The 55,675-nt window shown below is 41.9% G+C and carries 62 protein-coding genes and 2 riboswitches; of the genes, 26 read left to right on the forward strand and 36 right to left on the reverse strand.

Translation table 11 applies throughout. From position 1 onward, the window contains the following. The first annotated feature begins 377 nt into the window (after positions 1-377). Positions 378-1,775, forward strand: coding sequence for a DASH family cryptochrome (locus AB669_RS19595; RefSeq protein WP_047801114.1), 1,398 nt, complete (start codon positions 378-380; stop codon positions 1,773-1,775). On the opposite strand, the gene AB669_RS22250 is transcribed toward AB669_RS19595, so the two are convergent. Further along, on the reverse strand, positions 1,724-2,056 hold the full coding sequence (locus AB669_RS22250; RefSeq protein WP_156166807.1) for a hypothetical protein: 333 nt from the start codon (positions 2,054-2,056) through the stop codon (positions 1,724-1,726). The two genes, AB669_RS19595 and AB669_RS22250, sit on opposite strands and share 52 nt — an antisense overlap. A gap of 344 nt (positions 2,057-2,400) precedes the next feature. Between AB669_RS22250 and AB669_RS19600 the strand changes: the two genes are divergently transcribed. Then, positions 2,401-3,843 (forward strand): hypothetical protein, encoded by a 1,443-nt coding sequence (locus AB669_RS19600; protein WP_156166808.1) that lies wholly within the window; start codon positions 2,401-2,403, stop codon positions 3,841-3,843. A gap of 26 nt (positions 3,844-3,869) precedes the next feature. On the opposite strand, the gene AB669_RS19605 is transcribed toward AB669_RS19600, so the two are convergent. The 6 genes from AB669_RS19605 to AB669_RS19625 form a co-directional block, all read right to left on the reverse strand. Next, a complete protein-coding gene (locus AB669_RS19605) occupies positions 3,870-4,454 on the reverse strand; it encodes a hypothetical protein (protein ID WP_047801051.1) in 585 nt (194 codons plus the stop codon). Positions 4,455-4,672: 218 nt separating this feature from the next. After that, positions 4,673-5,284: a GIN domain-containing protein gene (locus AB669_RS19610; RefSeq protein ID WP_047801052.1), complete on the reverse strand. Its 612-nt coding sequence runs from the start codon at positions 5,282-5,284 to the stop codon at positions 4,673-4,675. Between the two features lie 309 nt (positions 5,285-5,593). Further along, positions 5,594-5,971 (reverse strand): DUF4260 domain-containing protein, encoded by a 378-nt coding sequence (locus tag AB669_RS19615; RefSeq protein WP_047801053.1) that lies wholly within the window; start codon positions 5,969-5,971, stop codon positions 5,594-5,596. 73 nt (positions 5,972-6,044) lie between these two features. After that, positions 6,045-6,644: a Crp/Fnr family transcriptional regulator gene (locus AB669_RS19620; RefSeq protein WP_047801054.1), complete on the reverse strand. Its 600-nt coding sequence runs from the start codon at positions 6,642-6,644 to the stop codon at positions 6,045-6,047. A 133-nt stretch (positions 6,645-6,777) separates the two neighbouring features. Further along, on the reverse strand, positions 6,778-6,954 hold the full coding sequence (locus AB669_RS21860) for a helix-turn-helix domain-containing protein (RefSeq protein WP_369799788.1): 177 nt from the start codon (positions 6,952-6,954) through the stop codon (positions 6,778-6,780). Between the two features lie 39 nt (positions 6,955-6,993). Further along, complete coding sequence (locus tag AB669_RS19625) at positions 6,994-7,527, reverse strand: hypothetical protein (protein WP_047801055.1); 534 nt, start codon at positions 7,525-7,527, stop codon at positions 6,994-6,996. A 304-nt stretch (positions 7,528-7,831) separates the two neighbouring features. Between AB669_RS19625 and AB669_RS21670 the strand changes: the two genes are divergently transcribed. From AB669_RS21670 to AB669_RS19650, 5 genes are all read left to right on the forward strand, one after another. Beyond that, positions 7,832-8,479, forward strand: coding sequence for a DUF6266 family protein (locus tag AB669_RS21670; RefSeq protein WP_053058493.1), 648 nt, complete (start codon positions 7,832-7,834; stop codon positions 8,477-8,479). A 107-nt stretch (positions 8,480-8,586) separates the two neighbouring features. Continuing rightward, positions 8,587-8,961 carry a hypothetical protein gene (locus AB669_RS21675; protein ID WP_156166809.1) on the forward strand — a complete coding sequence of 125 codons (375 nt, stop codon included), beginning with the start codon at positions 8,587-8,589 and terminating at the stop codon, positions 8,959-8,961. Beyond that, the gene (locus AB669_RS19640; RefSeq protein WP_231582719.1) at positions 8,880-9,428 is read left to right on the forward strand and encodes a peptidoglycan-binding protein; all 549 of its coding nucleotides are present in this window, start codon (positions 8,880-8,882) and stop codon (positions 9,426-9,428) included. The genes AB669_RS21675 and AB669_RS19640 overlap by 82 nt, the downstream gene beginning before the upstream one ends. Continuing rightward, on the forward strand, positions 9,425-9,865 hold the full coding sequence (locus tag AB669_RS19645) for a hypothetical protein (protein ID WP_047801056.1): 441 nt from the start codon (positions 9,425-9,427) through the stop codon (positions 9,863-9,865). Before AB669_RS19640 ends, AB669_RS19645 begins: the two co-directional genes overlap by 4 nt. A 60-nt stretch (positions 9,866-9,925) precedes the next feature. Next, positions 9,926-10,900 carry an SDR family oxidoreductase gene (locus AB669_RS19650; RefSeq protein WP_047801057.1) on the forward strand — a complete coding sequence of 325 codons (975 nt, stop codon included), beginning with the start codon at positions 9,926-9,928 and terminating at the stop codon, positions 10,898-10,900. Positions 10,901-10,998: 98 nt separating this feature from the next. Here the strand turns inward: AB669_RS19650 and AB669_RS19655 are convergent, their stop codons facing one another. From AB669_RS19655 to AB669_RS19670, 4 genes are all read right to left on the reverse strand, one after another. After that, complete coding sequence (locus tag AB669_RS19655; RefSeq protein WP_047801058.1) at positions 10,999-12,279, reverse strand: PepSY domain-containing protein; 1,281 nt, start codon at positions 12,277-12,279, stop codon at positions 10,999-11,001. A 28-nt stretch (positions 12,280-12,307) separates the two neighbouring features. Then, positions 12,308-14,791: a TonB-dependent receptor gene (locus AB669_RS19660; protein ID WP_053058495.1), complete on the reverse strand. Its 2,484-nt coding sequence runs from the start codon at positions 14,789-14,791 to the stop codon at positions 12,308-12,310. 339 nt (positions 14,792-15,130) lie between these two features. Further along, positions 15,131-15,625: a hypothetical protein gene (locus AB669_RS19665; protein ID WP_047801059.1), complete on the reverse strand. Its 495-nt coding sequence runs from the start codon at positions 15,623-15,625 to the stop codon at positions 15,131-15,133. A gap of 85 nt (positions 15,626-15,710) precedes the next feature. Continuing rightward, entirely contained in the window at positions 15,711-16,565 is an 855-nt protein-coding gene (locus AB669_RS19670; protein WP_047801060.1) for an AraC family transcriptional regulator, read from the reverse strand. Positions 16,566-16,844: 279 nt separating this feature from the next. Here AB669_RS19670 and AB669_RS19680 point away from each other — a divergent pair, with 279 nt between their 5' ends. The 7 genes from AB669_RS19680 (at position 16,845) to AB669_RS19710 (ending at position 22,491) form a co-directional block, all read left to right on the forward strand. Continuing rightward, positions 16,845-17,681: an SDR family NAD(P)-dependent oxidoreductase gene (locus AB669_RS19680; protein ID WP_047801062.1), complete on the forward strand. Its 837-nt coding sequence runs from the start codon at positions 16,845-16,847 to the stop codon at positions 17,679-17,681. Between the two features lie 58 nt (positions 17,682-17,739). After that, a complete protein-coding gene (locus AB669_RS19685) occupies positions 17,740-18,660 on the forward strand; it encodes an AraC family transcriptional regulator (protein WP_047801119.1) in 921 nt (306 codons plus the stop codon). 289 nt (positions 18,661-18,949) lie between these two features. Continuing rightward, complete coding sequence (locus tag AB669_RS19690; protein WP_047801063.1) at positions 18,950-19,378, forward strand: LexA family transcriptional regulator; 429 nt, start codon at positions 18,950-18,952, stop codon at positions 19,376-19,378. Beyond that, positions 19,362-20,606: a Y-family DNA polymerase gene (locus tag AB669_RS19695; protein WP_047801064.1), complete on the forward strand. Its 1,245-nt coding sequence runs from the start codon at positions 19,362-19,364 to the stop codon at positions 20,604-20,606. The genes AB669_RS19690 and AB669_RS19695 overlap by 17 nt, the downstream gene beginning before the upstream one ends. Before the next feature lie 38 nt (positions 20,607-20,644). Next, entirely contained in the window at positions 20,645-21,349 is a 705-nt protein-coding gene (locus tag AB669_RS19700; RefSeq protein ID WP_197082448.1) for an SOS response-associated peptidase, read from the forward strand. Between the two features lie 21 nt (positions 21,350-21,370). Further along, entirely contained in the window at positions 21,371-21,994 is a 624-nt protein-coding gene (locus tag AB669_RS19705; RefSeq protein WP_047801065.1) for an alpha-ketoglutarate-dependent dioxygenase AlkB, read from the forward strand. Beyond that, positions 21,991-22,491 (forward strand): hypothetical protein, encoded by a 501-nt coding sequence (locus AB669_RS19710; protein WP_047801066.1) that lies wholly within the window; start codon positions 21,991-21,993, stop codon positions 22,489-22,491. Before AB669_RS19705 ends, AB669_RS19710 begins: the two co-directional genes overlap by 4 nt. 63 nt (positions 22,492-22,554) lie before the next feature. On the opposite strand, the gene AB669_RS19715 is transcribed toward AB669_RS19710, so the two are convergent. The 5 genes from AB669_RS19715 to AB669_RS19735 all read right to left on the reverse strand — a co-directional run bounded on the left by AB669_RS19715 (position 22,555) and on the right by AB669_RS19735 (position 25,529). After that, positions 22,555-22,746: a cold-shock protein gene (locus AB669_RS19715; RefSeq protein ID WP_047801067.1), complete on the reverse strand. Its 192-nt coding sequence runs from the start codon at positions 22,744-22,746 to the stop codon at positions 22,555-22,557. Between the two features lie 203 nt (positions 22,747-22,949). Further along, positions 22,950-23,471, reverse strand: coding sequence for an STM3941 family protein (locus AB669_RS19720; protein WP_047801068.1), 522 nt, complete (start codon positions 23,469-23,471; stop codon positions 22,950-22,952). A gap of 113 nt (positions 23,472-23,584) precedes the next feature. Further along, positions 23,585-24,667, reverse strand: a complete 1,083-nt coding sequence (locus AB669_RS19725) for an AI-2E family transporter (protein ID WP_047801069.1) — start codon at positions 24,665-24,667, stop codon at positions 23,585-23,587. 41 nt (positions 24,668-24,708) lie between these two features. Beyond that, positions 24,709-25,320 (reverse strand): class I SAM-dependent methyltransferase, encoded by a 612-nt coding sequence (locus AB669_RS19730; RefSeq protein ID WP_047801070.1) that lies wholly within the window; start codon positions 25,318-25,320, stop codon positions 24,709-24,711. Continuing rightward, complete coding sequence (locus AB669_RS19735; protein WP_047801071.1) at positions 25,320-25,529, reverse strand: hypothetical protein; 210 nt, start codon at positions 25,527-25,529, stop codon at positions 25,320-25,322. Before AB669_RS19735 ends, AB669_RS19730 begins: the two co-directional genes overlap by 1 nt. Before the next feature lie 195 nt (positions 25,530-25,724). On the opposite strand from AB669_RS19735, the gene AB669_RS19740 reads away from it, so the two are divergent. Both AB669_RS19740 and AB669_RS19745 read left to right on the forward strand, forming a co-directional pair. Further along, positions 25,725-26,171 (forward strand): hypothetical protein, encoded by a 447-nt coding sequence (locus tag AB669_RS19740; protein ID WP_047801072.1) that lies wholly within the window; start codon positions 25,725-25,727, stop codon positions 26,169-26,171. 5 nt (positions 26,172-26,176) lie between these two features. Further along, positions 26,177-27,133, forward strand: a complete 957-nt coding sequence (locus tag AB669_RS19745; protein ID WP_047801073.1) for a zinc-binding alcohol dehydrogenase family protein — start codon at positions 26,177-26,179, stop codon at positions 27,131-27,133. A 119-nt stretch (positions 27,134-27,252) separates the two neighbouring features. Here the strand turns inward: AB669_RS19745 and AB669_RS19750 are convergent, their stop codons facing one another. The 6 genes from AB669_RS19750 to AB669_RS19775 form a co-directional block, all read right to left on the reverse strand. Continuing rightward, positions 27,253-28,395, reverse strand: coding sequence for a TlpA disulfide reductase family protein (locus AB669_RS19750; RefSeq protein ID WP_047801074.1), 1,143 nt, complete (start codon positions 28,393-28,395; stop codon positions 27,253-27,255). A 70-nt stretch (positions 28,396-28,465) separates the two neighbouring features. Further along, positions 28,466-29,173: a DUF4397 domain-containing protein gene (locus AB669_RS19755; RefSeq protein WP_047801075.1), complete on the reverse strand. Its 708-nt coding sequence runs from the start codon at positions 29,171-29,173 to the stop codon at positions 28,466-28,468. Positions 29,174-29,199: 26 nt separating this feature from the next. Next, positions 29,200-30,693, reverse strand: coding sequence for a RagB/SusD family nutrient uptake outer membrane protein (locus tag AB669_RS19760; RefSeq protein ID WP_053058497.1), 1,494 nt, complete (start codon positions 30,691-30,693; stop codon positions 29,200-29,202). 27 nt (positions 30,694-30,720) lie between these two features. Further along, a complete protein-coding gene (locus AB669_RS19765) occupies positions 30,721-34,017 on the reverse strand; it encodes a SusC/RagA family TonB-linked outer membrane protein (protein ID WP_197082449.1) in 3,297 nt (1,098 codons plus the stop codon). Between the two features lie 336 nt (positions 34,018-34,353). Continuing rightward, complete coding sequence (locus AB669_RS19770; RefSeq protein WP_053058498.1) at positions 34,354-35,517, reverse strand: FecR family protein; 1,164 nt, start codon at positions 35,515-35,517, stop codon at positions 34,354-34,356. Then, on the reverse strand, positions 35,478-36,149 hold the full coding sequence (locus tag AB669_RS19775) for an RNA polymerase sigma factor (RefSeq protein ID WP_047801078.1): 672 nt from the start codon (positions 36,147-36,149) through the stop codon (positions 35,478-35,480). Before AB669_RS19775 ends, AB669_RS19770 begins: the two co-directional genes overlap by 40 nt. 427 nt (positions 36,150-36,576) lie before the next feature. Between AB669_RS19775 and AB669_RS22380 the strand changes: the two genes are divergently transcribed. The 3 genes from AB669_RS22380 (at position 36,577) to AB669_RS19785 (ending at position 38,120) form a co-directional block, all read left to right on the forward strand. Continuing rightward, positions 36,577-36,750 (forward strand): DUF6496 domain-containing protein, encoded by a 174-nt coding sequence (locus AB669_RS22380; RefSeq protein ID WP_197082450.1) that lies wholly within the window; start codon positions 36,577-36,579, stop codon positions 36,748-36,750. Positions 36,751-36,851: 101 nt separating this feature from the next. Beyond that, entirely contained in the window at positions 36,852-37,031 is a 180-nt protein-coding gene (locus AB669_RS19780; protein ID WP_156166810.1) for a hypothetical protein, read from the forward strand. Between the two features lie 45 nt (positions 37,032-37,076). Beyond that, positions 37,077-38,120: a hypothetical protein gene (locus AB669_RS19785; protein WP_156166811.1), complete on the forward strand. Its 1,044-nt coding sequence runs from the start codon at positions 37,077-37,079 to the stop codon at positions 38,118-38,120. 115 nt (positions 38,121-38,235) lie between these two features. On the opposite strand, the gene AB669_RS22255 is transcribed toward AB669_RS19785, so the two are convergent. Beyond that, positions 38,236-38,406 (reverse strand): hypothetical protein, encoded by a 171-nt coding sequence (locus AB669_RS22255; RefSeq protein ID WP_197082451.1) that lies wholly within the window; start codon positions 38,404-38,406, stop codon positions 38,236-38,238. A 44-nt stretch (positions 38,407-38,450) separates the two neighbouring features. Beyond that, complete coding sequence (locus tag AB669_RS19790) at positions 38,451-38,693, reverse strand: hypothetical protein (RefSeq protein WP_047801081.1); 243 nt, start codon at positions 38,691-38,693, stop codon at positions 38,451-38,453. A 382-nt stretch (positions 38,694-39,075) separates the two neighbouring features. Here AB669_RS19790 and AB669_RS19795 point away from each other — a divergent pair, with 382 nt between their 5' ends. Further along, positions 39,076-40,983 carry a glycoside hydrolase family 97 protein gene (locus AB669_RS19795; protein ID WP_255352169.1) on the forward strand — a complete coding sequence of 636 codons (1,908 nt, stop codon included), beginning with the start codon at positions 39,076-39,078 and terminating at the stop codon, positions 40,981-40,983. Positions 40,984-41,170: 187 nt separating this feature from the next. Here AB669_RS19795 and AB669_RS19800 read toward each other — a convergent pair whose 3' ends face one another. The 6 genes from AB669_RS19800 to AB669_RS19820 all read right to left on the reverse strand — a co-directional run bounded on the left by AB669_RS19800 (position 41,171) and on the right by AB669_RS19820 (position 45,995). Next, the gene (locus AB669_RS19800) at positions 41,171-42,151 is read right to left on the reverse strand and encodes a glycerophosphodiester phosphodiesterase family protein (protein WP_047801082.1); all 981 of its coding nucleotides are present in this window, start codon (positions 42,149-42,151) and stop codon (positions 41,171-41,173) included. A gap of 139 nt (positions 42,152-42,290) precedes the next feature. Beyond that, entirely contained in the window at positions 42,291-43,451 is a 1,161-nt protein-coding gene (locus AB669_RS19805) for an esterase (protein ID WP_047801083.1), read from the reverse strand. Between the two features lie 94 nt (positions 43,452-43,545). Next, on the reverse strand, positions 43,546-44,841 hold the full coding sequence (locus AB669_RS19810) for a voltage-gated chloride channel family protein (protein ID WP_231582721.1): 1,296 nt from the start codon (positions 44,839-44,841) through the stop codon (positions 43,546-43,548). Positions 44,842-44,906: 65 nt separating this feature from the next. Then, positions 44,907-44,972: riboswitch (Fluoride riboswitch) on the reverse strand. Between the two features lie 63 nt (positions 44,973-45,035). Continuing rightward, complete coding sequence (locus AB669_RS22500) at positions 45,036-45,179, reverse strand: DUF2256 domain-containing protein (RefSeq protein WP_082120743.1); 144 nt, start codon at positions 45,177-45,179, stop codon at positions 45,036-45,038. Then, the gene (locus tag AB669_RS19815; protein WP_047801084.1) at positions 45,166-45,645 is read right to left on the reverse strand and encodes a DUF4385 domain-containing protein; all 480 of its coding nucleotides are present in this window, start codon (positions 45,643-45,645) and stop codon (positions 45,166-45,168) included. The genes AB669_RS22500 and AB669_RS19815 overlap by 14 nt, the downstream gene beginning before the upstream one ends. Positions 45,646-45,656: 11 nt before the next feature. Then, positions 45,657-45,995, reverse strand: coding sequence for a hypothetical protein (locus AB669_RS19820; RefSeq protein WP_047801085.1), 339 nt, complete (start codon positions 45,993-45,995; stop codon positions 45,657-45,659). 252 nt (positions 45,996-46,247) lie between these two features. Here AB669_RS19820 and AB669_RS19825 point away from each other — a divergent pair, with 252 nt between their 5' ends. Next, on the forward strand, positions 46,248-46,610 hold the full coding sequence (locus AB669_RS19825; protein WP_047801086.1) for a response regulator: 363 nt from the start codon (positions 46,248-46,250) through the stop codon (positions 46,608-46,610). 93 nt (positions 46,611-46,703) lie between these two features. Here the strand turns inward: AB669_RS19825 and AB669_RS19830 are convergent, their stop codons facing one another. Continuing rightward, positions 46,704-46,988, reverse strand: coding sequence for a hypothetical protein (locus AB669_RS19830; RefSeq protein WP_047801087.1), 285 nt, complete (start codon positions 46,986-46,988; stop codon positions 46,704-46,706). Between the two features lie 116 nt (positions 46,989-47,104). On the opposite strand from AB669_RS19830, the gene AB669_RS19835 reads away from it, so the two are divergent. Continuing rightward, a complete protein-coding gene (locus AB669_RS19835; RefSeq protein ID WP_047801088.1) occupies positions 47,105-48,175 on the forward strand; it encodes a S41 family peptidase in 1,071 nt (356 codons plus the stop codon). 246 nt (positions 48,176-48,421) lie between these two features. Here the strand turns inward: AB669_RS19835 and AB669_RS19840 are convergent, their stop codons facing one another. Continuing rightward, positions 48,422-48,808 carry a hypothetical protein gene (locus AB669_RS19840; protein ID WP_047801089.1) on the reverse strand — a complete coding sequence of 129 codons (387 nt, stop codon included), beginning with the start codon at positions 48,806-48,808 and terminating at the stop codon, positions 48,422-48,424. A gap of 233 nt (positions 48,809-49,041) precedes the next feature. On the opposite strand from AB669_RS19840, the gene AB669_RS19845 reads away from it, so the two are divergent. Next, positions 49,042-49,224 (forward strand): hypothetical protein, encoded by a 183-nt coding sequence (locus AB669_RS19845; protein WP_047801090.1) that lies wholly within the window; start codon positions 49,042-49,044, stop codon positions 49,222-49,224. Here the strand turns inward: AB669_RS19845 and AB669_RS19850 are convergent. Together AB669_RS19850 and AB669_RS19855 are read right to left on the reverse strand one after the other, a co-directional pair. After that, entirely contained in the window at positions 49,221-49,670 is a 450-nt protein-coding gene (locus AB669_RS19850; protein ID WP_047801091.1) for a MaoC/PaaZ C-terminal domain-containing protein, read from the reverse strand. The genes AB669_RS19845 and AB669_RS19850 overlap by 4 nt on opposite strands. Positions 49,671-49,877: 207 nt before the next feature. After that, a complete protein-coding gene (locus AB669_RS19855) occupies positions 49,878-50,339 on the reverse strand; it encodes an Lrp/AsnC family transcriptional regulator (protein WP_047801092.1) in 462 nt (153 codons plus the stop codon). 175 nt (positions 50,340-50,514) lie between these two features. After that, positions 50,515-50,701: riboswitch (cobalamin riboswitch) on the forward strand. Positions 50,702-50,872: 171 nt separating this feature from the next. On the opposite strand from AB669_RS19855, the gene metE reads away from it, so the two are divergent. Beyond that, a complete protein-coding gene (gene metE / locus AB669_RS19860) occupies positions 50,873-53,179 on the forward strand; it encodes a 5-methyltetrahydropteroyltriglutamate--homocysteine S-methyltransferase (RefSeq protein WP_047801093.1) in 2,307 nt (768 codons plus the stop codon). A gap of 52 nt (positions 53,180-53,231) precedes the next feature. On the opposite strand, the gene AB669_RS19865 is transcribed toward metE, so the two are convergent. Next, entirely contained in the window at positions 53,232-53,603 is a 372-nt protein-coding gene (locus AB669_RS19865) for a response regulator transcription factor (protein WP_047801094.1), read from the reverse strand. A 241-nt stretch (positions 53,604-53,844) separates the two neighbouring features. Between AB669_RS19865 and AB669_RS19870 the strand changes: the two genes are divergently transcribed. Next, complete coding sequence (locus AB669_RS19870; RefSeq protein ID WP_047801095.1) at positions 53,845-54,126, forward strand: hypothetical protein; 282 nt, start codon at positions 53,845-53,847, stop codon at positions 54,124-54,126. Positions 54,127-54,245: 119 nt separating this feature from the next. Here the strand turns inward: AB669_RS19870 and AB669_RS19875 are convergent, their stop codons facing one another. Further along, positions 54,246-54,917 (reverse strand): RNA polymerase sigma factor, encoded by a 672-nt coding sequence (locus tag AB669_RS19875; RefSeq protein WP_053058499.1) that lies wholly within the window; start codon positions 54,915-54,917, stop codon positions 54,246-54,248. 274 nt (positions 54,918-55,191) lie between these two features. On the opposite strand from AB669_RS19875, the gene AB669_RS19880 reads away from it, so the two are divergent. Beyond that, a complete protein-coding gene (locus AB669_RS19880; RefSeq protein ID WP_047801096.1) occupies positions 55,192-55,578 on the forward strand; it encodes a response regulator transcription factor in 387 nt (128 codons plus the stop codon). Positions 55,579-55,675: the final 97 nt, after the last annotated feature.

A 55,675-nucleotide genomic window follows, 5' to 3' on the forward strand; every position in this document is an offset into this window, starting at 1 on the left:
TTTCGCTTATAACTCTTTGTTTTTAAATGATATAACAATAATCAAAAGGTTCGATTTTGGTGTTTGACCTATGCTATTTTTATAGTTCATTTTTTGAGGAAAAATAGCCTGAATGATCAGTTTTTCTGTTCAAAGTTAATTTTTCGTAAATCTTATCAATCTCATTAAAAAATTTAAAGACTTTTTTCACAATGGTTTTGATATTTATCTTTGGCGCCTCTTCGGCCAGCGCTGAAAGGAGGGGAGGTGTCATGTTAAGAAAAAACGAACCGCAACATTTCCGCGCTTTATGTTGTTTAACCTAAAGTTCTACTGAACAATGCCTGTTTTGGGATTGAGTGATGGGGAATCAGGCCTTTTTGACCATAAGGAAACACATGAAAACAAAAAAACGGGGACTCATCTGGTTTAAAAATGATCTGCGGTTGCACGACAATGAGGCCCTGGTTACCGCGCAGCAGGAATGCAGCGAAGTGCTCTCCTGTTACTGCCTGGAAAAGTCAAACTTCGAAAACCATGATCTGGGTTTCCCCAAAGCAGATCTCAACCGGTTCAGATTTTTGGAGCAATCCGTTACTAACCTTAAGGCCAATCTGAAATCAATCGGCGGACAATTGGTTATCGGGACCCAATCCGCGCTGGTTACCATTCCCGAACTGGTCGACAGATTTCAGATTACCGATATCTATGCAGAGGAAGAATATGCCAGCTATGAATTAAACATCATCAGGGAATTACAGCAGAAACTCCCTGAAACGGAGTTCCATTTCTTCTGGGGAAAGACGCTTTACCATAAGGACGACATTCCCTTTACCATTGACAAAATTCCCCTGACCAGTAAAGCATACCGCATTCCGGCAGGCAGGGAATCCGAACCGAGGAAAACGCTGGATATCCCCAAAAAGCTAAACCCGGTCAAAAAAGTAAAGGCTACTAAATTCCCGTCCTACAAAGATTACGGCTTTACCCCAAAGGAATACAAAAACACCAAACCCTTTGTTAAAGGCGGCGAAGATGCCGCGCTGGAACGGCTTGAATACTATACCTTCAAGTCCGAAGAACTCACCCGTTACCGCTGGAGCCGCAACCAGTCCGAAGGCATGGATTACAGTTCCAAGTTTTCGCCATACCTGGCCCTGGGCTGTATATCACCAAGGGAAATCTTTGAAAAGGTACAGGCCTACGAGCAGAAGATAAAAAAAAACCAGAGTACCTGGTGGCTGATCTTTGAGCTCGTATGGCGGGATTACTTCACCTTCAAGTCCATGCGCTTTGGGGATCAGATCTTTAAGACCAAAGGCTACAAAAACAGGAGTTACCAGTGGGAGAACGATCTTAAGAAATTCAGGAAATGGTGCGAAGGCAAGACCGGAATCCCTTTCATTGATGCCCACATGCGCCAGTTGAACCAGACCGGTTTCATGAGCAACAGGGGCAGGGTCAACTGCGCGAGTTATTTCGTCCATGATCTCAAAATCGACTGGACTTGGGGCGCAGCTTATTTCGAATCCAGGCTTATAGACTATGACGTGAGTTCGAACTGGATGAACTGGCACATGCAGGCCTTTGAAATCTGGTACACCAACCCGGTTAACCAGTCCAATAAATATAAAGCGCAGGATTTTATACGCCACTGGATCCCGGAACTTAAATCAGCCAACAATATGGAGGTACTCATTCCCTGGGAATACAGATTTAAGGGCTATCCAAAACCAATCGAAATCTATCCCAAATGGAACAGGGCCATCAACCTGATCAAAAAGATAAAGGTGTAACAGCCAAATGAATGCGCTCGAATGGCGTTTTTAATCGGTTTGATGGACAAAGCCATTCTGACCCAAAAATGCAGCACCAGCGAAATGCGCAAATAAGTTTCTTCACCACAAATCTTCGCGCCAAAACCCCATTCACGGTCTAAGCACCCTAATGCCCAATTACCGATAAGGATGGAAATGTCCATACTGCCTATAGCTTCGGTTTTGATAGGGAGGGAAATTTTTATGCTGAAAAGTTCTCCAATGGTTTCGATGAAAAAATTAGAGGGACCGTTATCCATATTATACAGGAATTCTTTAAAAAGAATGGGGATAAGGATTATTCCGCAATTAACGCGACCACTTGTTTCGGGTTAAACTGGCCCTTCTATTTCGGGTCAAACTGGCCGATTTGATCAATAGATCAAACTCCCAGCACATCAATGCTACTCGAGGCAAAAGGGTGCTGATTCGTTACCTTTTTCAAGTACTAAAAAATAATTTTGTGCAAAGCACTGAAAGATTTATCTTGCCTCAAATTATTTTTTCATCTGTTACGCTCAACAACATGGTAGGAACCAAGCTTCAAAGAAAATTGTTGCAAACCCATCCTGTAACCATCATTCAAAAGTCGACAAAATATACTATGAAAAAAACGCCGCTGATTATTGTTCTCACATTGTTTGCCAAGCTTGTCATGGCCCAAAGCCTTTATCCCGAAAAATTTGAAAACTGCAAACTTTCCTCATTTTGCCTCGACTGCGGTGACCCGCAGGCTCAACCACCGAAAACCGTCATCCAGAACATTCTTCGGGGTATAGGAGAACAACAATTGGCCGTATTAAATGGCAGCCTCGAGATGCAAATTCTTGTCAGCGAGGATGGCAAACCCTGCTTACTAAGCGTGGATAATAAGACCGGGATTACTTCTGAATTGCTAAACCTTAAACGTTCGGTGAATGCCACTGAAAACTGGACGCCCGCCATGAATGGCAACAAAAAGGAGAGCAGTTCCGTATCCCTTATCCTGGAGTTCGAAGACGGCAAGTTTCGGGCCAAGCGCAGGACATTTAATTTTACCAATCAGTCAAATATGAAGACTACGGGCACACCCGACAAAAAGGGAAGTGAAAAATCCCAGCTGAGCGAAAGCTGGAAAGTTTATACCCAAAGCAATTCAGAACTCCCTTGGGACATGTCGAGGGCGGTAGCTTGCAATAAAAACGGAGCTGTATGGATTGGCACGGACAATGGCATTGTAAAAATCACGAATGACAAGTGGTCACATTTCAATGCATCCAATACGGTAATAGGCGCAACCCCTTACAACAAGAAACAGACACAGGCTGTGCGGGATATGGAGGTTGACGGAAAGGACAACAAATGGTTTGTGGTTGGTTATGACGTTTACCGCTATGACAATCACACATGGGCCAAATTTGACTCTGTAAATTCGCCCATTAACTGGGCCAGAAAAATTTTTGTGGATCGGCACGATAATGTACTTTTTACTTCCTGGGATGGGGTGATGAAATTTGACGGCAGTAAATGGTCAGTGCTTAACAAAAAGAACTCCCAACTCCCTTCAGACAAAACTCTGGGTGTGTTTGTGGATAGTAAAGACCGCACCTGGATTGGTACTTTCGATGGGAACGTCATGATAGACAAGGGAAAAACAATGTTATTGAACGATAAAACTTCACCGCTTTCAAGGGCATATATATCAAAAATGCAGGAAGATAAATTGGGAAACCTGTGGTTTTCGTTATACAACGAAAAAGGTACAGCAGCCGGAATTTATACCCGCACTCCTGATGGGAAATGGCAGCGCCTTTGGCAGGAGGATGAAAAGATGTTTTCGGCCAATAGTATTAACGACTTCTTTCTCGATGAAGAAAAAAATGTATTGTGGCTCAGCCAGAATAACGTTGGTATCATTAAATATGACATTCCCTCAAAAAAGACAGAAATATATACCACTGAAAATTCCAGCGTACCAAGTGTAAACGTTGAAAGGATTGCGAAAGACAAGAATGGTGCAATATGGGCAGCGACTTATGCAGGCGTCATTAAGACTGAACTAAAATAAATGTATCCAATCTTTAGATTCAAAACTTAATTCATCAGGAATTTCGGTAATTCTAAAATAGTATAGCCACTTTCTTCTAGTTTTTTCATGCGTTTCTTTTCCCGATGCTCCAATATACTAAGCCTGAAAATCACCATGATGAACAGGTATGAAATCAAAAAAAATGAGGTTCCACCTATTAGGGTTCTTTTGAAAAGTTCATTTAGGTCGCTTGGCAGGTTAGATTTCACCCAATTGATTGTAGGTTGATCTGGCAGGTAAGAGATAGTAGCTGTTACCGGAAAGTTTTTGTTCATGCTTTCAACTTCATCAATACTGAATGCATGAGCGCTTGACTTGATTGTTTTCCCATTAGGCAAACTGAAGGTATAAGTGAAGTCACGCGTTCTGGGATAATCCGAATAAGCATAGAGTCCGTCTTCGCCGGAAATTTTTCCGACAGCAGTTTTTCCATAGACAATCAATTGATACTGGCGGTATGGATTGATGTATTCTCCCCATATAAACGAATATATAAATGCCAGGATTGCCAGATCCAACCAGGGAAACCATATTCGGTACAAGTCCTTAAGGAATATGACAAGCTTTGCTTTAGCAACAATGAATTTCATAACGACTAAAATTTAAATTAAATTAAGAAAAAAAGAAATTGGAACCAATAAATGTTTTGACATCCACGGAACTGCACACTCGTAAACCTTATTATTGATGAGGATAAGTTAATTCTTCTAGTCGTTTATGGAAAAAACGGTATGGAAATGAAAAAATTGATCATAAAAAAAGCTGCCCATGTGTATGAGCAGCTTCGATTGATCTGGTGAATAGGTTTCTATTTTGCCAGAACCATTGCATTTTGTTCTGCTTCCATAATGGCTTCAGAAGCAAATGATTCTGATTTCAGACTGGCAAAGTCAGCTAGTTTTACATTTTTCAGGTTGCTGGCAATCATGGTACTTTGATCAGCTGTACCATTTAATTTCAATACCGCATCCTCTTTAACAACGGTATACAAACTTCCGGCTGTGGTTTTAATCCTTGCGGTAGCGCTTTGACCTAAAAATAACTGAAGGTATTTTACATCGAAATTGTTGCTGGTTACCACAACCGACTGGCCATAAGCCTCGATTCTTTCCAGATCTTTTACGGTGATGTTCAAAGTTACCTGGCTGGTTTCTAACGAATTGATGAATAAGGTTTTTCCGTCAGTGGTTACAGAAGTTTTCGAAGCATCGTAGTTGTTTGCGCCTGTTACATCTTGTTTATCGCCTTGCGTTAAAACGATCTTTACGTTTCCACTTACCCAGATCCTGTTGAAGGTTAACGATGATGGAGTTTTAGTTTCTGTTTTAACAGGTTCGGCGGCGAAAGTTGCCATTGCTGATGAAGTGATTACTACTGCTGTTAATGCTGCTGCGAATAATGATTTTGCTAAGGTTTTCATATCTTTTATATTTTAAATTTTTGCTGTTGTTTTGTTATTAAGACGCCACTACACGGCAAACGTTGCAGGCAAAACCGCTGTATTATACCAGTATGAGTAACCGCTAGACCAACGCCTGTAATTTATAGACGAACAGCTGCAGAAGTTTGAGCATAAAAGAATCTATTGACTGCTACCCACAGCGGTCAAAACCTTAAATCAGGTGATGCCTTTATCATACTCGAAGGCAACAAACTGGTGGGGACAGGGGTTATCCTGCACGTCCTTTCTGACAGGCACGCCTAACCAGGAATTATTTAATGAGCTGTTTTATAGTTTATCAAGTTTTTCTTTACCACCCATTATCCCCAGGTGTGTGTAATTAAATCCTTTACCTAATTTAAGTCCATAACCCATCAATCGGTCGAGGCTGCTATGACCTAGCAATACCAAACCTGCTAATTCAAGATAGGGGATGTTCAATAACAGTCCGGAAATTGCAATGATTACAGCTATAGTTTGATGATGAAATAGGTTGTAAGTAGTAGCGCCGGTTTTGTTGCCAAATAAATATCCTAACATACTTAAATCGGGAGCCAGGAAAATAGGAATCCAGAGCCACCATTGAACGTTTAGGTTCAAAGAAGTAATTAACGGTATAGAAATAATAAATGGAACGATGGCTTCTGCCCTGATCAATGTTTTCATTTGCTGTAATTTTATAGGACAAATAACAGCAAATGATCGGCTACAGGACGTTAACAAAAGTTAATAAATTTATTTAATCGATTTTTTTTGCCGTGACGCGCTTTCGGATACGACTTAAACTAACAGCGCTCACACCCAAATAATTTGCAATTAAATGTTGAGGTATCTGTTCAATAATCTTAGTCTTTGTTCCGGCGAGTAATTGCAGATACCTCTCTTCAGGCGATAGAATGAGGAGGTCTACCATACGTTCTTCAAGTCCCAAAACGAGGTATTCGGCCAGCTTACGTCCAAATCGCTCCCACACTTTGGATTGATCAAATAAGGCAACCAATATTTTGTAAGGAAAGGCTAGCAGATAGCAATCCGTTAATGCCTGAATGGTTAATTTTGAAGGAGAATGAGTAAGTGCACTGAAATACGATCCTGTTAAGTGGTTTTCGAAATAAAAGTAGGTTGTTTTTTGCTCCCCGTCATGTGTATAATAGTGTCTCATTGTTCCGCTGAGCAAAAAACCAATCTTCGTTTCCAGTTTGCCTTCGGTAATCCAATCGTCTCCCTTTTTTACCTCCTGATATTTTAAGTGTGGAACCAGAAGTTCCCATTCGTCTTGGGGCACATCGACAAAACTGCATATGATGTTTTTAAGTTTTTGTAAATCGCTATCCTCCATGTTGCTAATTTAGGAAAATTACCTTGGTGATCGTATCATATTTTAGCGAATAGCATATTGTACGGTTTGCTAATATCCATAAAAAAGAAATGGAGTTTGTGTAGCGTATTATTTGCATTCTAATGATTAACTACTATTTAAAATGCTTTACGAAAGTCCGTTGGTGTTGGTTTGTTTTGGCCCTAAACAAACGACTAAAAGATTGCGGAGTTGTAAATCCTAACTGATAGGCGATTTCAGATATAGACAGTGACGTTGTCGATAGTTTTTCCTTGGCCAGGATTATTATGACTTGCCAGAAGCTTGGCAAGCAGTATGGTTGATAGTGCCTTTTTAAATCTATTCTGAATTATAAACCCTCATAGCTTTCCTGCGCATTAGTTAGCCAAACGTTGCCATCAATGATGTCAGGCGCTATGGTGTCATAATTATAACGAATTTGTTCTAAACACATTTTTATCTTTGCATCAGTGCTACCGATATATCGATTTAATCGTCTATAATCAATGTCTAAAGATTTTTCTGTTCTTAAACTCAGTAAAATGTGCATATCAACAGCATGCCCCAAACTGGAAGTAAAGTCGATATTATATATTCGATCATTTACAATGCTACAGTTGATATCTTTCCCAGGCTGAAATACAAACGCCAAATCGAGCAGTCTTCTGGTTATCACCGAACTTATTGAGATGTTTATTCTATACACATTCAGTTCCCTACTCAGTGTTTCAAATACCGGCTCTTTGGCAGTATAGCCTAAAGCTGAATAGGCTGGAAAAAATACCTCATCTCTAAGTTTAGGTATAAGGAGTAGCGCGTCCAAATCTTGAGGCGCTATTAATCCATTTTTATTTAGCCCATATAAGGCTTCTTTCCATTTCATAGAACGGTTTTTTTAAGTGTTAGATATTGTTGGCCTAATATCGATAACATTATCACCTTGAGCAAGTTTATATGCTAACCTGGTATAGTCCTTTTCGAACAAAAAAATAAAAAAAAATCTCGCCCTGCGCTACTTTAGAGTGCATTTATCCCCCTATATCACCCGGGGGTACGGTACCATGGGTACTGCCATACTTTTTCGATTTTCGTTCCCTTTGTCTTGTTGGTGCTGACAAGCCTATACCGGTTAAGCGGCAATCAGTACCATCGAGTTAATTAATTTTTTTATTTAATCCTTTAAAACAATGGGACTTATTAAACAGGGAATCCTTGGTGGATTCCGCAAGAAAACAGGAACAGTAGTGGGTGCTTACTGGCGTTCATTAGATGTAATCAGGGGATTGCCCCGCAGTAGCGGTAAGGCGCCTACTCAAAAACAATTGATGCAGCAGGCGAAGTTTGGTTTGGTTACCGGATTTTTAAGCAACTTCAGTGCTTTGATTGATCGTGGTTTTGGTGCTTCAGGTGAGGTGTCTACACCGATGAATGTGGCGGTGGCCTGGCACCTGAAAAATGCAGTTATTGGCGACTATCCGGATTATGAGATCGACCTGAGTATGCTTCGTTTCAGCAATGGTAAACTGGAAATGCCAGCAGAATTTCTGGTAGAGCCGGAAGCAGGCGGTGTGGTTAACATTGGATGGTCTCATACGGAGGCCGACGATAAGTACATCGACGGTACGGATAGCTTGAGTGTATTGGTGTATAACACAGTGAAATCTAAATTCATGAGGTTTTCATTGGTAGCACCACGCTCGGCTAAAACCTATAGCCTGCAATTACCAGCAAGCTTTGTGGGAGATGCGGTGCAGATTTATGTGGCCTTTAGCTCTACGATTAAGGCTTACACGAACAGCGATAGTGCCAACATTTCCGAACTGACGGTGGTGTAACCTTCCAATTATTTATTCTGATTACCGCCCGGCCAGTCTGAGAGATGCTAAAAGCAACAAAGGCAGAAGTGCCGGGCGGTATTTTATTCAACTTTAAATTATTCATTATGAAAACTTTATTATTTCAGCTCCGTAAAGGAGATTTATTATTTCGTGTTTTTCTCGTGCTACTGGTGGCATCAGTATTAACAACTGCCTGGCGGGTGTTACCCCTGTTGCTGGGCACTGGCGATGCTACCGTAGGACTGGTAGACGCCGGTATATGGCAACTCGCATTTTTCAGTTTGATTTGCTGGTTCTGTCTGTTGATGTTATCACTTGGCTTGTTTACCCTTTTGCGAAAGCAACTCGCATTACCCTCAGTTCATTTTATGGTTTCACAATTCAAAAATTTACAATCATGGCAACAGTTAAGTTTTTATTATGCCTGTTTTGCGCTGCTGTTATTGGCTGGAGTGGGTTGTTTGGTAGCCGTGTTTTAAATCCGGAATTGCGTGTACAGCCCACACGTCAGCTGATCCTTCAGGTTGCTGAGAGTCAGCTGGGAATTCATGAAGCCACCGGCCACAACGATGGTGAAGTGGTAGAAAGATACCTCCTTTATACGGGCAATACCAAAGGCGATCCCTGGTGTGCTTCATTTGTGAGCTGGGTGTACGGGCAAGCGGGTTGCCGGCAACCCCGAACCGCCTGGAGCCCATCCTTGCTTCCGCTCAGCAAACGCACCAGCAATCCTGAGCCAGCCGATGTATTTGGCGTTTATTTTCCGGGCCTTAAGCGCATCGCTCATTGTGGTATAGTAAAAATGCAACGCGGCTCATGGATCATTACCGTGGAGGGAAACACCAATGTTGCCGGGAGCCGCGAGGGTGATGGGGTGTACAGCAAGTACCGGCATATCCGCACCATCAAATATTTTGCCAGCTGGCTGAAAGGGAACAAGTCATGAAGCATTTATTATTACTGTTGGCAGCCTGCCTGGTGGCCTGCACTACTTTACGGAAAGATGCCGCGAATGCTTCATTAACTGCAAGTAGCAACCTGCAAACCGAACTGATAGCTACGCGGCAATGGACGGCAATGAGTAACGATAGCAGCGATAGCGAATTGCAATGGCACATTTGGCCGAAAGGTATCGTTTTTTATTCGCCCGATAGTGGTTTTAAAGGAGAGGTAGAAATGATGGAACTTTGGAAAAGGGATAGTCGAAAGGTGGAAACAAAAACGACAGGAGTGGCTATGGTAACACAGAAACAACAGGCGCAGCAAAGGATAAAGGAAAAGAAGGCAGCTGTGAATAGTACGAAGGTTGGAATTGCCTGGTGGTACTGGGTAGCGGGTGGGCTGGTTTTGGTAGCTTGGCTGTGGTGGAAAGTGGGGAGATAAGCCAATGAAACTTTTTTCCTGTCCTGGTGTTGAATAGTCAGTTATTTAACAACCGGAAAGATGGAATTCAACAGCGCAACACTTAAAAACAAAACGGCGGTCATCACGGGCGCTTCGAGCGGGGTAGGACTGGCAACTGCTGAGGCTTTTGCTAAAGCAGGTTGCAATCTGGTTATCGCGGCCAGGGGAGAAGAAGCATTATCAAACGCGGCAAGCCGTTGCTTAAGTTATGGTGTATCGGTAAAGGTTGTGCCCACCGATGTTTCTGATTACGATCAGGTAACTCACCTGGTGAATGAGGCCCTGGCTGTTAACGGTGCAATCGATTTCTGGGTAAATAATGCAGGTGTAATGGCCAGTGGCAAATTTGAGGAAATTCCCATTGAAGTGAGCCATCAGGTGGTTAAAACTAATCTTTTTGGCTACATGAATGGTGCACATGCAGTGCTCCCGGTTTTTAAAAAGCAGGGAAGAGGTGTGCTGATTAACAATGTTTCTATCGGGGGATTTATGCCGGCGCCTTACAGTGCAGCTTATTCAGCAACTAAATTCGGAATTAAAGGGATGATGGAATGCCTGCAGGGGGAGCTGTCTGACGAGGCCGATATTCATGTATGTAACCTTTATCCGCAACTTCAACGCTCAACAGGAAATATGCATTCTGCGAAATACTCCGGACTCGAATTCAAAGTTCCCCCTACGGCAGCCGATCCGCGTGATACTGCGGAACAACTGCTTAGCCTTGCCATTCACCCCAGAAAAGACAAATTTCCGGATTTCCAGTCATGGGCATTAAAAACAATGCATGGTGTTTTTCCTCGCCTGCTGGTGAACACGGCTTCTGCCGGAATGCGGGTATTGATGAAAATCAAACAAGGCGCGCCTACTTCGGGCAACATCCTTAACCACTCGGATAAACCTTACAAAATTTATGGTGAAACAAGCCTTCCTGTGCCATCACGCAAAACAAAAGTTGCATTGGGCTTAGGGGTATTGGCGCTGATTGGTGTGCTGATATCAGCGCGGAAGGATTAGTATTCGTTGACGCTATCGGAGTTAAAAAAACATTAGTGTTAATATGGTCAACAGCACTTATAACAAAGCCCCGGACTTTTGGTTCCGGGGCTTTGTGTTTATATTTCTACAAGTACTTTTTCTTGTGATTTGGAAGGGACCGCATCGGGTTCCCTGGTCAGGCTTTTCTCCGGCTGTTTACGCTTTTTCTTAAACTTCCGGCCGTACCATACCAGAAATCCGGTAATGGGTAAACTGGCGCCAATAAGTGAAGCCAGTAAGGCCATCACCTTACCCGGAAATCCCAGGATACTGCCTACATGGATATCGTAATTCATCTTTCGCAATTTCTGCCCGAAGGAGGCCTGCGCATAGGTTACTGAATAGGCATCTTGTCGCTTTAACTCCTTCAGGTTATGTTGGTCAAAAGTGTAGCCCTGACTATTATAAAACTGCCCTTTATTGGGGTACACGGTGATGTTGATGGCGGCTTTAGCATCGGACGTATCTGCGAAGCTATAATAAAAACCCATTGATTTAGGGTGGCGCGCAATGACCTGTTCCCAGGCCAGATCCATTGCTTTTTCGGGCGCATAACCTGTTCCTTTTAAGGTGGAATCTGAGCTCAAACGTTTGAATTCGGCCAGCTTATCGCCACCTGAACTAACCCAGTACAAGCCTTCACTATACCATTTAATACCATACACCATCCCGGTAAGGGCAATAGCCGCCAGGAACAACAACGCATAGAAGCCCATTACGTTGTGAAGATCGAGGTTTACCCGTTTAAAAGAGGCTCCCCATTTAATCTTGAAACTCTTATCACGCGTTGATTTATTCCATTTCTTTGGGTACCACCAGATCAGTCCGGTGATAAGTAAAACAACAAAGATTAACGTGCCGTAGTTCACTATGGGACGCCCGATTTCGGAAGGCATCCATAGAAAGCGGTGGCCGTTTAAAATGAACCGGAAGAAATCGGATTCACCGGGTTTGTGCTCCTCGGTACTAATTACCTCGCCCGTATAAGGATTTACTTTGAGGATGGTATTTCCCGTACGACGATCGCCCAGACCGGCATTAGCCGCCCGTAAATTTAAGTTGATGGCCCGGCCTTGCTGGTAATTGGCATAGGAGGGTGCCTTTTCCGGGTAAAGCTGCGCCGCGATCTGCATCAGTTCAGAGGGTTTAACAACAGGCCGATCTTGCCAGTCTACCTTAGTTTCAGGCTCGAGCAAACCGGTGATCTCTTCATTGAATACCCAGATGCAACCGGTGAGGCATACAATTAGTACAATGACGCCTGATATTAACCCCAGCCACAAGTGCAGCCAGTTGTTGACGCGCTTAAATGGCGTATCTTTTTGCTTCTTTTTTCCGGGGCCTTGATTCTTCGTCATTGTACTTTTTTTTATAAATCAGATCAGCTTATTTAAACCTGTAAGTAAGGCTCAATCTCGCATTGCGTGGAACCTCGTAGATGTAGGTATAGTAAGAAACCGATGTGGCAGTTTCAGTGGCTAGTTTGGTATAGGATCCCTGCGTCAGCAACCGGCGATCCATCAGGTTATTTACTACCGCTGCGATGGTTATTTTACCTTTCTCATATGAAACACCTGCATCGAAACGGTAATAATCAGGCAGCATCAACGGAACAGAAGTTGATCCGGCGTAACGGTCCAGTTGGATCTGGTAACCCGCACTTAATCCAAAACCGTTCAGCAACGACCCTTGTTTCTGGTAGCGGTAAGATAACCAGCCATTGGTAATGTGCTTGGCAGAGTTAGGCGTATTCCTGCCTATTAATTCAGGTTTAGCATCTTCACTGATGGTGGCATCGGTAAACGCGTAGTTTAACACGAGATTCAGGCCACGGGTAATTTCACCGTTTACATCCAGTTCAATACCTTTTGAGATGACGCCGCCCAATTGAATCTGTGCATTTGGATTTAAAGCCAGGTGTGCCGGGTCGAGGTCGGCAGTTAATACATTAGACTTTTTGATGCGGAAAGCAGCCGCCGTTACGTTCCATCTGCCATCGAAGAAATCTTTCTTTAAACCCAGTTCGATGTTATTACCGCGGATAGGCTTGAAAGGATTTCCGGCATAGTCCTGACCGGCAACAGGCAGGAAGCTCTGATCGTAAAGGGTATAGGCACTGAAATCTTTCGCAACGGTAACACTTAAACCAGCCCTCGGACTGAAAACATTATCGGATATTTGTGTAAGGTTGGTTTTACCCACGGTTACTGCATGTGTAAAACGACCGGCTAAGGTTAAACGCACACGTCCATCCAGCATGCGGAGTTCATCCTGTAAGTAAGCACCGGTATAAGTGAGGTTAGTGGCATATACATTTGATCCCGAACGGTTCTGAATACTGCGTGAACGATCGAAAACAGGGATATTACCGAAAGGAATACCATACACCGGATTGTAAATATTAAAGGTTGCATTATTTGCCAACTGCAGATCAGGTTTGGTTACGCTGGAGAAATCGCCCCAGGTTTTCAGGTTACCCATATCTAGTCCGCCGAGAATGCGGTGCACAACAGCGCCCGTAGCCACGTCGCCCATCAAGCTTACCTGTAGGTTTTTGTTAATGGCCAGCTCCTCACTGATATTGAGGTAACGCTTCATATCGCCATTGGCTGCGATGGTGGATGGCCATGGGGTACCGCCATCTAAACCATAACGGAGATAGGCTGCCTGCGCATTGATTTTCCAGTCTTTGTTTAAACGGTGGCTGAAATAAAGGGTGGCATTGTGGTCATAAAGCTTTGCCGGGTCCAGTGCCGGGTCGCCCAGAAAGAAACTGGGATCGGTATCTGCGAAACCTTTTGGCGAAAAACCATATGTGCCCAGTGCCTGTGCCTCCACGTGTTGTGTAGTATATTCAGCGGTGACTAAGGTATTGCTGTCGATTTGATAGCTGATTACTGGCGCGATGATATATTTATCGGTGTAATTGTATTTGTTGTAACTGTCTTTAGATTGTGCGGCCACATTCAGGCGGAATAATAACTTGCCATCGCGACTTAATTTCCCATCGAGGTCTACAGCTGCGCGTGCCAGGTTATAACCACCGGCCGCTACACTTACCGAACTGTTGTTTTGACCGGTAGGTTTCTTGGTAACCACATTATAAATACCGCCGGGCTCGCCGTTGGCCATCATAAAGCCAGATGGGCCTTTCACGAATTCAATGCGGTCAATGGTTGCCGCATCGTCGGCCAATGGTCCCCATGGCATTTTTTGGTTCATCCCGTTGCGGAAGGCAGGAATACTGGTACCGCGCATAAAAATATTGGCATATTGTGCATCCCAGTGGCCTACGCGTAACGTACCGCTCACATTTCTGGTGATGCCATCAACAATATCAAAAACCTGCTGATCAGCCAGTACCTTGCCGGTTACCACCTGGATGTTCTGAGGTACTTCGATCAGCGGTGATTGTAAACGCAATGAAGGCGAAACTTTATCTACTTTATATTTTTTCTTATTGGTGTTTACCTGTACCTCGTTTAATTCCGAATGATTTTCTTTTAACGAAAAATCGGCAATAATGGTACTGCGGGAGGAAACATGGATCTGTTTTTCCTTTGGAAAAAGGCCGACTGCTGAAACCACAAGGGTATAATCGCCAACCGGTACACGTCGGATCTGGTATAAGCCATCCTCGTCGGTAACCGCGCCCAGGCGGGTGCCTTTCAACACTACCGTTACATTTGCAGCTACGCCACCATCAGCAGTGGTGATCCGGCCTCTCACTACTCCGGTTTGTTCGTCATTGCGGTACTTCGGAAGACTAGCTGTATTATAAATGGCTGTCAGATCATGAGCAGAACTGGCCTGAACTGCAAATATTGCGGTGCAGCACACACCTAAGCGTAAGATTTTCTTAAATTGCATTTACTTTTAATTTGATGTTAGAAGTTGTTGGGCTTAGCGCCCTAACGCCACACGGGGTCGGATCCGTGTGGCATTTTTTGCAAAGTTAAGTTTATTGAGAATAAATCCAAATAAAGTTCCCAAATTGAGAATTGGGTTGAAGTTGAGGAGGGAGTTGCAGACTGGCTGGGTTTGGGAAGAGGAGGATCGAGGGTAAGCATCTATTTTATGCTCTTCGACAGTTAAGATAGCTTATGAATACTCGCAGCCTGATTACATAAATGCTTTCAATAGTTACGCAAAAATTCCTGCCCAATATTTGAACAGGAACTTGGAGGCTAAATCTTGTTTGGGCAATTTTTAAGGCTTAACAGCCCTGTTTAATTTTCTTTGCATTAAAAACTGTAGAACTGAACCAGCAATAAACAATACCAGCAAAACCAATAGCGTTCGAGCAATAATTGGATCGGTGGGGCTTTTTGCTAAGGGGTGCCCAAGTGGCACACGGGTAAAGGTTTCGTTAACGGTAGGTATCCATGATAGGAAAAAGCTTAAGGATAGCAGGAAGTTCTCTACATATCGAAGCGTTTTATTAAATTGTTTGCGGCTGAAAAGGAAGTACGCTACAACAACCATAATCAGGATAAATATTGAAAATACATGACCGGCATTAAAGCCGCCGTGTTTGGAAATGCCTAATGCAGTTAAGGAGGTGATGACGGTGCCAAGGGCATATATTTTGCCCGATGTTTCTGCTAGATTGATTTTTCCATATTTAAGGTAAGATACAATTGCCGCAACAATGGCTGTTACCCCTATAACGGTATGAAAAATTCCTAATGACGATAATCCCATGTTTTTTGATGTTTAATTGTTTTGTCGTTATTGACAATGCAAATATGGGTTAGAAAACAAAAAAGCTTTTTGCGATTTGGTTCAATTATTTGGCGATTTGGTTCAACCTGTAATTGCTGGGTGGAAGGCCAAATTTATCACTAAAACTCCTGGTGAAATTGGCTAATTCACTAAATCCACATTCAAAAGCGATATCTGTAATGCGCATATTAGAAACGACGAGAAGCTCAGCCGCTTTTTCAAGTCGCTTGCTTTTAATATAGTTGCCCGGAGTATCATTGTAGTGTTTGGCAAACTCCCGCTTAAAAGATGATAAACTCAGGTTGCAATAATCGGCCAGTTCATTGAGCGTGATGTGGGCAAATAGATTGGCTTCAATAATTTGTTTGAAGGAGTAAACGGTAGGCGAGAACAACTGCGCCAAAATCATTTGTACAGCATCGGCACTCTTAGTCTGAGATAGTAAAATGATGATCTCCTTCAATTTCAACACCAGAATATCCTCATTTACCAGCATGGGATTTTCGAAATAAAACAATAACCCTTCTATGTACCGGTGAATTAAAAAATCGTTGTTAATCCTTTCGCTGGTTTTATTCGAAACCCTGTTTTTTGGCTGTTGCAAAAGTTTTGGCAATTCCCTGTCGTAAATTTTCTTTAGAATATCCGGGTGGAAATGTACAATAACCAGTTTATTTTGGCTGGTAGCCGTGGAGTTGCTCATTTGATTGCCTACTGTTCGGCAATTTAGCAGTACAGATTCCGTGTTGCCAACCTTAAATTGCTTCTCGTCTATTTTGTATTGTATTTCGTTGTCGAGCATATAATGAAAACAGGCGTTATCTGCTGCAGGCATTTCGTGAACAAAAGGCTGCTTCAATACCAAAACTTCTAATAACGTTTTGCCAAATAAATCATATTGCTGGTGTTCGATGACCATCTGTAGTTGAGCTTTATCAAATATAGATATTAGTTTTGATGATGCTCACACTTTTGGCAGCCTGTCTGGCGGCCTGCAGTAATTTACGGAAAGACAGTATAAATGGTATTCAGCTTATAATGGCGGATCTGTCCATCGGAAAGCTTGATCTAAAGGGGGGAAGATTTTGCAATCTTAAGGGGATAAATGTTCCGCTATTAGCCTACAAAAATCTGCGCTTTGCCTACAAATGCAGAGGCAGGTCTCACTAATTTTGTCGTGTAGAAATAAATAAATATTATGGAACAGCAAAATAGAGTATGGTTTATCACCGGGTCATCCCGTGGTTTCGGGCGTGTATGGACAGAAGCAGCATTAAAACGTGGCGATAAAGTAGTGGCTACAGCAAGGAAGCTGGAGAGCATTTCTGATTTCAGCGAAAAGTATGGCGACCAGGTATTGCCGCTGGAGTTGGACGTAACAAAACCGGATCAGGTTAAAGAAGCAGTTCAAAAAGCTCATATACATTTTGGAAAACTTGATATTGTGCTAAACAACGCAGGTTATTCATTAGTGGGCACTATTGAGGAAGCAACTGCAGATGAAATCCGGGCTTTGTATGAAACCAACATTATTGGTCCGGTAAGCGTAATTCAGGCGGCGTTGCCCATCTTGAGGGCACAAGGTTCTGGCCATATCTTAGGAACTTCAAGTAACATCGGGCATTTCACTTTGCCGGTTTTGGGATATTACAGCTCTTCAAAATGGGCATTTGAGGCCATCCACGAAAGCCTTGCAGAAGAGGTAAAGCAGTTTAAAATCAAAGTCACCATTATTGAACCAGGAGCATATGCTACCGAATTCGGTAGTCAGGAATCATTAAAGTTCGCAGGCAATATTGAGGCGTACACAGCGCTGAAGACAGAATTTATTAAAAACCTTTCGTCCTTTGAGCAGGGAGATCCTAATGCAACGGCACAAGCGCTTTTTAAAGTTGTAGATGCTGAAAACCCACCGTTGCGTTTTAATATGGGAAGCCATAATCTTCCATTGATCAAGGGGGTTTATGCAGAACGTATTGCCTTATGGGAATTGTGGGATGAAGTTTCAAAATCAGCACAGGGTAATAAGGGATAATTTTAAATAAAACCGGTTATTTTAATAGCCGGTTTTATTATCTTTAATGGAAGAATTTATGAAAAAAGAGGAACAGGCACCTACAAAGTTTAAATCACTTAGAGAAGCACATCTATTTTTCGACCTGCCGGAACCCAGGCATCCGCTGGTTAGCATGATAAACGAAGTGCATAGTTTTATGCCACCTGATAAACTTCACCATCGCCATGTGCTGGGTTTTTACAAGATATCATATAAACCAAGGTTAAGTGGCAAAGTAGAATACGGACAGGATTACTATGACTTTGATCAGGGCGGACTATTATTTGCTGCACCTGGTCAGATTATCGGAGGTAAAGGTTCTGAAGATTCTGCCTGTTCTCAGTTTTCATTGTTTATACACCCCGACTTCTTTTTAGGCTACCCGCTTGCTAAAAAGATAAAGCAGTTTGGTTTCTTCTCCTATTCCATTAAAGAGACGTTACATCTCTCGGAAGAAGAAAAAAATACAATCCTTTCTATATTTAGTTTTATCGAAAATGAATTGAATGCTAGGATAGACGATTTCAGCCACGATGTGATCATATCACAGTTTGAATTACTATTTAACTATGCCAATCGTTTTTATAAAAGACAATTCATTACCCGAAAGGCAGTAGGGGGTAATGTGCTTGAGAGATTCGAGACCTTATTGGATGTCTATTTTAAGGATGATTTGGCTTTGAAATTTGGGTTACCCTCTGTTTCATACTTTGCAGACAAGCTAAATCTTTCTTCGAGTTATTTAACTGATATGCTCCGTTCGCTAACCGGACAAAGTACGCAGCAGCATATACATGAAAGACTGATCATTGAATCCAAACAGATGCTCTCAACCACAAACCTTTCTGTAGGAGAGGTTGCATATGCACTGGGATTTGAGCATCCTCAATCGTTCAATAATCTGTTTAAGTCCAAAACGACAATTTCTCCAATGGAATTCAGAAGGTCGTTCAATTGATTGTTACTAAAATACAGCATCTTTTTACTTGCCGGATCAATCTGGCAAGGTTGAGTCGATTGAGCATTTCCTTAAATGAACCGGAGGAATTCCTGAGCTTGCATCTTATGCCGCTAAATCCTAACCATCAAAAGGTCAAACGTTTTTAGGAAGCAGGGCAAAGTTTTGGTAACAGACACCTGTACCTGGATTATTCTTATTGGTTGTTTTATTTCTCTAATAAAATTAGCTTTAAATTAAATTTGCTAAAATAATTAGTATAAATTTGTTGTGGTAAAGCAATGGATGTATGATCAGGTCGTTTGAGAAAAGAGCAGAGCAAAAGATTTCGGGATTTCAGTCTCCGGCGGCAGATTACCTGGAAGGACGACTGGATATTGCTGAAAAGCTGGTGGTTGATCCGCATACAACCTTTTACTTTAAGATGGAGGGTGATGCAATGCGTTCATTCGGCATTGATGCAGGAGATATCCTGGTGGTAGACCGTTCATTGAAAGTTTGTGCCGGTGCAGTAGTAATTGCCTTTATTTCCGGCTGTTTTTCCTGCAGGATGTACATGGTGATTGGCGGGGAGGCCGCTTTGCGAAATGATAAAGGCGATACGCTGGAAAAGGACATGTCGGAAATTTCCATCTGGGGTGTGGTAACGGCGATTTGCCGGGGCATGCTGCCGGCAGGATTAAAGCAGGGGAGGTACAGGGATGTTTGCACTTTGTGACTGTAATAACTTTTATGCTTCTGCCGAGCGTTTGTTTCGCCCCGAACTCAATGGTTTGCCGATTGTGGTGCTGAGCAATAATGATGGCTGCGTGATTGCCAGGAGTGAGGAAGCAAAAGCCTGTGGTATTAAAATGGGTGATCCGGAGTTTTTGGTTCGCGATCTGATTAAAAAGTTCGATATCCAGGTGTTTTCCAGCAACTATGTATTGTATGGGGATATGAGTGAGCGGGTGATGCATAACCTGGCCAGATGGTTTCCGAGATTGGATGTGTATTCGATTGATGAAGCTTTTGGATGGCTGGGCGGGGTTTCGGATTTAGCAACTTATGTGCCCAGGATCAGGAAATCGGTGGTCAGGAACTCGGGTATTCCGGTTTCGATTGGTGTTGCACCTTCTAAAACACTGGCCAAGCTGGCCAATAAACTGGCCAAGAAAAACAATGGGGTAATGGTGCTGGATACGGATGAAAAGATAACCGCTGCAGTCCATGATTTTCCGGTGCACGACCTTTGGGGCGTGGGACGCCAGTATTATAAAAAGTTTGAAGAGTTGAAAATTGAAACTGCTGGTCAGCTGCGTGACATGCCAGAAATGTGGTTTAAGCAACACATGACCATTATTGGTCAGCGAATGTGGAATGAGCTTTGGGGAAGGCCGGCCATACCGATTGATGCAGTACGCGAAAGTACCAAAGGGGTAACCGTGAGCCGCTCGTTTAGAAATTATATTGAGCAGCCAGACATCCTGGCGGAAGCCGTGACGCTTTATGCCACAAGACTGGCCGAGAAGCTGCGTGCTCAGGGACTTCGCTGCCTGTATCTGCAGGTGTTTTTATATACCAATGAGAACAGGGAAGATCATCCGCAACATTTTCCCTCGCATACCCACAAGCTGCTGATTGCGAGCAATAATACCTCCGATCTGGTGAAAATCGCCGTAACGGTATCGGCCCGGCTTTTTAAGTACGGCATGAAGTATCGTAAGGCGGGGGTGATTGCTACTGGACTGGTACCAGAATCGGAATTACAGCTGAATATTTTTTCTGCACACGATGGTGGAAAGAAGGACAGGGTATCGGAAGTGCTCGATAAACTGAACCTGGCTTATGGCAGGGGAACGCTGCGCATGGCGACGGAAGGATATGAGAAAAAGTGGCGCCTGAAGCATGAGTTTTTGTCGAAGGGTTATACCACCCGCTGGACGGATATTATTAAAGTAAAATAGATTTTTGTTTTAAGGTTTTTGGATAAACGATTCCGGTGTTGCCGGAAAGAAAGGAAAAGAAGATGTGTGGAAGAACATTAATTGGGGAGAGTAAGGCGATGGCGGCCAAAGCCGGCGTGATTTTGGGCGGTGAGGCAAAGGAAAAGGATACCAACCGTCCGCCGGGAACAGATATGCCGGTGATTCTGGATGCGAGGCCCGGCAAACTGCATTACGTGAAATGGGGGCTGATCCCTTCAGGATCAAGAGAAGTACCCAAGTTTGCCACCACGTATTGCCGCATAGAGACCATGCACAGCCTGCCCAGCTACCGGCAGCTGATTGGCCGCAGGCACTGTGTGTTTGTGGTGGAGGGTTTTTATGAGTGGGACCGGAACAGCAAGGTGAAACAACCTTATTTTTTTGAGCGTGTAGACAAAGGTATTATGCTGCTGGCGGGCTTCTGGGACAGCTGGAAAGATCCTAAAACGGGTATTGTGATCCCTTCCTGTACGATGATTATGCAGCCGGCAAATAATTTTATGTCGAAAATACACGACCGGATGCCTTGCCTGCTTTCGCAAAGCGAAAGTGGGATATGGCTGGATAGGGAACTACCTGCATCGGAGCGGCTTAAGGTGCTTCATCCGGTGGATGATTTCCTCCTAAAAGGCTGGCAGGTAGACGCCAAGCTGAATAATGCCAGGAATAAGGACGACGATAATAATAAACCTTCGGGGCCTGACCTGAGCTTGTTTAATTAAATATTTTTACTTTTTGCCAGGATGGAACAACTGAGCTTTTTTGGGATAGCGGGGCAGACAGTGGGCTTGCCCCTGGATGTACTGGAATATCGCTCGGGCTTTATTCCGGAGAGGGAGAGTGATGCCATGCTGGCTGAGCTGATTTCCACTACACCATGGAAACAAAAAGTGGTGAAGTATTACGATAAGGAAGTGATAACGCCAAGGTTATCTGCTTTTTACGGTGATGAGACGCAGGTGGATTATACTGCGCTCGGTAAGTCTGCACCATTGAACTGGACGGAACCTTTGTTGTCATTAAAGGGGCTGGTGGAACCCGTGGCAGGCATTGCCTTCAACAGCGTGTTGCTCAATTATTATCGGGACGGGCAGGATTCAGTAGCCTGGCACAGCGATAATGAAACAGTAATGGGTTCGCATCCGATTATTGCTTCGGTATCTTTCGGACAGGTGCGGAGCTTTGATATCCGGTTGAAGGCCAATCATGCAGTGAAGCATTCCGTGCGACTGGAGCATGGTTCGCTGTTGTTGATGAAGGGTGATTTGCAGCAGAAATGGGACCATAGGATTGCTAAATCCAAAGCCTTTATGCGCCCTAGGTTAAACCTGACTTTCAGGCGAATCATTAATCCTTTAAGCGTATGATCAAATTACATTATATCCACGAGGATGGCGCCTCAGCACTTGGCTTCAGTGCTTATCTGCTTTTGCAGGAGAATAACGGTGAACCGTTTATGATTTTGCGGGATGATGAAATCCTGGGCGAGCTGGATATGAAGGGCGGCTGCTGGAAGGCATCGGGCACATCTGATCTGAACAGAGACTTTTTACAGGCCGTTGGACAGTTTATCGATGCCCAGGCGTTTTCAACTCTACCAGCTATGCTGCTTTCACGTTGGGCGGATGATCTGGAGGAGGTGGTGGTGCAATCGGAAAGCGATTATTTGCTGGTTTGTAAACCGGCAAGGGATTTTGCTTTTTTTGAGCGCATTTTCCGGGAGTTCATCACAGGAATAATCAGAGGTGAGGGGCTATTTAATTTTAAGGTTTTCGATGCAGGCTTTGAAAGGGATTTTGAGCTCAATGTAGAAGCGAAGGCGGTGGATAGGGCTTATGCCGGCCTTGAGAAATGGCAGGTGTAATGAGCAAAAAAAAACATCCGCCTTTTGAGCGGATGTTCTTAACAATTTATGAAGGGTACGATCTTATCCTATCTTAACATTGATTGCGTTCAGGCCTTTTCTGCCCTCTTCTACATCATAGCTTACTGTGTCATTCTCACGAATGTTATCTAGTAAACCAGATACGTGTACAAAAAGTTCTGCATCGCCATTAGCTGGTACGATAAATCCAAAACCTTTTGTCTCATTGAAAAATTTTACTGTTCCTTGTTGCATTATATTTTATTTTAATTATTCTCAAATATACTAAAAATAATTGAAAATCAAAATGTTATATTTTTCATCTTGAGTTGTTGATCAACTGAAATATGCATTTATTAACCACGCATCGCCCAGCAATGGGTTATATCAGCATTCCGGCGATATTTTAAAATTTGGTTGAAGGCGTACGGAATTGAAATATCCTGTAACAGTTTACTTTAAACATGCTCACTTCGGTAATCCTGAATGATGCGCAATAGTTCTTTTGCATCCATATCCAGTTCAGATGCGGTAAGGAAAATCTGGAGGGTATCAGTTGAATCCTGGATACCGGTTACTGCCATCGCCGATAGTTTTTTCTCGATGATTGGCATGTAGTAAGTTGCTCTGCCAACGTGGAGTAATATTAACGTATCCCAACCGGATTTCGTAATGGTGATGTCCTGAATATCTTGCCAGTAGATCAAGCCTGCCGCCTTGCTCACTGCGGTAACCGCTGAGGTAATTCCTTCTTTACTTAGTGTAAGAAGTGGGGCTGACTGGTTTAAAGATAGGAGCATGCGGACGATGACAATGATCAGTATCAGTGCCAATACAGCAGATATTCCAGCCAGTTTGGTGCTGATGTCGCCGGTGAATAAACCAATGCTATACAAAAATACGGCGACCAGGGAAATAAATATGCCCAGGCATATGATGATAAGTTGTGCTGATTTTTTCTTGTTTTTGTAAAATTCCATTCTTTAAATGCGTTTATTTATGCGTCCTGATTTTGAGCATGAATAACTGATAACCTGGCTTTTTGTTTCAGATGGATGTTGGGTTGGGTTAAACCCGGCTGGTGTATTGGGAGTTAGGAATAAATAATTTCCTTCGTCCGGTTTTCAAGTTGCGGATCTTCAGGGAACTGTCGGAGATAAAATTCCTCATAATAGGCTTTGATGATTGCCGCCAATGGTGTGGCAAGCAGTGCACCTGTGAGGCCGAATGCGGTTCCCATAGCCAAAAGCAGAAACAATGAGGACATAGGATGGATGTTCATGGTGGATGACCTCAGCTTCGGCATCAGAAAATCAGAAACAAGTTCGTTAAGTAACAGAAAAAATATTAGACACCAAAATGCCGTTGCCGGACTAACAGAAAGTGCTACCAGAGTGGGAGGAATAGCCATAATATAAAATCCGATTTTGGGAATCAGTTCTGAAAAAAAGGCCAGTGCAGCCCACACCAATGCACCAGGAACATTCATTAATGTTAAAAAACCGTAAACCAGTACGGCCTCGATTGCCCCACCAATCAGGTTAGACTTCATCCAGCCAACAAGCATTACTGAGGTATGTTTCATTGCTTTTTCTGCTTTTTCTCTTTGCTTGACTGGAAATACAGTTAGGTAAAGTTCGACGATAGGTTTTGGATTGCCGACAAAGAAAACCACCATACAAATGAATACGATGAAGACGAAAATACCACCAAGCACTGAAAATGAAAAATTACCGAGCCCCATTACCGTGTTGCCAATGGAAGGCATAGCTGAGGAAATGGAGGCACCTCCCTCATTGATCTCTTTTCTGAGTTCAGGAAATTTCCGGAGTACGGAATCCAGGTAACCTGATACACTGGAATAATATTTTGGAAGGTTTCCAATCAAAACATCCAGCTGGTTACTTAAATGAGGAACCACCATCCAGCCAAGCAGAAGGGTAATGCCAAAAATGATAAAGAATATAATAAGGCAAGCTAACCACCGTTTCATACCTTTCTTTTCGAGGCGACTTACAGGCGCATTGATAATTACCCCCAGAACGATGGCGAAAATCCCCAGAAGTACAACACTAAGTATTTTGTAAAGGAACCAAAGCAGGATCACTAATCCCGCCGTGTAAAGGATAATCGAAGTAACTGTCCGGAATATCCCGTCATTTGATTTGATGCTCATGTGTTAACTTAACCATGGCAACTCTAAAATGTTTTCTTGTTTTAACCGCAAAATCTCGCCATCCACACGTTTGCATGCCCGCAATCCGGATCATTGACGACATGTTTTAATACTTTAAAATGATGTTGTTTTAAAAGCTGACTGTAATTCTCTGTATTCAGTGATGCATGAAACAGATTTTCTCCACCGTTCATTCCCCAGGCTTCTCCAAGTTCTGTTCCGGAAGTAAAAAGTAGGATCCCGTTAATATTCAAATGCTTTTCGAAAAGCTCAAACATAGCTGGCTGATCGTTGATTGGTAAATGGAAAAAGCTATGCCATGCGATGATGGCATCAAACTTTTGATTCAGATGAAGATGACGCATATCCTCTAAAAGAAATTCGCTTTCCGGAAAGTTCTTTCTGGCGATGGAAAGTATTTCCTTGCTGGCATCAACCCCCGTTACTTTCAAGTTCTTGCTGATCAGATATTGTAAAATTGGTTGTCCGGTGCCACAACCCAAATCCAGGACATGCCCATCTGCCGGTATATGGTAGATCAGGTCATCAAGGTGTGCTTTTTCAATCAGCTCAGTTGGTCTGTTTTCAGAAAACCATCCTGCAATTTTATTATATACCAGGTAAACGTTTTCCCTTTCGTCATCCGAAGCCATTATAATTGCAATTCGATAAATACATCGTCGGGGTTTTCTTGTTCGAATATGGTAATAACCTTATCCAGGACAAGCTCCTTTAATGCTGCTGTTAAATCACCAGGTTCCATTCCTACAGCGGATGATGTTTGCGCTAAGCTAAACATTCCCCTTGTTGAATCTTTTAGTTCTTCAGTCAGATACAACCTGACCACTTCTCTGTTCGTCATATCGCTAATATAGTAATCTGTATCCAAATAAATACGGTCGTAATTTTGTCTGGGCTTTTCGCTGGTTTTTGGTCACTCAGACTTGTTTGGAGTAATGGACAGATAAATACCTGAATAAGTTGAAAACCATTCATCAAATAAGTCTGTTTTGTGATTGACTATTAAGCGGAATCACCGTTGCGATCATAAAAACATATGAAAAAATTACATCAGATATTTGCAGGATTGGCCGGAGCAGTGGCTTTAAATCTATTGCATGAGGGCTTGAAAAAGACAGGAAGAGATATGCCTAGGATAGATTTGCTTGGCGAGGAAGCTTTGAATGACATCCTCGGTACAGTGGGTGGACATATTAAAAATGAAAAACAACTTTATCTGGCCACGCTTGCGGGCGATATTCTGTCAAATACATTTTATTACAGTTTGATTGGTGCAGGTGGCAAAAAACACATTTGGTTAAAAGCGATCTTCTCCGGACTTAGTGCCGGAGTTGGTGCAACAGAACTTGCGAAGCCATTGGGGCTTGACGAAACTACTGTTGCCAGGAGCAATAAAACGAAAGTACTTACCATTGCTTATTACTTAAGCGGCGCACTGGTTACCGCTGCAGTACTAAAGGCATTTCAGAAAAATAAAATTTAATTCGAATGAAAGCAGCAGTATATTCAAAGAACGGAGGGCCAGAGGTTTTCTCCTATACCGAAGTAGCAGACCCCAAACCTGGCTCAAATCAGGTACTGATTAAGGTGGAAGTGATCAGCATTGAAGGTGGCGATCTGTCTAACCGTTTGCTTTCTGCGCCACCTACCTCAAATTACATTGTGGGTTATGCTGCATCTGGAGAAATTATTGAGATTGGCGCTGACGTGAGTGGTTTTCAGGTAGGGCAGAAAGTGATCACTTTTAGTTGGGCGGGTTCGCATGCTGAACTTAGGGCCGTTGATGCCGCTTCCACTTATGCGATTCCAGAAGGAATGGATCCACAACTGGCAATAGCTGCATTCATTGGGGTGGGAACGGCTGCGCTGGCCATTCATTTGAGTGCTATACAACCTGGTCAGCGGGTGCTGGTAAGCGGTGCAACCGGCGGGGTGGGCAATGCAGTTGTTCAATTACTTGTGAATGATGGAATTGAAGTGATTGCTACCGGAAGAAGCGCAAACACGCTCAGGTCTTTGGACGAATTCGGTGTGTGGAAAACAGTTGTTTCGGGTGAAACACCCATCCATGAACAGGTGAAAAAAATTGATGAGCATGGCGTAGACGTCTTTATTGATACAGTAGGTATGGAAGTACTGGTGGATGGCATGAAGGCGGTAAAAAATGGTGGTAAGGTAGTGTTGATTGCAGGAAGGGCGGGGGAAGGAAACTTTATTGATCCGCTATACATCCTGTCGCACCGCCTCACCGTGATTGGTTGCTTACTCGGAGCGGTAATGCAGGAACCATTTGTAGGTGATCTACTTCACAAATCCCTTCGGTGGGTTGCAGAAGGTAAAGTAGAAGTGCCCATTCATAAAGTATTTAAGCTTGCTGACGCGGAAAGTGCACATCGTGAAGCGGAGAAGTCGGGGAAATTCGGAAGAATTTTGATGGTTCCTTAAGCAGGTTAAGATAAAGCTAAAGTTGCCCAAATGGGTAGCTTTAGCTTTATTTTCGATTAAAAAAAGCGCCTTTTATTACAGAGGCGTTTTACTAATTCACCCAAAACAATTTGATTTAATTAATTAAAAAGTTTTTTCAAGGCGGTATTTAATTCTTCTCCCCGAAGGTTTTTTGCAATAACTTTCCCTTTAGGGTCTATCAAAAAGTTTTCTGGAATTGCCTTTATACCATACATTAGCGCTGCAGTGTTCTCCCATGCTTTCAGGTCTGAAACTTGTGTCCAGGAGAGGTCATCAGCCTTTATCGCATTGATCCAGGCTTTCTTTTGTGCTGATCCATCCAGGGATACACTTAAAATTTCGAGGCCTTTATCTTTGAAGCGCTTATAAGCGGCAACAAGATTTGGATTCTCTGCACGGCAGGGTTTGCACCAGCTTGCCCAGAAATCAAGTAACACATATTTTCCTTTAAATTGTCGGAGTGCAACCATATTTCCCGAAACATCAGGCTGTTCGAAATCAGGAGCGGCAGCTCCAATGTGAGTGGGCTTTACGCTATTTTGTGCTATCTGTTTGCTATCAAGCGATTTTTTAAAAATTACAGCTCTGTCATTCTCTTTTACCTTTGTGCTTAATTTGTCGAAAAGATTTGATGCCTGACTCAGGTTATTATTATTGGCAATATATGATTCCAGCGCATAAACACTAACTATGGAATTAAGGTGGCCGCTAATAAATTTTTGATGTGAACGGTCATATCGCAACATGAGTGAATCAATCTGACGGGTAGCCTGATCGCCTGATATTTTACGATCAATGGAGAATGACTTCAATACCTTTTTAATTTCATTGGTGATTGGCGTCATGCCTTTAATGTAACTGGCGTAGTCATCGTTGATTTTCCCTCCGCTAATTTTTGCGGAGGAAAGAACACTATCGCCAGTTATTTTGATATTTCCTGGTTCGAGATAAAGCTGAAGCATATTTTCTTCACTGACTTGGTTCAAAAGAATTTTCGTTGAGTTCTTTTTTATTATCAGCGTGGCATTTACAGGCATGTCAACAGCACCCCTGAATTCAAAACTACCATTGTTCAATAGGGAAGAATCAACTACCATTTTTTTTCCCGGTAGCGTGTAGGTGAGCAACATTTTGGCGGGAGTAGAAAAGCTTCCGATTTTTCCCTTCAAAGTATAATTAAATGCCTGTGAGAACCCCAGCGCGGGGACGAGGCAAAGCAAAAGCAGTGATTTTATTTTCATAGTCTGATAGGTTACTACTTACCTTTTATAAAAGTTTTGGTTTGAATTACCGGATAAATTAAGCTGCCATTTAATAGTTAGCCATGGCATAGATTCCGAAAGCATCACTGCCGCTGGTAACTCCAAATAAACCTTTGACGACCAGGGTTATGTTTTTAAATCTGGAGGAAGCCACACTTATCGTTCCGGTAGCAGGAAGGGTATAACTGGTGAGGATGGTTCCGGCTGCATTTCGTACCTGAAACACATTACCTCCTGCCGCCAGACGGGTCTTTAAGTCAATATCGCCAAATGAAGTAACTGATTTGTAGGCAATATTATTAAAGAGGTTAACACCCGTTGATGATCCTAAGGTTACATTAAGCGGCTCACTGTTCAAGGAGCAGTTTACAACCCTAACCCTTAAAATACTATCCTGGCTGTATGGCGGAATTTCATCTTTAACAAATATGCCTTCAGGCGACGTAGCCGGCCCTACCAGAAATAAGGAATAAATCCCGCCATTTACAGTGGCATGTGTTTGCTGATAGTAAGGCTTACCGGGGTTATTGGTAGGATAAAGCATTATTTGCGTTTCGCCAGCCAGTACCTGGAAAAGTTTGTAGCCGTATAAAGTTGCACTATCACGCACATTAGAGTTTAGTTTAACATTTTTGCCCGCCACCACTGCATCAGCTACGTTCAATGAAGCGAGCGGTGTAAATGTGGGGCCATCCTTTTTACATCCTTGTAAAAAGAGGGCTGTAATAATGGATATATAGATGATGTAAGATTTCATAATTAGGGTTTAATTGATAAGTGAGTTTAATAACCTGGATTTTGCTGTCCGTTTAATAGCGGGCTGCGGTCAATTTCGAGTTGGGGAATTGGGTATAGGGCAAAGGCACTGTTCCAGTTGTTTGATGTAGACGTAGTGATTACTTTAAGCGGAGTAACTGCGCTCATCACCGCATCTATAGTTCCTGTTCGTTTCAGATCAAGCCATCGGTGTCCCCATTCCGTAAATAGTTCAACCTGTCTTTCTTTCATTACCGTAACCATCAAATCACCCTTTGCAAGCGTGGGGGAAACAGGCGGAAGGGGGTTTGGAATGGCAGTAGTTTGGGCGGCCCGGGCCCTTGCTCTGAGGGCGTTAAGATCTTCTGCTGCAGAAGCGGCCTTCCCGAGCTGAGCCCTTGCTTCCGCACGGATCAGGTATTGTTCAGCTAACCTGAGCATCATCGAATACTCAGCGGTAGCAGTGCTCGTACTTCCAATTTTATACTTGGTGGGATAATAATAAGTTGTTCCTGATGCAGTAACAGCGCCTATCCAATAGCCCACTGTTCCACGAAGATCGCCTGGTGTGAATGCAGCCAGCTGTTGATTGCTGAGGTATACCGGAGTGGTGGTGTTCGGGCCGGATGCGGTTAGATTGAAAACCCTTCCTTCGGCAGTATTTGCCAAGGTAAGCGTTCCGACAGGCTGTATAGACCAGATGGTTTCCTGGCTATTCTTCAAAAAAGCATCGTTAAGGGGCGTTAGGCGGTACAAGGCAGCATTCGCGATTACTGAAGTAGCCTGTGCTTCAGCTTTTTCATATTCTCCGGTATAGAGATAGCAACGTGCAAGTAAGGCGGTTGCGGCCCATTTATTAGGACGAACGCGTTCAGTTGTGGTAGCCAGTAAAGTACCATCTACGTAACTTTCGCTTAAAACCGATTGTGCTTCAGTTAGATCCTGAATGATTTGTTGGTAAACCTGGGCTTTAGGCGTTCGGCCTGTTTGCTGATTTTGCGTGAAATCGCCCGACAAGGCCAGAGGCACATCACCGTATAAATTAACCAGGTAAAAGTACATAAAAGCACGGGTAAATTTCATTTCACCAAGGAGTTGGACTTTAACCCGGGGGCTGAGCTTATCAGCCATGTTTAGGCTATTAATGGCTACATTTGCATTAAAGATGAATGAGTAACATTGAACCCAGGGCGTAGCGTTACCCGCTGTAAGTGAGTTTTGATAATATTTTAACAAGTCATCGTACCCGGAGGTAGAGGGAGGGAAGTTGGTAAAAAAGCTTAACTCATCCGCCGATAATCCGGCCCGGAGTCCAATGCTTTTAAATGGATCTGCAGGAATATTCATGTTACTGATTGTGGCATAAATACTCGTTACAGCTGCGATGGCTGTTCCATCTGCGGCAAAAGTAATTTCATCAGTAAGCAGGTTTTTTGGCAAACCACCATCGGTGAGTTTTTTACAGGCGGTGCTGCAAAATATCAGGCCTGTGAGTATAATAAGGGAATATTTTAATTTCATCTCAGTATTTTAAATTCTTTGTATCTGTTATAATCCTATTCTGGCGCCAAATGTAAATGTCTTTGAAGCCGGGTAACTGTTATTTGAATTGAATTCGGGATCCCTGCCATAATAATTACTGATGGTGAGTAGGTTCTGACCCAAAACAAAAAGCGATGCGTTACGTAAGAAAACTTTTTCTGCCCACAATTGAGGTACTTTCCATGATAAGGAAGCGTTACGCAGCTTAATATATGATGCACTGGTGTAACCTGCATCATTATATAAATAAGAGTTATTAAAGGAAACACTTGAATTGGTGGTGTAAAGCATTCTTTCTGCAATATCACCAGGGTTTTGCCAGCGGTTGGTTACAAATATAGGTTGATTATTAGCAACTGCACCGGCTAGCGTAGTGGTGAAGTATTCATTCTTGGCTTTTTTATTCATGAATTGGAAAAGAAAGTCAAGTGAAAAGTTTTTGTAGGTAAGTGTATTTTGAAATCCTCCGTAAAATTTGGGATTCAGATCTACCGAAACATAATCTGTTGTGGCATTCGGATTCATTGTTGGATTCCCTTTGCTGTCTGAATAAACATATTGCCCTGTGGCAGGATCGACACCGAGGAAATGAAACTGGCGACTGATGTTAACAGATTCTCCGATAACAAGTCTGCTGGCGTAAGAAGAGTTGGCCAGGTTGGGAAACGAAACTAAAGTGTTCTTTGGCACCGTAACGTTTATTGAACTGGTCCAGCTGAAGTTTTTCGTTTGGAGATTAGTGGTGTTTAGCGCAAACTCCCAACTTGTATTTCTAACTACTGCGGGAAAGTTGCTGCTAACGGTTCCAAATCCACTGGCATAATAAGGAACAAGATAAGCGAGTAGCTGGTCGGTTGAGCGGTTATTGGCATAGTTCACTTCAAACAATACCTTGTCTTTAAAGAAGCCGGTTTTAAGGCCAATGTTGAATTTACTGGTTTCCTCCCAGTGCAAATCCGGAGTGGCTATTCTGGTTAGGGACAATACAGGAAGACCCTGGTAGGTTCTTGAGGATGCGCCATATGTGGCAAAATATAAATTATTGTCAATTTGGTCGCTTCCTGTAGTACCATAGCTTACATTTAACTTACCGAAGCTTAACCAGGCGAGGTTTTGCTTTAGCAGTTCTTCTTCTGTAAATATCCATCCGGCGCCTATAGCCTGGAAATTATGAAACCGGTAATCAGGGCTAAAACGGCTTGTACCATCGCGCCTGATGGTATAGTTTAGCAGGTATTTGTTTTTGTAATTGTAATTTATTCTTCCAAAAAGTGCGCTGTATTTATAAACCGACGAAACTGTACCGGCACCCTCAAGTGTAGTTGCGCCTATAATCGTTTGCATGAGTTCGTCGCTAACATAACCTGAAGCATTTGTTACCTGTCCTTGGCTTTCGTTTTGTTGTGCGCTGGCACCGAGCAGGATATTTAAATTCCCCCAGTTTTTATTGATCTGATAATTCAGTTGCGGCTCAACATTCCAGCTTCTGGTTGCATTATCTGCGAACTGGGATGATCGGCTCACAAAAGGCCTTACGTAAGGCTGATAACTGGAAAGCGGTGTAGTAACAAGTTCATTTGAATTCAGGTCATTGTAACCTAAATTAGCCTTTAGCTGAAGTCCTTTGAAAAGCTGGTAGCTTAGTTCGGCATGGGCAATCAGGTTCCTGGTTTTGTTAATGTTGATTGCCGATAAGGAAGCAAGTGGATTGTTTCCATATAGGTAAGACGAAAGCCCGTCAGTATCCACAGCAAAATTTAAGGTACCATCGGCATTATACAAAGCCGGAGCATTGGGGGATAAAGCCGGAACAATTGCTGCTACAAAATTGGTAGAACTGGGAAGGGTGTTGGAATCATTCATATAGCTCCCGCCGAACTGAACCTGGAATTTCCGGTTTTTAGATGTGCTGCTGATATTGAAATGTCCGGATGCTTTCGTATTTTCGAAATTACCCGGTAGGAATGATCCCTGATAAATGTACCCGCCACCAATAACGTATTGAATATTGTTATTACCGCCAGACAGGGTTAGCTGATAATTAGAGAATGGACTCTTCTTATTCAGCACCTCATTTTGCCAGTCAATGTTTCTATTGTTGTCATACCCGTAAAGGTTTAGAATATCATATGCGTTTGCCGGGGTAACAACAGCATTTGTGTTTTTTAGTGCCTCCCTGCGCATTTCTAAATATTGAGTGGTATTAAGTTTATCAAATTCATTGGTAAACTCGCTAAATCCGCTTTGCAGGGAAAGGTCAACCTTCATTTCTCCGGCTTGTCCGCGCTTGGTTGTAATTAATATTGCACCATTTGCCGCGCGGGACCCGTAGATTGCCGTCGCATCTGCATCTTTCAGCACATCAATACTTTCGATGTCTGCAGGATTAATAAAGCTTAACGGATTGCCGGGTGTTCTGCCTGAATTTCCAAGATTCCCGCCGTTTAGGCCTGTAGTCAGCAGTTGCGGTGGATAAGGTACGCCATCAACAACGTAAAAAGGATCATTTCCGTTAACAATACTGTTCTGCCCTTGTACACGTACAGTAATGCCGCTATTTGGGCTTCCGTTACTTTGACTGATTTGCAGGCCCGGTACCCTACCCATTAAAGCGAGGAGGGGATTAGCAACTGGTTGCCGTGCCAGATCTTCAGCTTTTACGGTGCTGATGTTGGACGTGCTGAGTCTTTTGGAGGTTGTTCCATATGCTTGTATCTGGACCTCATCAAGTTTGTTTGTTGCAGTCTTCAAAACAATGTTGTTTAATGGGGCATTTGCTTTTACTTCAAGTAAATCAAATCCCAGATAACTGATCTGGATCACGTCGGTCTCCTGAATGTTTTTCAAGGTGAATTCTCCATTCAGGCCGGAGATTACAGCTCTCGATTTTCCTGTAACTTTTACGGTAGCGCCGGGTATAGGTTTTCCGCTTTCATCCACGATCTTTCCCGTAACATCAATTTCCTGAAACTTTTTTACAATACGATCGAGTATGGATTCTTCTTTGGCTTTCAGGATAACCGTTTTAGAATCCAGTACATAGCTTAGTGGCTGGTTTTTTAAAATAATTTCCAGCACATCAGAAAGTTCACCATGCTTTACAGTAATGGTTATCGGACCTGCAGTTTTAAGCAATTGCTCTGTGTAAATGAAATCGTAACCTGTTTGCTTGCTGATGGTGGCTAATATAGACTTCAGCGGCGCATTTGAAGCGGATAAATTTACCTGTTGGGCAAAGCCAGCCGCACTTAGCTGCATAAAAGAGGTGACTAATAAAATAACGGTTAACCGCATAATGAACATGATTTTATGGTATATAGGTGGGCATATACCAGGATTTTTGATCCGGATTCGAAACATTTTGTCGTTAGTTTTAAAACTAAACTACTCTAAGTCGACAAGAGACAATAACCATTGCGGGGAAAGGCAATTATTATTAAGTTTGTTTAGTTGGTTTGAGCGGCACCTTTACTTTCCACGGCTGAGGTGACGCTATAATAAGTTGATAATTTTGTTGACAGGCCAACTGGCCAGAAGTTCTTGCTTCTGGCCTTTTTTTTGGACCTAAAGGTCTTTTTTTGGGATGCTATTGAAGTAGTTGTTTCTGATACATAGTTTGTTGGTTTTGGTTAAGTTGATTTATTTGAAGACGTAGATCTTTTTTCCTTCTGTTTTAAAATGCACGCCACCAGTTCTTTCTAATACCCGTAGCACTGCGGACACGTTTTCAAAGCGGGAAATTTTTCCGCCAAAGGTAACATCCGGTGGCGGGGTGGTGTAAATGACCTCCACATTGTACCAGCGCTGAATCATGCGCATTACTGACTGGATATCATTATTTTCGAATATGAATTTATTATTTTTCCATGCAGCGGCCAGGGTAGTATCTGCATTGGAAACAATCAGGGAGCCAGTTGGATTTAGCACAGCTTGCTGACCCGGCTTCAATGTGAATTTGCTATCATCGCTGCTGATGCTAATACTACCCTCTACTAATGTGGTTTTTGTAGCTTGTTCATCTGGATAGCTATTGATATTAAATGCTGTTCCGAGTACTTCAACCCGCTGGCCTTTGCTCTCCACTATAAAAGGCATGGATTTATTTTTGGTGACTTTGAAAAAAGCTTCACCCTTTAGCCTTACCTGGCGCCGTAGTCCGGTAAATTTGGCGGGAAAATCTAACTGAGATCCCGCATTTAACCATACTTGGGTGCCGTCTGATAAAGTAAGCATATACATATTTCCGTTATCTGTCCATGCCGTGTAAGTTTTTTCTGCTGCAGCGGTACCAGCAGGCTCCAGTTCGGTTCCATCGTTATAGCTCAACTGCTGATTACGAACAACAAGGCCGGTTTTAGACCCATCTAAACTGATTACTTTTCCGCTGGAAAGGCGAAGCCTTGCACCAGACTTACCCGGCGCTATATCATTGTGGTATGTAATCTGATCACTATAGCTATCGCTTGTAGTGTAAAACCACCATCCAAAAAATATTAAAACACTTGCGGCGGCTGCTATCGGGATCCATTTCCCGGTAATTTTGAAGGTTTTTCTGGTTTGGGATTTTTCATGAGCATTCATTGAGTTAATCAACCTGTGATGGGTTTGTAGTTTCAGAATCTCACTGCGGATAGGAATGTCGTTTTCATTTTCCAATAAGCTCGCTGCATCCAGTGTTAAAACATGGTTCCATTCGTCAAGAAATGTTCCTGCTTTAATAAATGTGAGAACCGTTTCCAGTTCTTCATCTGAGCAGCGGTTGTTCAGGTACTTTTCAAAAAGGTTGACGATGTTTTTATCCAAAATGTGCTTTTTTTATAGATAGTACGTTTGGGAGAAAAAAAACATCCAATGAAGAATAAAAAAAATAAAAATAATTTCCCGCTACGTTTTACGATGTGTTCACGAACCTGATGCAGCGCCTTGCTCATGTGTTTATTTACAGTGCTTTCGGTAATACCTAGCGCCATCGCTGCCTGCTTATAACTCAGGCCTTTTATTCTGCAATAAATAAACGTTTTTTGTACCTGAGCAGTAAGCAGGTTCACAGCCTCATTGAGAAGTGCTTTGCTTTCATTATATTCCAGCAGTTGCTGTGTGGATTCATCTGCTTCAAGATAGTATTTTTTGATCTCAGAAATTATTTCCGACTCGTGCCTGGTTCGTCTGAAGATATCGAAAAGGATACGTTTGCCGATAACAAATAAGTAAGGTTTAAATGGCTTTGATGGGTTTAATTGATCCCGGGTTTGCCAGATTTTAAGAAAAGTATCATGGACCACATCCTCTGCCAGAAAAGGAGATTTTGCTGCCCGCTGTAAATAATAATTCAACTGATCGCTGAATGCATCGTATAACCTGCTGAGTGCATCCTGATCTCCGGATTTTAGCCGAATTAAAAGAGCCTGTTCTTCCTCACTATTAAGATACTTCATTTCGCATGACTAAATTACACATTTTGCAAAATATAAGCATGCCTGATATGCGAATGTTGCGGTAATTTCTATAAATATTCTTACATTTTGTAAAAGAGATGCTAAAAACAATTCATTCATAATGGCATTTCATTGCTTTAAGAGATTTCTTTAAAGAAAGCTCAATCTCACTCCATTTTAATACACCAAAGCAAGTTGCTTTGCCAAACCCGCCATAGCACGTCGCCGAACTGGTTATTGAAATCCTGATTAAAGTTGATTCTAAATATTAAGAAAGTAAAAGATGGATAGCCCTGATCAATATTTCAATATCACTTTTTCAAAACCTTTTTATTTTTTGAAGGGTTCTAAAAAAGAGTTATTACAGCGGTTATAACACCCTAACGGTTATGGCATTTCCATTTATCTGATCTTAAAAAATAACATTATGGCAAAGTATTCGAAAAAGGCTGGCGAAAAAGTTGAGCAGGCCGTGCATGAAGAAAAAGAGGGAAAACTAAAGACTGGTACCGGAGCTAAAGTAACCTCTAAGAAACAAGCAATAGCGATCGGACTTTCTGAAGCGAGGAAAGAGGGTGCGAAAGTACCTAAGAAGAAATAGATTATGATTAAAGATAGATTTGAAACGAATCATTTTATCTTAGGAAAGGGAATTATTTTCAAACCTTATGAAGATTATTGATGTTCATTATTAAAAACAACATGATGAAAGATAACTATGACCCAAAAGATGGCGAAGATGATAAAGGCCAGGCAAAACAAAGTCCAAATGAGGAAAAAGAAGTGGATGATAATGATGTACAGCGAGGTTTGACGGGCGAAACTGACGATGAAGAGGATGTGGGTGGCGATTTAGCCGGAAACGCAGGCGGGAACGCATAAGCATTCAGCAGCCAAGCCGCAGTATACACTAACAAAAAGATTAATATGGGGCAAAAATTACACTTCGCTTCGTTGTGTTTAATAGTATTAAGTACGTTTTTATCTTGTAAGAAGAGGTCAGAAGATCCAATTCTCCCCACGCCGCAGCCATATGATATTTATGCAGCAGGACGTGAAGGATACGTGGCTAAATACTGGAAAAACGGCAATGCAGTTACACTGGGTGGAAACACCGGATCGTCAGACGCAAATGCAATGGTGGTATCTGGCGCAGATATTCATATTGCAGGATATGAAATCAATGCAGCAGGAAAGTATGTAGCCAAATACTGGAAGAATGGCACCTCAATATCATTAACTGACGGTACAAGAGATGCATTTGCCAACGATATTGTTGTATCTGGCAATGACGTTTATATTGCCGGTCAGGAACTATCTCCCGGCGCGTCTACTTATCAGGCAAAATATTGGAAGAACGGGACACCCGTTGCGCTAACAGATAATACGCAGCAGGCCGTTGCTACAGGTATTGCATTAGTAGGCAACGATGTATATGTAATCGGTGAGCGCAGAAATCTCGACTGGCTTACTACCATTACCTGCTATTGGAAAAACGGACAGTTGTTTGATCTTTCAGACCGGAGCCGGGCGGCGGCTGATCAGGCGATCGCTGTGTCGGGCAATGATTTATATCTGGCTTGGTCAGAAAGTTATAATAACTCCGGTCAGTCGCAAACCCGCTATAGTAAAAACCTGGGGGCTCCTGTCCTGATTGAAGCAGGATCTGCGGATGTGCGCGGAACATCAATCGCTGTAAATGGAAATGATGTTTATATTGCCGGATTTGGGCTGAGCGCCGCAAACAATGCGATTGTGGCGAAATATTGGAAAAACGGATCACCGGTTATTCTCTCCAGCGGACCTGAAAGTGCTTTCGCGTTGTCTGTAGCTACATCAGGAGTTGATGTGTACGTAGCAGGCTACAGTGATGCTGGTGCGGCCCAGTATTGGAAAAACGGCACGCTTGTGTCGCTTACTAATGGATCACAAGCCGCACTGATCCGCAAAATAGTCGTGGTAAAAAAGTAACAGAGCATATATCGGCTACTTTTGTATGATGCTGGCACACGCATAATGCGTGCGTCAGGCCATCAATATTTCAGCGCAAGGATTACCAAATCTTAATCGCGTTACCATACAATCGCTAGGCAGGATCGTCATCCGGATTTTCAAAGTCCGCTTCATCATCTGGTTTATTGGGATTATTTTCGAGGTTTTGATCAGATAAGTACTTATCGTTCCTCTGTTCTTCGTTGTTCTCTTTGCCGGCAGTTTCTTTGTCGGCATCTTCATCATGTTTTTTCGATTCGTTCATGTCCATTTATATTTTAATGTAGTGATTAAGAATAATTCTGTGCATTATTCGTGGTCAGCATCGCTACCTTTTTCCTGTTCCTGTTTTTGATCTTCTTGGGCACCCTCACCAGATTCCCGGTCACTGTCGGCATCACTGCCTTTAACCTGTTCTTGCAGATCACCGGCAACAGCATCTGTGTCAGAGGGATCATATTGTTCTTCAGGATTGGATTCAATCTTTTGGTGGACTTGCTGGATATCGTTCAGGATGTCTTTTTCACTTTTACTGTTTTCCGGACTGCTCATGTTATAGGTTTTAGTATTAGAAAGACAAATGCTATTGGGAAAAGGTTTGGGTTATTTGATAATAGTGAATTGCTTGATGTGGTGTTTCATGTATAGGTGTTTGTTTACGACTTTGGCTTAATAAATTTAGGAGTTACTAACGGGTAGCTTTCAACTGAATTTTTCCAATAATCGTAACTTTTGTGATGGAACTACGAATCTGTAACTACTGAAGTTGCTTTAATGGAAAGTGAATCTTATTATTGATATACCTGAATTGAAAATCAGTTTGGAGAGATTGGAAGCCAAATGATGCAAAATACTTATAGATGCTGTTATGTATGATATCAAAATGAATAGGAAAGTTTTTATGCTGTTTTCGCTTTTTATAGTGTTAGGGACTATGAAAAGCAGGGGGGCGGATCTATCTTCCCCGGATGGATCAATTAAAGTAAAAATAAACGTCATGGATAAAGTATATTACAGTATATACCGTGACGACACTCCGCTTATAGAGGGCGCTAGCCTGGGAATTATTACCGATCAGCGGTTTTCAGGTAAGGAGATAAAGATCCAAAGCAATAAATTTTCGCAAACATCGGGTGAATTCAGGCCTGTTGTTCCGTTAAAGTTTTCCAGGATAACCGATCAGTTCAATTCATTATTGATTCGTTTGAACACAGGATATAGTGTTGAATTCAGGGCGTATAATGATGGTGCTGCATATCGCATCGTCAGCAACTTTAAAGGAGACCAAAATGGAAAAGTTAAGGTTTTAAATGAAGATGCAAGTTTGAATCTTCCTGATGATTACTTACTGCATTTACAACCCGCTAAAGATTTTACTTCAAATTATGAAACCAACTACATCCATTTGGACAACGGAAGATGGCAAAAGTCTGGCCCAATGGCCACACTGCCAGCCCTGATAGATACCAGAAAGGGATTTAAGTTGCTTTTTGCTGAAACTGACGTTAGGGATTATCCATGCATGTTTCTTAAAGGCAATGGTTCCAAAGTTAACGCGGCATTTTCAAAAGTTGCACTGGAGGATAAGCAAGAAGGTGATCGGTTTATGAGAATCACAAAGGAAGCCGAGTATATTGCCCAAACAGATGCTAAAAGGACCTATCCCTGGAGGTATTTCATTATCTCGAAAAGTGATAACGAGTTACTGGAAAGTACATTGCCGGTAAAGCTTGCTCCAAAATCCGAACTGACAAATACCAGCTGGATTAAGCCTGGAAAGGTAAGCTGGGAATGGTGGAATGATGCCGCACCTTATGGAAATGATGTGAATTTCGTTTCAGGTTATAACCTGGAGACTTATAAATATTATATGGATTTTGCATCCAGGAATGGCATTCCATATATCATTATGGATGAAGGGTGGGCAGAGAGCGTTTTTGATCCTTACATCCCTAATCAAAAAGTCGATTTACACGAGCTGATCAGATATGGGAAGGAAAAAAAGGTAGATATCATATTGTGGCTTACGTGGCTTACAGTTGAAAAAAATATGGATCTGTTTAAAAAATTTGAAGAATGGGGAATAAAGGGTGTAAAGATTGATTTTATGGACAGAAATGATCAGTGGATGGTTAACTACTATGAAAGAGTGGCTAAGGAAGCAGCAAAACATCATATACTTGTTGATTTCCACGGCTCGTTTACCCCGAAAGGATTGGAACAGAAATATCCGAATGTGATTTCATACGAAGGTGTGAGAGGTATGGAACAAATGGAGGGCTGTCAGCCAGATAATTCCATCTATCTACCTTTCATGAGGAACGTGGTTGGACCTATGGATTTTACACCTGGTGCAATGATCAACATGCAGCCTGAAGTTTTTGGCGGTAAAAGGCCAAACGCTGCAAGTGTGGGCACCAGGGCTTACCAGCTTGCATTATTTGTATTATTTGAAAGTGGTGTACAAATGCTATGTGATAATCCAACACTATATTACAAAAATCAGGAGTGTACAGACTTTATTACTCAGGTTCCTGTGACCTGGGACGAGACTAAAGCAATAAAAGCAGAGGTAGGGGAGTTTGCTATTGTTGCAAAACGGAAAGGCAATAAATGGTTTATCGGTGGAATTACCAACGGTAAAGAAAGGACTTTTGATTTAAAACCCGATTTTCTGACAAAAGGTAAATCTTATGAAATGACTTCTTTCGAAGATGGAATTAATGCTGACCGCCAGGGGATGGATTACAGGAAGAAAAGCCAGGAAGTGAATGCTCATTCAACCATTCCTGTGAAACTCAGCAGAAATGGTGGATTTGCGGCTGTTATTACGGAACGCTAACGCAGATACCATTGGTTATCCTGACCGTGTGAGGAGAGCGGAGGAAGTAATTGAGAAGGCAATACGCGAGGCAATCGTTGCTGTATCAGGCCGATATAAACTGGAAAAGAGCTCTTCTGAGCTCTTTTCGTTTGTTAATATGAATGTATTTTGTACGGAATGATATGTTGTGAAACCTGACGGATGATTATTTCTTTTGATAACTTCCCACGAGTTTGATTAGAACATCGGGGCTATTAGTGATGATTCCATCGACACCAAGCTTTTGTAAAGCCAGCATATCATCTTCTTTATCAACTGTCCAGGGAAGAATCTGCATTTTCTTTGCGTGTGCCTGTGTAACCATTTCTGCGTTTACCCCGGTATAATACGGGCTATAGATAGCTGGTACAAAGCCTAAGTTTTTCAGGTCCTCTTCCAGACCGAATTTTTTCGCATTCATCTGTTTAAAATATACCTCAACCTCTTTGGCTGATAACCCATATTGCTTTAGCTGTTCTTCGGTTAGATTCATTTTTCCCTGAACCAGAAGTGATAGCTTAATTTGAGGGTAGCTTCGGTGCAGAACTTTAAGTGTTCTTACATCAAAAGACTGAATAACCAGACGTTTATTAATCCCTTTGGTATTGATTACATCCATCATGGTTTTAACAAAAACTTCTGGTGTGGGATTGTATTTTCCATCACCAGCAGGTGAAGATTTGGTTTCAATATTGTAATAAACCGGTTTGAGTTTGTTCTTTTTTACGTAGCTTTCTACACTGTCGATCAGATCACTCAATAATGGCTTATGGGTTTTGAGTTGCTGTTGATTAGGGAACATGGAGTGAGGTCGTAAACCTGAGCTATATCTGCGGATGCTGTCATAGGTCATTTTGAATAAACTCAAATCTTTTTGCTCTTCTTTCGTTACAGCAGAACCATCAGGTTTGCTCATAAAAACCGCCGACATATAAGGGTCGTGGGAAACCACTACTTTCCCATCGGATGAGATAACGACGTCGAGCTCCAGTGTTTTAGCCCCTAGCTTTACCGCATTAAGCATCGCCGGGATGGTGTTTTCCGGAAGCAAGGCCATCCCACCACGATGTGCCTGAACGTCGATTTTTTGCTGGGAAAATGCTGTGCCGGATAATAACAGGCCAATAAGTAAAAGTTTTGTCTTCATGATTAGTACGGAATAAAATATCCCGCAAAACTAACAGTGCGGTATACGCAGCGGTATTACGGGAATATTAATTTTGTGCTAACATGATAAAGGAATGAAGCATCTACTTTGGTTCTATCTCATAAAAAAGCCTCGTCAACTATTTGAAAAGTTGCTGACTAAAAGTAACAAGATAATCTCTCCAGTTCGACCAGGTGTGGCCTCCTTCACTTTCCGAATAAGTATATTTCACACCGTATTCGTCTAGTTTTTTCCGGTAATCTGCTACTGATTTGTAAAGGAAATCCGTTTTTCCTATGCCAATCCAGTATAATTTTAAACCGTTGCTGAATTGTTTTTTAAGTGTAACATCAAAGTTTTCGTAAACCGGAGATGTGGTTTTGCTGAAAGGCATGATCGCTGGAGAAAAAAGACCAACATAATCGAATGTTTTAGGGTAAAACCTGCTGATGTGAAGGGAATGGAATCCGCCCATGGATAAACCTGCAATGGCCCTGTTCGCCTGATTAGCATTTACCCTATAGCTGACTTCAATAAATTTGAGGATATCCATAAATGTTTCTTCCATTTTTCCGTCCATCGTGTGGGGCAGTTGCATGGTTGGTTTATACATGCCCTTCGAATCTTCTCCTGGTGCTGCACCTTGTGCAACGTTTCCATTGGGCATCACCACAATCATCGGTTTAGCTTTTCCCTGCGCAATAAGGTTATCTAAAATCTGGGCAGTTCTTCCCAGAGCCAGCCAGGCTTCTTCATCTCCACCCATACCGTGCAGCAGATATAATACCGGGTATTTGTTTTTCCCTTCCTCATAACCCGGAGGGGTATAGATTGAGATTCTTCTGTTTTTTTCATTGCCCGGAGATTTATACCATCTTTTGCTCACTGTTCCATGCGGCACATCTTTTACCAGATAATTTTCGGCTTTTCCATCTGGCACAATAACCACGTTCACTACGGATGCCACATCTCTGATCTGATAAACGTTATTGGCATCCCGAATTTTGAGTCCATCAACAATAAATGAATAGCTGTATAATTCTGGCTTCACAGGAGGGGTAGTGTAAGTCCAGAGGCCATCGTCCTGTTTGTTCATCGGAACCGGGTTATTGTGCCCAAGCATGTCACCCTGCAATTCCACCTTTTTTGCGCCTGGGGCCATCAAACGAAAAGTAATACTTTTATCAGAGTTGATTTCGGGTGAAGTAATTTCCTTATTATTATTGAAATTTAAGTTCTCCTGGGCCTGCACCTGAAGGAAAGTACACAAGAGCATTGCAAAAAGTAATTTCTTTAGCATTGTGAATATATATTAAATGTTAACGTGATATATTTTTTAAAAAATGTCTCTGTCTGTTGAATTATCATTTCTCAATCAGCTTAATATAACTTTTTTATTCTTTTGATGATGGTACCTTTTGTTTTGATTTAGAAAATAATTTAGGAATGCCGGGTTCCTGTGCGGTATATATCCCTGCTTGTCCGCTGAAAAGATACGCGGTAAAACAGGCTACAGCAAAGAAAAGAATGTACTGACTGCCAAACAACTCAACGCCCATTACCGTACAGGCCAGTGGTGTATTCGTTGCACCAGCAAAAACCGCTATGAAGCCCAGTGCTGCGAAAAGGCCTACAGGTGCATCCATCCATCCGGCAAGGGTGTTGCCCAATGTTGCTCCGATGTAGAACAGGGGCGTTACTTCGCCACCCTTAAAGCCTGTTCCAAGTGTGATAGCGGTATATATGGTTTTCCATAGCCAGCTGAAATGCTCAGCACCTCCGGCATGGAAGGCAGAGGCGATGGTTACAGCACCCTTGTATTCAGGATCAACCCCTAAGCTCAGGTAATCGGGTTTGCCCAATAAGAGCGTTAAGAGGATGATTGTCAGTCCACCGCATACAGGAATCAACCATTTGTTCTTACCTATGTTGGAGAAGAAGGACTTCACCAGGTGTATCGCCAATGAAAAAATGTAGCTTGCCAGTCCGAATGCAATTGCCGACAAGATTACCTTGAAAAGTAAAAGCAGATTTACCGGAAGATAATCAGAAAGAAAGTAGGATGAATCGGGTATGATATCAATTCGGTATGGGGTGTGGTGTATGCCCCAGGCAGCTACAGTTAAATCGCCAACAATTCCGGCAATCAGGCATGGAAGTAGAGATGTATAGTTAATCTTTCCGATTACCAATACTTCCATTGCAAAAATAGCCCCCGTTAAAGGGGTTCCAAAAACTGCACCAAAGCCTGCGGCAATACCGGCCGTGAGCAATATGCGAATTTCATGTTCGTCAAGTCTAAACCATTTTCCAAAGGTACCGGCTATACTTCCTCCGATTTGTACTGCGGTACCTTCACGCCCGGCAGAGCCTCCGAACAAATGGGTAATGATAGTGGTAACCAGTATCAATGGAGCCATCACCATCGGAACACCGTTTTCAGGCTTGGTGATTTCTGTAAGGATAAGGTTGTTGCCTTTTTCTGAAGATTTGCCGGCAACTTTGTAAATCAGGTGAATAACAATACCGGCAAGCGGAAGCAGGTATAGTAACCATTTATTGGCAAACCTCAAATGGATTGCCCCCTGTAATAACCACAGGAAAAGGGCAACCATGCTGCCGATACTAACGGCTACAGGAATGGTGATCAACGTCCAGCGCAAGGCATAACCAAGGCTCTGAAACTGCATTTTTGAGATTATTCGATTCAGGTTATTCATTAGCGGAATTACCATCGGGATTTCATTATCCGCGATACTTTGCAGGCGCCATCAGCTTTGAAAAGCGGTTGAATCGGAAGGACACCATTTCCGTAAGTCAAATATAAAAAAGATTTGCCTTTTTTTGCATCAGGACATGCTTATCGGCTTATTACAAGAAATAATTACGCAGATTTCCCTCGTCTGCATTTTTCGGAGCAGTATTTTACCTGTTCCCAAACTTTTTCCCATTTCTTGCGCCAGCTAAAGTTGCGTCCACAAACCGTACAGCATTTTTGAGGAAGGTTTTGTTTTTTAACCCCTTTCATCTTTCCACTGCTTCTTTAGTTTTACATATTTTTCATTGGCTTCTGCTGATTTCCACCGATCATAAAAGATAGACGCAGATATGGCCTTTTGTGCATCGCCGGTGCCGCGTTCCAGCTGGCGGTAATCCTGATCGGCATCATACTTCTTTCCCCCTTTGTAATTGGCATATCTTCTTGCCCGGGTATAACCCATCTGCAGGTATTTGCGGGCCATGTCGGCTCCAACAAAATCATCCGCTCGCAAATACTCAAGGAAAAGTTTATATATTTTTTCGCTGCTTTCGTTGGCGATATCGGGTGTTTTAAAACGCCAGTATCGGCCAATTTCACTTTTGTATGGCTCGCAGATCAGCACACCTTGTTCACCCTTGCCTACTCGGTAGGCCTCAGGATGAACTCGGTAGTCGATATCAGGTTTCCATTCGTATTTAGAATGGTCAAAATTGAGATAGCTGGGTTTGTCCATCTCTGATCTTCTTATCCCTGATTGATATGGTCGTTCAGGTAGCTCTCGGCACTGATCAGGTCGTTGTCAACCTGTTCTCTTGCTGTTGCCGATTCATAATGTAGTGAATCCTCCGCGAACTCACTCAGCAGCGTAAATTTAATTTCACCTTCTTCGGACGCAGCAGGGGCGGCTTTACCTATCACAGTAAATATGCCCTCTATACCTTCGTGCACAAAACTGTACTTCACCTGAAAATCATCCTGGTCATCTGTCGGGATTTCCGCAATTTCTGTGTACGCTCTCGCCTGAATCGTTTCAAGTCCTTGTTTCAATAATTTGATTGCTTGTACTTTTTTATCTGCTGTCATAGGTTTTGTTTTTATTTCCTGTTTAACATTTCGCTGTCGCTAAAGTTTTAGAATTGCCTGAATAGCTAAATAAACAAAGCTGCTTTCATCAAATTCTTTAGCCTGGTTTTAAGTAAGATCAAGATTTAAATTGCGCTGTAAGTTTCAGCAAAAAATTAATTGCATCTTCTAAACAATTCGCAGGTAGATCATGTTGAATAAATATGGGCCAGTTGATCTTAAAAAGGGTTTTGGTTATAGAGGAGGAATAAAATGAAAAAGAAAATATGTGTGCTGGAAGATGATCACGCTATCCGCGACGTTTTAAATATTTTATTATCAGAAGAAGATTACGAGGTGAGCATGTTTTCGTGCATTAAAGACCTGATGAGGGCGCGCCACCATTATACGCCGGATCTATACCTGCTTGATGTCCGTTTGCCTGATGGAAATGGAATAGATCTTTGCAGAAAAATTAACAATGATAAGCATACACACGATATACCAGTGGTGATGATGAGCGCTAACGTAAGTTCGCGCGAAATTGGGATTGGTTGTAAAGCGAAAGCTTTTGTAGAGAAACCGTTTGATTTGGATCATGTAATCGACAGCGTGGAATTTGCCATGCGCAAATAACGATAGGAATCAAATACTATTTCCATTTTTTAGAACCAGAAGAATGTAATTATCTGGTGCCTGACGGAAGGCTACTTGTAGCGAATGATATCGCTAATTGGGCATTGAACTGGAATCAGGTTTTAACAGAATAGAATGACTATGATTCGGGCCGAGGATAAAAATAATCCTTAGTTCGGCGTATAAAGCTACGGAAGCTTTCGCCAGGGCTTGTCTGGCAAATTGTATCATCGCAGGCTCATCGCGAAAACTCAATGCTGTCGGAATATCAAATGCAATAATATTTGGTTTACCTATTTTAATGCTGATGTCAAGATCATTCAACACATTTTCCAGCTTTCCGGCTGCACGCACAAGATCGTTTAAATTTAGTACCATAACATAAATCTTAACTGGAGAAACACTTTTGAGGCATTTTAGTTTGCGGTCGCGGAAAAATATGCAACCAAAGTCAAACAAATTTCGTCTACCTTCAAAATTACTTATATTTTGAAATGAAAAACATTCTTAACTTAATCCTGCTATTGATTTTTTCTCTGGGTGCTTCAGCTCAGTCTGTTAGTGCGAAGAAGGAAGAGTCAATCGTCGAAACATCAGGTCGCTCCGTTCAGGATAGCATCGATACTTTTTATAAAGAACTTTTTAAGGCCTTAAAGATTGGCTATCTGCATCGCAAATCAGTGGACTGGAAAAGTGTGGAGCCTGAAACCTATAAGCGTTTGGCGACTTATAAAAGCTTTAAAACTTCTCTTAATGAAATTAGTACCTTGTTTGATAAGATCAATGCGACGCATTGTTTAGTGTACCGTAGGGAGGGCAAATATTCAGCAACGCATAAGGTGATTGCAAAAGACCGCTACTCCGCGCAATGGAAAAAGAAATATGATACCAGACCAGCGTTTGAGGTAAAAGTACTGCAAGGGAAGTACGGCTATATTTTAGTCCCTGGTATGGTGTTCTTTGACAATAGTGCTGAAAATATAAGTCGCATTGCGCAGCCTTTATATGAGCAGATTGCTCAAGTCAAAAACAATGATAACATTGAGGGCTGGATAGTAGATTTACGGTTTAACACGGGGGGTAACGCAGCCCCTATGCTGCTGGCGCTGTATGACCTTCTTGGTGATCATGATATCTGGGGTGAACTTAATGTAGATAAGAGGTCAGTAAGTAAATATAAGCTAGACAAGGGCAATTACATCCAAAAATCTAAAGTTATTTCATCTGTATCTCCTAATGGTCGTTTATTAGATCAGGCGAAAGTGGCTGTCATCACCGGATTGTTCACTGGAAGTTCGGGAGAAATTACCGCGCTGGCTTTTAAAGGCAGAGCTAATACGCGTTTTATTGGTGAAAACACGGCTAGCTATACTACAGGCAACGTTTCCTGGCCTTTGCCATTTAATACCACGATGGCCCTGACTACAGGGTACGACAGCGACAGAAATGGGATTTACTATGATTACATCGTACCTGACGTGGCAGTATCAAAACAAGATAATTTTGATGATCTATCACTGGATGGCAACATCATCGAATCGATTAAATTCATAAAGGGAGGATGAGAAATATTTATTTGCCTTAACAATCAGTAACATACATTAAAAAGCAAGTGGTGCGAAAACAATATCAGCTGAGTATGGTTTATATGCTACCTATGAAAAAACAGGTCGAAGAACTTTGGGTAGTTCAAGATCAAAAATGGCCATCATGCGTAATGGTGGCCATTCCTAAAGTGAATTTGTTTGGTTAATTATTTATATGTGAAAGGCAGTCGTGAGATAGCCTTTTTTTATTTCCAGCCATCTGGATTATCGTTGCCTGGTGATGTGTAAATTGTAGGTTTCATGTATTTGCTCATCAATTCTCATTAATTTAAGAATCACGCCAGCGGGAACGGCTTCATTCACATTCCATTTCCAAAAGATATTGTCGGGTACATGTTCAAAATTGAGTACCTGATTACCCGATCGTAATTTCCAGTAATAAACTGTACTTCCAATAGGTTGCTTGTCCTCAATATAAAAGGTTTTTTTTTGCACATCCTCAAGGGTAACGTGATCGGTTTCTACCGGTGCTAATTTCATGGTTTGCTCATGTTTCCGGGCTTTAATGCCTTTGGGTACATAAAGGGAAGCGAGTAGTGATAATGGTATAACCAGAATGGCTAATGCAATTAAAAAGTGTTTAGGTTTCATTGATAAAAGGAAAATTAATTCTTCAAAATTACCAATATGGCAAGCCTTTGTAAATAGCTCAAAAAGGCTATCCTGGCATGAATATGAAAGCTAACGTTTTTCAGCAGTAGGGCTTATGCCGTAACTTGAAAAGCTCACATCAGCTTAAATCTGTATGTTGAGTAGTTAATGTATTTTTATTAACATCTGATTAATTTCTTCCGATTGATAAACGGGTTTTATAGCTTTGTACTATGCAGGAGCTATCTTTATCCATACAGATTGATCTTATCGAATTAAAGGCCAGATATGCCTTTATTATGGATGAATTAGGTGAGAATTTTTCTGATGAATACCTGATGCAGCACCAGGTTAAGCAGAAACTATCACAAGAGATGATTCGTGAGATGTTCCGCATCTTAGCGTATCAGACCTAATTAAAATGATATAAGAAAACCACGTTACCTGTGTAAGCAGTTACCGTTGATCCTTTAATATCGAGATCTGCCTGAATAACAACTTTAGTGATCCCGCGAAGATCGGAGATTGATATCAGCTTGGCGCGCAGCATTACCTCGTCATCAACGCGGACTTCCTGATTAAATTTGAAATTCTCTATCCCGTAGTTTACCTCCATTTTAACATCCCTGATGTCTGCTATTTGTTTCCACAAATAAGGGATCAGCGATAACGTCAGATACCCAGGTACAAATTCAGAATCAACTGGTGCTTGTTCTTTAGCTTTACCGTTGTCACTTGTGTAATTATCCGTTGCATCAGCAAACCTGTTGGTTTGTTGCTGGTTTATTTTGTGCCATTTGGATTGCCCAATTTGGATTCCTAAATAAGACTTGTATTCTTCAAAACTACTAATAATCACCATTAGCTTTATAATATAATATCAATACAATCTGGACGTAGTCTCAAAGTTTAAATATCTCCGCTGAACATTCCCATCTGAATAAAAAGCTAATATATCATAATAATGGTTACCAAGTTTTATTTTTGCCAATTGACGAATGAAATTACCTCGTTTTAGATAACTTTCTATCGCTAGAAGTTCAGGCTGAGACTCAGTAGATAAGTAAGTTTAAAAACTAATGTTGTGTGTATTTTTAATTTCGGCCATAGCAAAAGTACTGTGTGTGCTGCCTATACTTTCAACAGAACCAAGTTTATTGAATACAAAGTCCTGATAGTGTTTCATATCTTTGGCATAAACCTTTAGAATAAAGTCGTAGTCTCCCGAGACATTATAGCATTCCACCACTTCATCAATATTCATAATATCTTCTACAAAGCGGTTACCAATTTTCTTGTCATGTTGCTTCAGCTTAATGTTGCAGAATACGATGAATCCCTGATTGAATTTCCCCGCATCCAGAATGGCAATATATTTTTTGATATATCCGGCGGTTTCGAGTCGTCTGATCCTTTCGAAAACTGGAGAAGGGGATAGATTTACCTTTTCTGCAAGTTCCTTATTGGTGTGTTTTGAATTGTTTGCGAGGGTCTTTAATAATAACAAGTCTGTTTCATCAAGTTCAGTCATCAGAATAATTTTCTTTAAAGGAGTTAAATAAAATTTATGAAAAGTTTTATTTGCTTTAAATATAGTTAAAAATAGATAATATAACTGAACTTTACATTTTTAAAAGAATAATGATCTTCAGATGTATTTTTGTTGCAGTTTAAAGCTGATTTGTAATAATTAGAGTTCTTTGCATATTTCAACAATTGAAAAAGGTTTTACATAGCTGTAAATGAAAAGGGAATCGTGTGTAAATCACGAACTGTCGCGCAACTGTAAGTAACAAAAAGGTTTTTATCCAGGGATGTCCACTGCTCATTTGGCGGGAAGGATGATAGAAACTGTTACAAGTCAGGATACCTGCCTGTTTCGAATTGACGATGCTTTCGCGATTGAAGCTTAAAGTCAGATGAGTACTTATGATGGTAAATCCTGCTGGATGAGCCGGGCTATCGCCTGCGTCTGTGTTTTTCTTTTTTTCATTCTATGCGAAACATCCTGAGATGATGTGCGAACTTTTTACAATGATTATTTACCATTTAAAAAGTTGAAATATGTTAACACAAAATCTGGGATACCCGCGGATAGGGATCCAACGACAATTGAAAAAAGCCTGCGAGCAATACTGGGCAGGTAAAATAGACCTTAAGGAACTCAATAAGGTTGCACGTATCATTAAGGAAGAGAACTGGCAAACCCAGGCAGATGCCGGTATTGACCTTATCCCATGCAATGATTTCAGTTTTTATGATCAGGTATTGGATACGAGTTTTTTGCTGGGTGTAATCCCGCAACGTTACTCGCCTGTACTCTCGCAGGTGAAGGGCAACAATGAAATTGATCTCTATTTCGCCATGGCCCGTGGTTATCAAAAAGACGGTTTGGATATCACGGCAATGGAAATGACCAAATGGCTGGATACCAACTATCATTACATTGTGCCTGAATTTACTGCAGATCAGGAATTCCGGATATTTAATGAAAATATATTCTGTGAATACAACGGCGCAAAGCAGCAATTAGCAGAGAAAGCAAAGCCAGTATTGCTGGGGCCGGTGAGCTATCTGCTGTTGGGTAAAGAAAAAGAAACGGGTTTTGAACGGATTGACCTGATTAAAAAGCTGGTTTCGGTTTACATTGAAATAATCAACCGTCTGAAACAACAGGGAGCAGAATGGATTCAGTTGGATGAGCCCTGCCTGGCGCTCGATCTTTCAAAAAAAGACAAAGAGGCTTTTGAGTATGCATACCGGGCTATTGCTAATAGGGTAAGCGGGGTAAAGTTACTAGTCGCTACTTATTTTGAGGCACTGTTGGATAATGCAGCCTTGGCCGTAAACCTTCCAATATCAGCCTTGCACATCGATCTTGTGAGGGGTCCTGAACAGCTGGACGATGTGCTGGCACTGATTCCTGAAAAATTACAACTTTCCTTAGGGGTAGTAGACGGGCGTAACGTTTGGAAGAATAACTATGAAAAGTCGCTTTCTCTTGTTGCTAAGGCAGTAGCATTGTTGGGTGAAGACCGAGTAATGATTGCCCCATCCTGTTCATTGCTTCATAGTCCGATTGATCTGGAACTCGAAACAGCTATTGATCCGGAAATAAAAAACTGGATGGCTTTTGCACGCCAAAAATTAATTGAGGTGAGTGAAATCCGTCAGATTGCTGAAGGAAATGCTGATTTGCTCGAAGCCAACCAGTTAGCAATTAAAAACCGCCGAAGCTCTCAGAAAGTACATAAACAAGTAGTGAAGGATCGTATTGCCGGAATCACAGATGCAGACTCAACCCGTAAAAGTATTTTTGCAATACGTCAGCAATTGCATCATGAGCGGTTTAAGCTCCCTGCGTTCCCCACCACAACAATAGGGTCATTTCCACAAACAGATGATATACGCCAGATGCGTGCCAGATACAAAAAAGGCGAGCTGACCCTTGCGCAGTATGAAGAGGCTATAGAACATGCAACAATAGCGGCTATACGCTGGCAGGAAGAAATTGGACTGGATGTGCTGGTACATGGAGAGTTCGAGCGTAACGACATGGTGGAATATTTTGGCGAGCAGCTGGATGGATTCTTGTTTACAAAGAATGGCTGGGTGCAGAGTTATGGAAGCCGCTGCGTAAAACCGCCGGTAATTTATGGCGATGTGAGCCGCCCGAAAGACATGACGGTACGCTGGAGTAAATTTGCTGCTGCTCAAACTGCAAAGCCGATGAAAGGCATGCTTACGGGCCCGGTAACCATTTTACAATGGTCATTTGTACGTGATGATCAGGGAAGGGATATTACAACCAATCAAATAGCCTTTGCCATCCGGGATGAAGTTCTGGCATTGGAAAAAGCTGGGATTGGTATCATTCAGATTGATGAGGCTGCCATACGTGAAGGCTTACCCTTAAGACAGTCCAAACACGCCAAATATCTTGAATGGGCGGTGAACGCATTTCGGATTTCGGCAAGCGGGGTGGGGGATGACACACAAATTCACACGCATATGTGCTACAGCGAATTCAATAACATTATTCAGCATATTGCAGCTATGGATGCGGATGTGATTACAATTGAAACTTCGCGCTCGCAGATGGAACTTCTCGAGGCCTTTGCAGATTTTGACTATCCTAACGAAATCGGCCCGGGAGTGTATGATATTCATTCACCACGAGTTCCTGGTGCCGAAGAGATGGCTTTATTGCTTACAAAAGCAGCAAGCCTGCTCCCTGCACAACACCTTTGGGTAAATCCAGACTGCGGTTTGAAAACCCGTAAATGGCCAGAGACAAAAGCCGCGTTAATAAATCTCGTAGCTGCTGCAAAACTGGCTCGAGAGCAGATCAGTTTAGAAAACCTGGCTTAAAATACAGCGCATCCCGGATTGCCCGGGATGCGCTTACCAGATTAACTAATTTTTATTGCGATAAGTCTCCGATCAGGTTGTTAATGGTAAGGCTCAAATTTTTCATGTCGATTGGTTTTCCAAGTATCGCGTCCGCTTCACAATCAATTTCTCCGATTTTTTCAAAATCAAGCGAGGTAAGCAGCACAATTGGAATATGATGATAAGACAAATCAGCTTTAATTTTATTACACAGACTGCGTCCATCTCCACCTTTGAGGTTAATATCGAGTATGAAAAGGTTAGGTTTAAAGCTTTGTAAATTTGGATAAATGTCATCAATAGTCATAATTGACTCAACCATGCACCCATCTGCTGTTAATGCATCCTTAATTACTTTCATTGCATCCCGGTCATCATCAATGATCATTACTTTTTTTTCCATAAAACATCTTCCACTATCAACATTACCTCTTGTTATATGATTTCGACGGCTATTGATCAGAACTACTGGTATACAGACAATAATGCTGCCAGTTAATAAGATATAATCTCATTACTTTGATAATGTTTAGAGAATAAGTCACTTATCTGGCATTCAGCGCTGCCAGTTGTTAAATGATCTTTATGAAACATTTGTATGTAGTGTGTGTTATTTAGAAAGGGGTAACTTAATTCGATAACAGATGAATAGTAATGACCTTGAAACAGAGCTTAGAAAACAGGTTTGCGTGAAGTACGGAATGCAAAAACTGGACGCTCAGGATTGCTTACATGTCTCGGAGCAAATTTTTAGAGAAACTAAAAATTATGTATCTCAAACAAATCTGAAACGTTTCTTTAAATTGGATCAGCCCGAACACCAGAACTCTCAATTTGTGTTAAATAGCCTCGCCCAATTTTTAGGCTTTGTTGATATCAAGGATTTTAGCTCGTCACTTGTAAGCCCCGATGAAGATGTGAACTGATTTCTGACCCAAAAAACCTTTTGATTGCGTTTCTATCCAAAGCATTTTGCTTAATTTCCCTATTTTGAGACAATACGCGCACAAACAAATTTCTGAAAGCCGGAATTACCAACGCTTTCTTAAAAGAAATGATGTGAAGCAACAGCGCGTTGTGGAACTATAGCCTGCTGTAGAGAAAACGAACCAGAAGATTTTTGCTCATTATTAAAAGATTTTCTAAGCAGCAGTATTGCTGCACGTAATGATGTTTTAAGACTGCCAAGCGGCATGTTTAGTTTCTCGGCAGCTTCAGAATGGGAGTAACCCTGATAATAAACCAAGTCGATAATCAGCTGTTGTTTATGAGGTAATGCTGTGGTTATCTTTTTAATTCCTATACCATCTGTGTATATTGAATAAAAGAAGCTAGTGTTTAGCTGCGCCATGGATTCATCCAGATCAACGTGCTGAGTTTCCTGTTTAGTCGATTTTTTTCTGATGTGATCAATTGCCGTATTGCGGGCAATATTTAGCATCCAGGTAAAAAGCCGGGATTTGTTTTCATCGTAACTGGCGATGTTTCTCGATATTTTTAAAAAGGATTCCTGAAGCAAATCTTCTGCGGTTTCATGTTGCTTAACAATGAGTGTAATCACACCAAGCAAGTTTGCAGCATACATTTTGTATAACTTTTTAAAAGCCCCACGATCTTTCTGCTGAAGTTGTGAAACGAGTACCTGCTCTTGCCTTTCAGCTCCGCTATTGTTCGCTTTAGCGTTATTAGATGGTGTGGCGAGTATAAATCCAATCATGAGGCGACTTGTTATATAGCGTTGAACAGGTTTTTTTAGAAATAGTTTCGTTTACTCTTAATCGCTCTGTTTTAGAGCTTTTAGTGTTATTTAACGTCTTTTAGTTAGCATTTCTCTTCTTTCTGGTTAGCAGCAACCTGCTGCTTTAAGCTTGAATTTTAATGGGCCACCATTCGTGTTTTATCAATCTTAAGTGCTATAATATCAGATAAATAAAACTTATTTAGCGAAAGCCTGTTGGGTATGTACTCCGGATAAGGAAAAAGGGAAAAAGATGAAACAGAATGTTGCGAAAAAGAAAATATGTATACTTGAGGATGATGATGATATCAGAGAAATTATCACATTTTTATTAGAGACAGAAAACTATGAGGTTTGTAGTTTCGCTACCGTTAGCGCATTTATGAAAGGAGCACCTGAATCGCATGCAGATGCTTTTGTCCTTGATGTAATGCTTCCTGATGGTAATGGTATCGACGTATGTAAAATTTTAAAAGCTGACCGGTCAACTTGTGCTATTCCTGTGTTGATGATGAGCGCGAATTACTCCCGCGGAGATGTATTGTATGATTGTGCTGCCCAGGATTTTATCTCCAAGCCTTTTGATATTGGTGATTTTGTACACCGTGTAGATAATCAGGCATTTGGTCATATAGCCTAGCCGCCCCTTAAAAGTAACAATCATTATATAAAGCCGAGATTGCTTCGTGCTGGTTTGGATATGCAATTCAATTTGCTATCTTTGATTTAGAGGACTT

The sequence above is a fragment of the Pedobacter sp. BMA genome (genome assembly GCF_001027745.1).
Lineage (GTDB): Bacteria > Bacteroidota > Bacteroidia > Sphingobacteriales > Sphingobacteriaceae > Pedobacter.

What these genes read in the sequence shown, in the direction of transcription:
- AB669_RS19790 (WP_047801081.1), bottom strand. Translation starts at nt 38,693, where the DNA reads ATGAGCAGTCCGGAAAACAGTAAAAGTGAAAAAGACATCCTGAACGAT.
- AB669_RS19680 (WP_047801062.1), top strand. Translation starts at nt 16,845, where the DNA reads ATGGAACAGCAAAATAGAGTATGGTTTATCACCGGGTCATCCCGTGGT.
- AB669_RS21675 (WP_156166809.1), top strand. Translation starts at nt 8,587, where the DNA reads ATGAAAACTTTATTATTTCAGCTCCGTAAAGGAGATTTATTATTTCGT.
- AB669_RS19870 (WP_047801095.1), top strand. Translation starts at nt 53,845, where the DNA reads ATGAATAGTAATGACCTTGAAACAGAGCTTAGAAAACAGGTTTGCGTG.
- AB669_RS19850 (WP_047801091.1), bottom strand. Translation starts at nt 49,670, where the DNA reads ATGGTGATTATTAGTAGTTTTGAAGAATACAAGTCTTATTTAGGAATC.
- AB669_RS19650 (WP_047801057.1), top strand. Translation starts at nt 9,926, where the DNA reads ATGGAATTCAACAGCGCAACACTTAAAAACAAAACGGCGGTCATCACG.
- AB669_RS19615 (WP_047801053.1), bottom strand. Translation starts at nt 5,971, where the DNA reads ATGAAAACATTGATCAGGGCAGAAGCCATCGTTCCATTTATTATTTCT.
- AB669_RS19735 (WP_047801071.1), bottom strand. Translation starts at nt 25,529, where the DNA reads ATGACGAACAGAGAAGTGGTCAGGTTGTATCTGACTGAAGAACTAAAA.
- AB669_RS22500 (WP_082120743.1), bottom strand. Translation starts at nt 45,179, where the DNA reads ATGAAAGGGGTTAAAAAACAAAACCTTCCTCAAAAATGCTGTACGGTT.
- AB669_RS19810 (WP_231582721.1), bottom strand. Translation starts at nt 44,841, where the DNA reads ATGCAGTTTCAGAGCCTTGGTTATGCCTTGCGCTGGACGTTGATCACC.
- AB669_RS19880 (WP_047801096.1), top strand. Translation starts at nt 55,192, where the DNA reads ATGAAACAGAATGTTGCGAAAAAGAAAATATGTATACTTGAGGATGAT.
- AB669_RS19670 (WP_047801060.1), bottom strand. Translation starts at nt 16,565, where the DNA reads ATGGTCATCGAACACCAGCAATATGATTTATTTGGCAAAACGTTATTA.
- AB669_RS19665 (WP_047801059.1), bottom strand. Translation starts at nt 15,625, where the DNA reads ATGGGATTATCGTCATTAGGAATTTTTCATACCGTTATAGGGGTAACA.
- AB669_RS19655 (WP_047801058.1), bottom strand. Translation starts at nt 12,279, where the DNA reads ATGACGAAGAATCAAGGCCCCGGAAAAAAGAAGCAAAAAGATACGCCA.
- AB669_RS19605 (WP_047801051.1), bottom strand. Translation starts at nt 4,454, where the DNA reads ATGAAATTCATTGTTGCTAAAGCAAAGCTTGTCATATTCCTTAAGGAC.
- AB669_RS19745 (WP_047801073.1), top strand. Translation starts at nt 26,177, where the DNA reads ATGAAAGCAGCAGTATATTCAAAGAACGGAGGGCCAGAGGTTTTCTCC.
- AB669_RS19760 (WP_053058497.1), bottom strand. Translation starts at nt 30,693, where the DNA reads ATGAAATTAAAATATTCCCTTATTATACTCACAGGCCTGATATTTTGC.
- AB669_RS19775 (WP_047801078.1), bottom strand. Translation starts at nt 36,149, where the DNA reads ATGAAGTATCTTAATAGTGAGGAAGAACAGGCTCTTTTAATTCGGCTA.
- AB669_RS19865 (WP_047801094.1), bottom strand. Translation starts at nt 53,603, where the DNA reads ATGGAAAAAAAAGTAATGATCATTGATGATGACCGGGATGCAATGAAA.
- AB669_RS19710 (WP_047801066.1), top strand. Translation starts at nt 21,991, where the DNA reads ATGATCAAATTACATTATATCCACGAGGATGGCGCCTCAGCACTTGGC.
- AB669_RS19830 (WP_047801087.1), bottom strand. Translation starts at nt 46,988, where the DNA reads ATGGTACTAAATTTAAACGATCTTGTGCGTGCAGCCGGAAAGCTGGAA.
- AB669_RS19765 (WP_197082449.1), bottom strand. Translation starts at nt 34,017, where the DNA reads ATGTTCATTATGCGGTTAACCGTTATTTTATTAGTCACCTCTTTTATG.
- AB669_RS19825 (WP_047801086.1), top strand. Translation starts at nt 46,248, where the DNA reads ATGAAAAAGAAAATATGTGTGCTGGAAGATGATCACGCTATCCGCGAC.
- AB669_RS19750 (WP_047801074.1), bottom strand. Translation starts at nt 28,395, where the DNA reads ATGAAAATAAAATCACTGCTTTTGCTTTGCCTCGTCCCCGCGCTGGGG.
- AB669_RS19855 (WP_047801092.1), bottom strand. Translation starts at nt 50,339, where the DNA reads ATGACTGAACTTGATGAAACAGACTTGTTATTATTAAAGACCCTCGCA.
- metE (WP_047801093.1), top strand. Translation starts at nt 50,873, where the DNA reads ATGTTAACACAAAATCTGGGATACCCGCGGATAGGGATCCAACGACAA.
- AB669_RS19725 (WP_047801069.1), bottom strand. Translation starts at nt 24,667, where the DNA reads ATGAGCATCAAATCAAATGACGGGATATTCCGGACAGTTACTTCGATT.
- AB669_RS19640 (WP_231582719.1), top strand. Translation starts at nt 8,880, where the DNA reads ATGGCAACAGTTAAGTTTTTATTATGCCTGTTTTGCGCTGCTGTTATT.
- AB669_RS22380 (WP_197082450.1), top strand. Translation starts at nt 36,577, where the DNA reads ATGGCAAAGTATTCGAAAAAGGCTGGCGAAAAAGTTGAGCAGGCCGTG.
- AB669_RS19835 (WP_047801088.1), top strand. Translation starts at nt 47,105, where the DNA reads ATGAAAAACATTCTTAACTTAATCCTGCTATTGATTTTTTCTCTGGGT.
- AB669_RS19845 (WP_047801090.1), top strand. Translation starts at nt 49,042, where the DNA reads ATGCAGGAGCTATCTTTATCCATACAGATTGATCTTATCGAATTAAAG.
- AB669_RS19820 (WP_047801085.1), bottom strand. Translation starts at nt 45,995, where the DNA reads ATGACAGCAGATAAAAAAGTACAAGCAATCAAATTATTGAAACAAGGA.
- AB669_RS19645 (WP_047801056.1), top strand. Translation starts at nt 9,425, where the DNA reads ATGAAGCATTTATTATTACTGTTGGCAGCCTGCCTGGTGGCCTGCACT.
- AB669_RS19755 (WP_047801075.1), bottom strand. Translation starts at nt 29,173, where the DNA reads ATGAAATCTTACATCATCTATATATCCATTATTACAGCCCTCTTTTTA.
- AB669_RS19600 (WP_156166808.1), top strand. Translation starts at nt 2,401, where the DNA reads ATGAAAAAAACGCCGCTGATTATTGTTCTCACATTGTTTGCCAAGCTT.
- AB669_RS19610 (WP_047801052.1), bottom strand. Translation starts at nt 5,284, where the DNA reads ATGAAAACCTTAGCAAAATCATTATTCGCAGCAGCATTAACAGCAGTA.
- AB669_RS19800 (WP_047801082.1), bottom strand. Translation starts at nt 42,151, where the DNA reads ATGAAGACAAAACTTTTACTTATTGGCCTGTTATTATCCGGCACAGCA.
- AB669_RS21670 (WP_053058493.1), top strand. Translation starts at nt 7,832, where the DNA reads ATGGGACTTATTAAACAGGGAATCCTTGGTGGATTCCGCAAGAAAACA.
- AB669_RS19685 (WP_047801119.1), top strand. Translation starts at nt 17,740, where the DNA reads ATGAAAAAAGAGGAACAGGCACCTACAAAGTTTAAATCACTTAGAGAA.
- AB669_RS19795 (WP_255352169.1), top strand. Translation starts at nt 39,076, where the DNA reads ATGAAAAGCAGGGGGGCGGATCTATCTTCCCCGGATGGATCAATTAAA.
- AB669_RS19730 (WP_047801070.1), bottom strand. Translation starts at nt 25,320, where the DNA reads ATGGCTTCGGATGACGAAAGGGAAAACGTTTACCTGGTATATAATAAA.
- AB669_RS19780 (WP_156166810.1), top strand. Translation starts at nt 36,852, where the DNA reads ATGATGAAAGATAACTATGACCCAAAAGATGGCGAAGATGATAAAGGC.
- AB669_RS19595 (WP_047801114.1), top strand. Translation starts at nt 378, where the DNA reads ATGAAAACAAAAAAACGGGGACTCATCTGGTTTAAAAATGATCTGCGG.
- AB669_RS19875 (WP_053058499.1), bottom strand. Translation starts at nt 54,917, where the DNA reads ATGATTGGATTTATACTCGCCACACCATCTAATAACGCTAAAGCGAAC.
- AB669_RS19660 (WP_053058495.1), bottom strand. Translation starts at nt 14,791, where the DNA reads ATGCAATTTAAGAAAATCTTACGCTTAGGTGTGTGCTGCACCGCAATA.
- AB669_RS19690 (WP_047801063.1), top strand. Translation starts at nt 18,950, where the DNA reads ATGATCAGGTCGTTTGAGAAAAGAGCAGAGCAAAAGATTTCGGGATTT.
- AB669_RS19720 (WP_047801068.1), bottom strand. Translation starts at nt 23,471, where the DNA reads ATGGAATTTTACAAAAACAAGAAAAAATCAGCACAACTTATCATCATA.
- AB669_RS19625 (WP_047801055.1), bottom strand. Translation starts at nt 7,527, where the DNA reads ATGAAATGGAAAGAAGCCTTATATGGGCTAAATAAAAATGGATTAATA.
- AB669_RS19805 (WP_047801083.1), bottom strand. Translation starts at nt 43,451, where the DNA reads ATGCTAAAGAAATTACTTTTTGCAATGCTCTTGTGTACTTTCCTTCAG.
- AB669_RS22250 (WP_156166807.1), bottom strand. Translation starts at nt 2,056, where the DNA reads ATGGATAACGGTCCCTCTAATTTTTTCATCGAAACCATTGGAGAACTT.
- AB669_RS19815 (WP_047801084.1), bottom strand. Translation starts at nt 45,645, where the DNA reads ATGGACAAACCCAGCTATCTCAATTTTGACCATTCTAAATACGAATGG.
- AB669_RS19840 (WP_047801089.1), bottom strand. Translation starts at nt 48,808, where the DNA reads ATGAAACCTAAACACTTTTTAATTGCATTAGCCATTCTGGTTATACCA.
- AB669_RS19620 (WP_047801054.1), bottom strand. Translation starts at nt 6,644, where the DNA reads ATGGAGGATAGCGATTTACAAAAACTTAAAAACATCATATGCAGTTTT.
- AB669_RS19740 (WP_047801072.1), top strand. Translation starts at nt 25,725, where the DNA reads ATGAAAAAATTACATCAGATATTTGCAGGATTGGCCGGAGCAGTGGCT.
- AB669_RS22255 (WP_197082451.1), bottom strand. Translation starts at nt 38,406, where the DNA reads ATGAACGAATCGAAAAAACATGATGAAGATGCCGACAAAGAAACTGCC.
- AB669_RS19715 (WP_047801067.1), bottom strand. Translation starts at nt 22,746, where the DNA reads ATGCAACAAGGAACAGTAAAATTTTTCAATGAGACAAAAGGTTTTGGA.
- AB669_RS19705 (WP_047801065.1), top strand. Translation starts at nt 21,371, where the DNA reads ATGGAACAACTGAGCTTTTTTGGGATAGCGGGGCAGACAGTGGGCTTG.
- AB669_RS19785 (WP_156166811.1), top strand. Translation starts at nt 37,077, where the DNA reads ATGGGGCAAAAATTACACTTCGCTTCGTTGTGTTTAATAGTATTAAGT.
- AB669_RS19695 (WP_047801064.1), top strand. Translation starts at nt 19,362, where the DNA reads ATGTTTGCACTTTGTGACTGTAATAACTTTTATGCTTCTGCCGAGCGT.